The sequence below is a fragment of the Kitasatospora sp. NPDC002551 genome (assembly GCF_040296005.1).
GTDB lineage: Bacteria > Actinomycetota > Actinomycetes > Streptomycetales > Streptomycetaceae > Kitasatospora.
In genome coordinates this window covers 56,413-113,391 of the sequence record NZ_JBEOWI010000028.1, presented here as the reverse complement: position 1 = coordinate 113,391, position 56,979 = coordinate 56,413, and the positions used below count along the sequence as shown (strand labels likewise).

45 protein-coding genes (1 of these 45 only partly in view) are annotated in these 56,979 nt (G+C 74.5%); 31 read left to right on the top strand and 14 right to left on the bottom strand.

Annotated elements, in window-relative coordinates:
* Window positions 1–119: 119 nt before the first annotated feature.
* Both ABT093_RS23390 and malQ read right to left on the bottom strand, forming a co-directional pair.
* Window positions 120–350 carry a hypothetical protein gene (locus ABT093_RS23390; protein ID WP_350567414.1) on the bottom strand — a complete coding sequence of 77 codons (231 nt, stop codon included), beginning with the start codon at window positions 348–350 and terminating at the stop codon, window positions 120–122.
* A gap of 20 nt (window positions 351–370) precedes the next feature.
* The gene (gene malQ, locus ABT093_RS23385; protein ID WP_502884293.1) at window positions 371–2,563 is read right to left on the bottom strand and encodes a 4-alpha-glucanotransferase; all 2,193 of its coding nucleotides are present in this window, start codon (window positions 2,561–2,563) and stop codon (window positions 371–373) included.
* Between the two features lie 314 nt (window positions 2,564–2,877).
* Here malQ and ABT093_RS23380 point away from each other — a divergent pair, with 314 nt between their 5' ends.
* Complete coding sequence (locus ABT093_RS23380) at window positions 2,878–6,981, top strand: beta-N-acetylglucosaminidase domain-containing protein (protein ID WP_350567411.1); 4,104 nt, start codon at window positions 2,878–2,880, stop codon at window positions 6,979–6,981.
* Between the two features lie 107 nt (window positions 6,982–7,088).
* Here the strand turns inward: ABT093_RS23380 and ABT093_RS23375 are convergent, their stop codons facing one another.
* Entirely contained in the window at window positions 7,089–7,733 is a 645-nt protein-coding gene (locus ABT093_RS23375) for an HNH endonuclease (protein WP_350567408.1), read from the bottom strand.
* 518 nt (window positions 7,734–8,251) lie between these two features.
* Here ABT093_RS23375 and ABT093_RS23370 point away from each other — a divergent pair.
* From ABT093_RS23370 to ABT093_RS23335, 8 genes are all read left to right on the top strand, one after another.
* Window positions 8,252–9,376 (top strand): mechanosensitive ion channel family protein, encoded by a 1,125-nt coding sequence (locus ABT093_RS23370; protein ID WP_350567406.1) that lies wholly within the window; start codon window positions 8,252–8,254, stop codon window positions 9,374–9,376.
* Between the two features lie 423 nt (window positions 9,377–9,799).
* A complete protein-coding gene (locus tag ABT093_RS23365; protein ID WP_350567404.1) occupies window positions 9,800–10,990 on the top strand; it encodes an ROK family transcriptional regulator in 1,191 nt (396 codons plus the stop codon).
* Between the two features lie 182 nt (window positions 10,991–11,172).
* Window positions 11,173–12,483, top strand: coding sequence for an ABC transporter substrate-binding protein (locus ABT093_RS23360; protein WP_350567401.1), 1,311 nt, complete (start codon window positions 11,173–11,175; stop codon window positions 12,481–12,483).
* 41 nt (window positions 12,484–12,524) lie between these two features.
* A complete protein-coding gene (locus ABT093_RS23355) occupies window positions 12,525–13,523 on the top strand; it encodes a carbohydrate ABC transporter permease (RefSeq protein ID WP_350567398.1) in 999 nt (332 codons plus the stop codon).
* A gap of 21 nt (window positions 13,524–13,544) precedes the next feature.
* A complete protein-coding gene (locus ABT093_RS23350; protein WP_350567395.1) occupies window positions 13,545–14,468 on the top strand; it encodes a carbohydrate ABC transporter permease in 924 nt (307 codons plus the stop codon).
* A complete protein-coding gene (locus tag ABT093_RS23345; RefSeq protein WP_350567393.1) occupies window positions 14,468–15,757 on the top strand; it encodes a 6-phospho-beta-glucosidase in 1,290 nt (429 codons plus the stop codon). The genes ABT093_RS23350 and ABT093_RS23345 overlap by 1 nt, the downstream gene beginning before the upstream one ends.
* A gap of 185 nt (window positions 15,758–15,942) precedes the next feature.
* Window positions 15,943–16,962 carry an N-acetylglucosamine kinase gene (locus ABT093_RS23340; protein WP_350567391.1) on the top strand — a complete coding sequence of 340 codons (1,020 nt, stop codon included), beginning with the start codon at window positions 15,943–15,945 and terminating at the stop codon, window positions 16,960–16,962.
* Between the two features lie 165 nt (window positions 16,963–17,127).
* Entirely contained in the window at window positions 17,128–17,733 is a 606-nt protein-coding gene (locus ABT093_RS23335; protein WP_350567389.1) for a hypothetical protein, read from the top strand.
* A 61-nt stretch (window positions 17,734–17,794) separates the two neighbouring features.
* Here ABT093_RS23335 and ABT093_RS23330 read toward each other — a convergent pair whose 3' ends face one another.
* Window positions 17,795–19,807 (bottom strand): glycoside hydrolase domain-containing protein, encoded by a 2,013-nt coding sequence (locus tag ABT093_RS23330; protein WP_350567387.1) that lies wholly within the window; start codon window positions 19,805–19,807, stop codon window positions 17,795–17,797.
* A gap of 208 nt (window positions 19,808–20,015) precedes the next feature.
* Between ABT093_RS23330 and ABT093_RS23325 the strand changes: the two genes are divergently transcribed.
* A complete protein-coding gene (locus tag ABT093_RS23325; RefSeq protein ID WP_350567385.1) occupies window positions 20,016–20,450 on the top strand; it encodes a YybH family protein in 435 nt (144 codons plus the stop codon).
* A gap of 89 nt (window positions 20,451–20,539) precedes the next feature.
* Here the strand turns inward: ABT093_RS23325 and ABT093_RS23320 are convergent, their stop codons facing one another.
* Together ABT093_RS23320 and ABT093_RS23315 are read right to left on the bottom strand one after the other, a co-directional pair.
* On the bottom strand, window positions 20,540–20,947 hold the full coding sequence (locus ABT093_RS23320; RefSeq protein WP_350567383.1) for a RidA family protein: 408 nt from the start codon (window positions 20,945–20,947) through the stop codon (window positions 20,540–20,542).
* An 86-nt stretch (window positions 20,948–21,033) separates the two neighbouring features.
* Window positions 21,034–21,600, bottom strand: coding sequence for a DUF4291 domain-containing protein (locus ABT093_RS23315; protein ID WP_350567380.1), 567 nt, complete (start codon window positions 21,598–21,600; stop codon window positions 21,034–21,036).
* Between the two features lie 207 nt (window positions 21,601–21,807).
* On the opposite strand from ABT093_RS23315, the gene ABT093_RS23310 reads away from it, so the two are divergent.
* Genes ABT093_RS23310 through ABT093_RS23300 form a run of 3 tightly spaced genes read left to right on the top strand, consistent with a single transcriptional unit; the run spans window position 21,808 to window position 23,895 of the window.
* Window positions 21,808–22,224 (top strand): hypothetical protein, encoded by a 417-nt coding sequence (locus tag ABT093_RS23310; protein ID WP_350567377.1) that lies wholly within the window; start codon window positions 21,808–21,810, stop codon window positions 22,222–22,224.
* A 2-nt stretch (window positions 22,225–22,226) separates the two neighbouring features.
* Window positions 22,227–22,964, top strand: coding sequence for a hypothetical protein (locus tag ABT093_RS23305; protein WP_350567375.1), 738 nt, complete (start codon window positions 22,227–22,229; stop codon window positions 22,962–22,964).
* A 22-nt stretch (window positions 22,965–22,986) separates the two neighbouring features.
* Window positions 22,987–23,895 (top strand): transporter substrate-binding domain-containing protein, encoded by a 909-nt coding sequence (locus ABT093_RS23300; RefSeq protein ID WP_350567373.1) that lies wholly within the window; start codon window positions 22,987–22,989, stop codon window positions 23,893–23,895.
* Between the two features lie 42 nt (window positions 23,896–23,937).
* Here ABT093_RS23300 and ABT093_RS23295 read toward each other — a convergent pair whose 3' ends face one another.
* The 3 genes from ABT093_RS23295 to ABT093_RS23285 are packed head-to-tail and all read right to left on the bottom strand — an operon-like array spanning window position 23,938 to window position 27,667.
* Window positions 23,938–25,137: a glycoside hydrolase family 1 protein gene (locus tag ABT093_RS23295; RefSeq protein WP_350567370.1), complete on the bottom strand. Its 1,200-nt coding sequence runs from the start codon at window positions 25,135–25,137 to the stop codon at window positions 23,938–23,940.
* Window positions 25,134–26,918 (bottom strand): glycoside hydrolase family 3 protein, encoded by a 1,785-nt coding sequence (locus ABT093_RS23290; RefSeq protein WP_350567368.1) that lies wholly within the window; start codon window positions 26,916–26,918, stop codon window positions 25,134–25,136. The genes ABT093_RS23295 and ABT093_RS23290 overlap by 4 nt, the downstream gene beginning before the upstream one ends.
* Window positions 26,915–27,667: a tyrosine-protein phosphatase gene (locus tag ABT093_RS23285; RefSeq protein WP_350567365.1), complete on the bottom strand. Its 753-nt coding sequence runs from the start codon at window positions 27,665–27,667 to the stop codon at window positions 26,915–26,917. The genes ABT093_RS23290 and ABT093_RS23285 overlap by 4 nt, the downstream gene beginning before the upstream one ends.
* Window positions 27,668–27,844: 177 nt before the next feature.
* Here ABT093_RS23285 and ABT093_RS23280 point away from each other — a divergent pair, with 177 nt between their 5' ends.
* On the top strand, window positions 27,845–28,642 hold the full coding sequence (locus tag ABT093_RS23280) for a GntR family transcriptional regulator (RefSeq protein WP_350567362.1): 798 nt from the start codon (window positions 27,845–27,847) through the stop codon (window positions 28,640–28,642).
* A gap of 4 nt (window positions 28,643–28,646) precedes the next feature.
* Here the strand turns inward: ABT093_RS23280 and ABT093_RS23275 are convergent, their stop codons facing one another.
* On the bottom strand, window positions 28,647–29,288 hold the full coding sequence (locus ABT093_RS23275; protein ID WP_350567359.1) for a TetR/AcrR family transcriptional regulator: 642 nt from the start codon (window positions 29,286–29,288) through the stop codon (window positions 28,647–28,649).
* 236 nt (window positions 29,289–29,524) lie between these two features.
* Between ABT093_RS23275 and ABT093_RS23270 the strand changes: the two genes are divergently transcribed.
* From ABT093_RS23270 to ABT093_RS23230, 9 genes are all read left to right on the top strand, one after another.
* On the top strand, window positions 29,525–31,096 hold the full coding sequence (locus ABT093_RS23270; protein ID WP_350567356.1) for an ABC transporter substrate-binding protein: 1,572 nt from the start codon (window positions 29,525–29,527) through the stop codon (window positions 31,094–31,096).
* A complete protein-coding gene (locus ABT093_RS23265) occupies window positions 31,093–32,064 on the top strand; it encodes an ABC transporter permease (protein WP_350567353.1) in 972 nt (323 codons plus the stop codon). The genes ABT093_RS23270 and ABT093_RS23265 overlap by 4 nt, the downstream gene beginning before the upstream one ends.
* A complete protein-coding gene (locus ABT093_RS23260; RefSeq protein ID WP_350567351.1) occupies window positions 32,051–32,923 on the top strand; it encodes an ABC transporter permease in 873 nt (290 codons plus the stop codon). The genes ABT093_RS23265 and ABT093_RS23260 overlap by 14 nt, the downstream gene beginning before the upstream one ends.
* A complete protein-coding gene (locus ABT093_RS23255) occupies window positions 32,920–33,939 on the top strand; it encodes an ABC transporter ATP-binding protein (protein WP_350567349.1) in 1,020 nt (339 codons plus the stop codon). The genes ABT093_RS23260 and ABT093_RS23255 overlap by 4 nt, the downstream gene beginning before the upstream one ends.
* Window positions 33,936–34,949 (top strand): ABC transporter ATP-binding protein, encoded by a 1,014-nt coding sequence (locus tag ABT093_RS23250; RefSeq protein WP_350567346.1) that lies wholly within the window; start codon window positions 33,936–33,938, stop codon window positions 34,947–34,949. The genes ABT093_RS23255 and ABT093_RS23250 overlap by 4 nt, the downstream gene beginning before the upstream one ends.
* A gap of 207 nt (window positions 34,950–35,156) precedes the next feature.
* Complete coding sequence (locus ABT093_RS23245) at window positions 35,157–36,284, top strand: PucR family transcriptional regulator (RefSeq protein WP_350567343.1); 1,128 nt, start codon at window positions 35,157–35,159, stop codon at window positions 36,282–36,284.
* Window positions 36,285–36,566: 282 nt separating this feature from the next.
* Window positions 36,567–36,986, top strand: a complete 420-nt coding sequence (locus ABT093_RS23240; RefSeq protein WP_350567340.1) for a hypothetical protein — start codon at window positions 36,567–36,569, stop codon at window positions 36,984–36,986.
* A 114-nt stretch (window positions 36,987–37,100) separates the two neighbouring features.
* Window positions 37,101–37,376, top strand: coding sequence for a hypothetical protein (locus ABT093_RS23235; RefSeq protein ID WP_350567337.1), 276 nt, complete (start codon window positions 37,101–37,103; stop codon window positions 37,374–37,376).
* The gene (locus ABT093_RS23230) at window positions 37,369–37,632 is read left to right on the top strand and encodes a hypothetical protein (protein WP_350567334.1); all 264 of its coding nucleotides are present in this window, start codon (window positions 37,369–37,371) and stop codon (window positions 37,630–37,632) included. The genes ABT093_RS23235 and ABT093_RS23230 overlap by 8 nt, the downstream gene beginning before the upstream one ends.
* A 21-nt stretch (window positions 37,633–37,653) precedes the next feature.
* Here the strand turns inward: ABT093_RS23230 and ABT093_RS23225 are convergent, their stop codons facing one another.
* Window positions 37,654–39,300, bottom strand: a complete 1,647-nt coding sequence (locus ABT093_RS23225; RefSeq protein ID WP_350567331.1) for a 4Fe-4S binding protein — start codon at window positions 39,298–39,300, stop codon at window positions 37,654–37,656.
* Between the two features lie 113 nt (window positions 39,301–39,413).
* On the bottom strand, window positions 39,414–40,331 hold the full coding sequence (locus ABT093_RS23220; RefSeq protein ID WP_350567328.1) for an AurF N-oxygenase family protein: 918 nt from the start codon (window positions 40,329–40,331) through the stop codon (window positions 39,414–39,416).
* A 218-nt stretch (window positions 40,332–40,549) separates the two neighbouring features.
* Here ABT093_RS23220 and ABT093_RS23215 point away from each other — a divergent pair, with 218 nt between their 5' ends.
* From ABT093_RS23215 to ABT093_RS23200, 4 genes are all read left to right on the top strand, one after another.
* The gene (locus ABT093_RS23215; RefSeq protein WP_350567325.1) at window positions 40,550–43,123 is read left to right on the top strand and encodes a SpoIIE family protein phosphatase; all 2,574 of its coding nucleotides are present in this window, start codon (window positions 40,550–40,552) and stop codon (window positions 43,121–43,123) included.
* 148 nt (window positions 43,124–43,271) lie between these two features.
* Window positions 43,272–43,508: a chaplin gene (locus ABT093_RS23210; protein WP_350567324.1), complete on the top strand. Its 237-nt coding sequence runs from the start codon at window positions 43,272–43,274 to the stop codon at window positions 43,506–43,508.
* Between the two features lie 124 nt (window positions 43,509–43,632).
* The gene (locus ABT093_RS23205; protein ID WP_350567321.1) at window positions 43,633–45,237 is read left to right on the top strand and encodes a flavin monoamine oxidase family protein; all 1,605 of its coding nucleotides are present in this window, start codon (window positions 43,633–43,635) and stop codon (window positions 45,235–45,237) included.
* A complete protein-coding gene (locus ABT093_RS23200; RefSeq protein WP_350567318.1) occupies window positions 45,234–46,613 on the top strand; it encodes a glutamate-cysteine ligase family protein in 1,380 nt (459 codons plus the stop codon). The genes ABT093_RS23205 and ABT093_RS23200 overlap by 4 nt, the downstream gene beginning before the upstream one ends.
* A 108-nt stretch (window positions 46,614–46,721) precedes the next feature.
* On the opposite strand, the gene ABT093_RS23195 is transcribed toward ABT093_RS23200, so the two are convergent.
* Entirely contained in the window at window positions 46,722–50,726 is a 4,005-nt protein-coding gene (locus ABT093_RS23195; protein WP_350567315.1) for a hypothetical protein, read from the bottom strand.
* 230 nt (window positions 50,727–50,956) lie between these two features.
* Here ABT093_RS23195 and ABT093_RS23190 point away from each other — a divergent pair, with 230 nt between their 5' ends.
* The gene (locus ABT093_RS23190) at window positions 50,957–51,430 is read left to right on the top strand and encodes a carboxymuconolactone decarboxylase family protein (protein WP_350567312.1); all 474 of its coding nucleotides are present in this window, start codon (window positions 50,957–50,959) and stop codon (window positions 51,428–51,430) included.
* 58 nt (window positions 51,431–51,488) lie between these two features.
* A complete protein-coding gene (locus tag ABT093_RS23185; protein ID WP_350567309.1) occupies window positions 51,489–52,412 on the top strand; it encodes an RNA polymerase sigma-70 factor in 924 nt (307 codons plus the stop codon).
* A gap of 45 nt (window positions 52,413–52,457) precedes the next feature.
* Here the strand turns inward: ABT093_RS23185 and ABT093_RS23180 are convergent, their stop codons facing one another.
* Window positions 52,458–52,928 carry a hypothetical protein gene (locus tag ABT093_RS23180; RefSeq protein WP_350567307.1) on the bottom strand — a complete coding sequence of 157 codons (471 nt, stop codon included), beginning with the start codon at window positions 52,926–52,928 and terminating at the stop codon, window positions 52,458–52,460.
* Between the two features lie 310 nt (window positions 52,929–53,238).
* Between ABT093_RS23180 and ABT093_RS23175 the strand changes: the two genes are divergently transcribed.
* Both ABT093_RS23175 and ABT093_RS23170 read left to right on the top strand, forming a co-directional pair.
* Window positions 53,239–53,688 (top strand): peptidase inhibitor family I36 protein, encoded by a 450-nt coding sequence (locus ABT093_RS23175; protein WP_350567305.1) that lies wholly within the window; start codon window positions 53,239–53,241, stop codon window positions 53,686–53,688.
* Window positions 53,689–53,813: 125 nt separating this feature from the next.
* On the top strand, window positions 53,814–56,979 hold the 5' portion of the coding sequence (locus ABT093_RS23170) for an endonuclease/exonuclease/phosphatase family protein (RefSeq protein ID WP_350567302.1). The gene runs 611 nt beyond the window's last position; 3,166 of the gene's 3,777 nt are visible here — the first part of the coding sequence; its start codon is at window positions 53,814–53,816; its stop codon lies beyond the right edge, outside the window.

Below are 56,979 nucleotides of genomic sequence, written 5' to 3'. Positions count from 1 at the left end.
CGCGCCCCCCCCCCCCCCGGGGGGGGGGGGGGCCCCCGCCCGGGGGGGCGCCGCCCGCGCGGCCCCCCCCCCCTCGGGGTCTGTGCTGGGGTTCGTGGGCGGAGGAAGGAACCCCTCGGCTACTTCTTCTTGCCCTTGTCGCCGAGCGGCAGCGCGGCCAGGCCGCCGATGATCACGAAGGCCGCGATCGGGAGCAGCACGTACAGGCCGAGGGTCTCGGCGACGCTCAGGCCGCTACCCGGGTCGTCGCCGTCGTCCCGGGTGAGGGCCATGGCGGGCGACGACAGCAGCATCATCAGCGTGACCGTTGCGGTGACCGCGCCGGCTCGCAAAGCGTTCCTCTTGTCCACGGTGCCAACTTACCCGTCACTTACGCCGGCCCGCTCGGCGGGGTCGGCCTTTCGGGAGCGCCCCCGCGGGCGGTGTCCGGCCGCACGCCCACGGAGCGCAGCAGGTCCGCGAGGGCGCGGACGTCCGGGGCGGCGGCCAGGGTGTCCAGGGTGACCGGCGTCCCGGAGCCGTCGGCGACCGGCAGGCGCCAGTTCGGGTACTGGTCCCAGGTGCCGGGCAGGTTCTGCGGGCGCGGGTCGCCGACCACGTCCGGCAGCCAGACGCCGACCAGTCCGGCCGGGGTGGCGGCCAGGAACCGGTGGAGCGCGACGGCGGAGAGCGGCTCGTCCGCGCCCAGCAGGCCCAGCCGGACCAGCTCGGCCCGCCAGTCGGCCAGCTCGGCGGCGGCCTGGGCCCGCTCCTCGCCCAGCGGGCGGGCCAGCAGGCCCAGCCGGTGGCGCAGCTCCACGTGCTCGCCGGAGAGCCGGGCGGCGGTGGACGGCAGGTCGTGCGTGGTCAGGGTGGCGAGGCTGCCCGCGCGCCACCGCCGCGGCGCCAGGATCCCGCCGCCGGCCTCCCAGTCCCGCTCGAACCAGAGCACCGAGGTGCCGAGCACACCGCGCTCGGCCAGCTGCTCGCGGACGCCCGGCTCGACCGTGCCGAGGTCCTCGCCGACCACCGCCGTGCCGGCCCGGTGCGCCTCCAGGGCGAGCACGGCGAGCATCGCCTCGGCGTCGTAACGGACGTACACGCCCTCGGTCGGGGCGTGCCCGGCCGGCACCCACCAGAGCCGGAACAGGCCCATCACGTGGTCGATCCGCAGGGCGCCGGCGTGCCGGGCGGCGGAGCGGATCAGCTCGGCGAAGGGCGCGTAGCCGGCGGCGGCCAGCGCGTCCGGGCGCCAGGGCGGCAGGCCCCAGTCCTGGCCGTGCGCGTTGAAGGCGTCCGGCGGCGCGCCGACCGAGATGCCGGTGGCGAGGACGTCCTGGAGCGCCCAGGCGTCGGCGCCGTCGGGGTGGACGCCGACCGCGAGGTCGTGCACCAGGCCGACCGGCATCCCGGCGGTGCGGGCGGCCCGCTGGGCCCGGTCGAGCTGGCGGTCGGTCTGCCAGGCCAGCCAGCGGTGGAAGTCGACCCGGTCGGCGAGTTCGGCGGCCGCGTGCCGCACGTGCGGGGAGTCGGGGTGGCGCAGGCCCTTCGGCCAGCGGTGGTGGTCGGCGCCGTGGCGTTCGGCCAGGGCGTTCCAGAGCGCGTACCGCTCCAGCCACTCGCCCTCGCGGGCCCGGTAGGCGTCGAAGGCGGCGGTGCGGACGGCGCCGTGCCGGGCCGCGTACCGGCGGTGCTCGGCGTGCAGCAGCTCCAGGGCGCGGCGTTTGAGGGCCCAGACCTCGTCCCGGTCGATGAGGCCGTCGTGCTCCAGCACCTCGGCGCGCAGCCGGGCGGCGCGGGTGAGCAGCTCGTCCGCCTCGGCGCGGGGCGGGCCGGTCAGGTAGGCGTACTCGGGGACCTCCTCGACCCGCAGGTGGACCGGGTCGGCGAAGCGGCGGGAGGAGGGGCGGTAGGGGGACGGATCGGAGGGCACGGCGGGCAGGCCCGCGTGCAGCGGGTTGATCTGGAGGAAGCCGGCGCCCAGCGAGCCCGCCCAGGTGGCGAGGTCGGCGAGGTCGGCGAGGTCGCCCATGCCCCAGGAGCGGTCGGAGAGGACGGAGTAGAGCTGGGCGAGGAAGCCCCAGTTGCGGCCGGGCAGGGCGGGGAGGCGGTCGGGGGCGACGATCAGGTGGGCGGTGGCGGCGGGGCGGCCGGGGAGCTCGGCGTGCAGGGTGTGCCGGCCGGGCGGGAGGTCGGCGGGCAGCCAGTGGGCGTGGCCGCGCGGGAGCTCCCAGCGGGCGGCCCGCCCGGGGGCCTCCCGCCCGGGGCCGTCCTGCTCCGGGCCGTCCTGCTCCAGGGTGATGGCGAGCCGGGTCTCGGCGGGGAGGTCGAGCGCGGTGCGGCGTCCGGCCCTGGCCACGACGGTCGGGGGCAGCAGGCGGGCGCGCTGCCGGGCCCGGTGCCGGTCGAGCGCGGCGCGGGCGGCCTCGGGGGTGGCCGCGTCCACGCCGAGCGCGGCGAGGACGGCGACCAGCGTGCGGGCGCCGGCCGGCACTCCTCCGGGGCCGCAGCGGGTGTCCACGCCGTGGGCCTGCGCCAGCGCCACCAGCTCGGGCGGGGGCGGCGGCGCGTCCTGCGCCGGCACGTCCGGTCCGTCGGCTCCGTCACGGTCGAGATAAGCGGCCACTCGCGGCTCCTGCGATGTCTCGGCAACGCCCAGTCAGGACAGCCACAGTCCTACCCGGGTGACGCCCCGGTGACCCGGCGCGACACACAGGGCCGAAGGGGTGGGACGCGGCGGCGGGGGGCGCTCGGGGAGGGAGGAAAGCACTCTTTAAAGGGGCCTTAAGTCCGACGTAAATCGGACAAAGTCGGCATACCCGTCGACGGCGTTGACACCGGGAAACGTAGCTGGTGGGCTGGGGCGCGATGTGGTCCAGGCCTGGCGAGGAGGCTCCTGTGCAAGCCCGAGTGTCCGAGGTGGCCGGGCGGCGGCTTCGTCAGCAGTTGGAGCAGAGTTCGGCGCTGCGCGAGGTGCTGTACCACCCCGCGGCCCTCGCGGCCCGGCGGGCCACGGCGCGGACGTGCCGTCAGCTGGCGCCCAGGACGGCGGACCGGCTGATCGCGGACCTCAAGGGCACCGAACCGCTGCTCCGCTCGGTCCGGGACGAGCGCGCGCGGGCCGCCCGACCGGGGGCGCCGAGCCGGCGCACCCTCCAGGTGGCGGCCACCCTGTCGGCGGCGGCCGTGGTCGGCGGCCTGCTGGTGAGCGGCCCGGCCGCGTACGCGCAGGGGCCCGGCTTCTCCCCCGGGCCGGACGTGGTGAGCACCGCGGGCGGCGGCGCCCCGCAGACCCCGCTCGGCAGTGTGAGCGACCCTCAGGTCTTCCCCCGCCCGCAGGAGCGGAGCGTGGCCGGCAAGCCGGTCACCGTGCCGGGCGTCGTCACCCTGGTCACCGCGCCGGAGGCCGACCCGGGCGCGGTCGCCGCGGTGCAGGAGGTCCTCGGCGTGGCCGGGGCGGCCACCATGACCCCGGTGTCGCAGCCCGGGGCGCCGGTCGCCGGATCGCTGGTGGTGTACGTCGGCGGCCCCGCCGAGGGCGCGGGCGGCGCGACCGACCGGATCCTGCGCGAGCTCACCGTCGCGGCCGGCGGCACGGACACCGCCGCGCCGTCCACCGCCGGGATGCCCGCCGGCGGCTACGTGCTGTCGGCCGGTCAGCTCCCGGTGGCCGGCGGCGGCAGCTACGGCGCGGTCGTGCTGGCCGGCGCGGACGGCACCGGCACCTTCTACGCGGCGCAGTCGCTGCGCCAGCTGCTCGCCGCCGTCCCGGCCGGGCAGGGCCAGGCGCCGGGCGCGGCCGGGCTCGGACTGCCCGGGATCACGCTGCGCGACTGGCCGTCCGGCGCCCCGGTGCGCGGCACCGCCGAGGCCTTCTACGGCACCCCGTGGACCCAGCAGCAGCGGCTGGACCAGCTGGACTTCCTCGGCGGCTCCAAGCAGAACTTCTACCTCTACGCCCCGGGCGACGACCCGTACCGCACCGCCCGCTGGCGGGACGCCTACCCGCAGGCGAAGGCCGACGAGCTGCGCGCGCTGGCCGTCCGCGCCGGGCGCAACCACGTCACGCTCGGCTACGCGATCGACCCCGGCCAGTCCTTCTGCTACAGCTCCGGCAAGGACGCGGACGCGCTGGTCGCCAAGCTGGACGGGCTGCGCCGGCTCGGCTTCGGCGCGTTCCAGCTGCAGTTCCTGGACGTCTCCTACGACGAGTGGCACTGCTCCGACGACCGGGCCAGGTACGGCACCGGCCCGGCCGCCGCCGCCAGGGCCCAGGCCGAGCTGGCCGTCAAGGTGCAGGACCGGCTGGTGGCGAGGAACCCGGAGCTGGCGCCGCTGTCGGTCGTCCCCACCGAGTACCACCAGCAGGGCGCCACCCCGTACCGGACGGCGCTGGCCGCCGCGCTGCCGTCGGCCGTGCAGGTGGCCTGGAGCGGGGTCGGGGTGATCCCGGAGCGGATCACCGGCACGCAGGTCGGCGAGACCTCGGAGCTGTACCGGCACCCGCTGGTCACCATGGACAACTACCCGGTCAACGACGCCAGCCCGGACCGGCTCTTCCTGGGCGCCTACAGCGGCCGCGACACCGAGGTGGCGACGCGGTCGGCCGTGATGCTGACCGGTGCGATGCAGCAGCCGGTCGCCTCCCGGATCGCGCTCTCCACGGCCGGGGACTTCGCCTGGAACCCGGGCGGCTACAAGCCGGAGGACTCCTGGCGGGCGGCGCTGCGCGCGCTGGCCGGGCCGACCGGCGCGACCGCGACGCCCACCGGGGAGACCCTGCCGGCGGTCACCGCGCTGGCCGGCAACAGCGTGTCCTCGCCGCTGGCCAAGCAGGAGTCCGGCTACCTGCTGCCGCTGATGGACCGGTTCTGGGCGACCGCCGAGCCGACCTCCGGCGCCGCGCCCGACCTGGCCGGGCTCATCGAGGCCGCCGCCCCGCTGCGGGAGGCGTTCACCGCGATGGCGGGCGCCCAGCAGACCCTGGCCGCCGCCCCGGCGACCGCCCAGCTGGCCGCGGAGGCCGCGCCCTGGCTGGCGCCGCTGCGCGACTACGGCCTCGGCGGGCAGGCCGCCCTGGACATGCTGCTGGCGCAGCGCGGCGGGGACGGCGGGGCCGCCTGGAAGGCCCGGGTGGAGCTGAACAAGCTGCGCGAGCAGCTCGGCCAGAGCCCGGCGACGGTCGGCGCGGGCGTGCTCGGCCCGTTCCTGGAGCGGGCCCTGCGGGCCGCCGACACCTGGGCGGGCGTCCAGGGCGGCGGCATCACCCCGACCACCACGCTGGGCACCGCGCACGACCACCTGCCGGCGCTGATGGCCGACGGCGCCGCCGACACGTTCTACTGGAGCTCGGCGCCGCCGCAGGCGGGCGACTCGGTCGGGCTGGACCTCGGCGGCGGGCGCCCGGTCGGCAGCGTGACCGTGCTGATGGGCTCCTGGGGCAGCGGGCCGGACGGCCAGAGCGCGCTGGACGACTACATCCGCGACGGCGTGCTGGAGTACACCACCGGCGAGGGCGGCTGGAAGAAGCTGGCCTCGGTGAAGAACCAGAAGTCGGTCTCCGCGCAGCTGCCCGCCGGGACGGTCGTCCGGGCGGTCCGGCTGCGGGCCACGGCCGCGCAGAAGACCGCGGTCGCGGTGCGCGAGTTCTCGGTGACCGCGCCGGACGAGCTGCCGGCCAGCGTCTCCGGCGGCCCGGCCGCGCTGCCCGGCTCCTCGGCCACGGCGGTGCTGGACGGCAACCCGGACACCGCCTACCGGGCGGCCACCGCGCCGACCGCGCGGGACGAGCCGCTCACCGTCGAGCTGGGCGCCGCCCGGCCGCTGGACCGCCTCACCGTCCTCACCGACCCGGGCGTACGGGCCTCGGCCGGCGTCTCGGTGCGGCACCCGGACGGCTCGTGGACCGAGATCGGCACCGTGCAGCCGGGCTGGAACGAGCTGTCGGCCGGCGGCCTGCCCGCCGACGCGTTCCGGCTGGCCTGGAAGCCGGGCGGGGAGCCGCCGGTGGTCAACCAGGTGATCCCCTGGTACGCGGACGCCCCGGCGGCCCGGCTGAGCCTGGCCGACGTCTCGGTGGACGCGGTGATCGGGGAGGACGCGCCGGTGCAGGCCCGGGCGGTCGTCGAGGCCGGTCGGCCGGAGGGGGTCACCGGGGAGCTGCGCACCGAGGTGCCGGCGACCGCCAAGGGGCTGACGGTGGCGCCGGTCACCGGGGTGAGCGTGCCGCGCGGCGGGAAGGTCGGCGTGCCGCTGCTGGTCACCGCCGGGCCGGAGACGCCGTCCGGGACGTACCAGGTGCCGGTGGTGTTCGTGGCCGGGCAGACCTCCGTCCGCCAGGTGCTCCAGGTGCACGTGGTGCCGCCGACCGGCGGGCCGGATCTGGCGATCACCGCGCGGGCGAGCTCCTCGGGCGACGAGACGTCGAACTTCCCGGCCTCGGCGGTGGCCGACCAGGACCCGAAGAGCCGCTGGTCCTCGCCGGCGGCCGACGACGCCTGGGTGCAGCTGGAGCTGCCGGAGGCCACCCACCTGGGCTCGGCGGTGCTGCACTGGCAGGCCGCGTACGCCGCCTCGTACCGGATCCAGACCTCGGCGGACGGCCGTTCCTGGACCACGGTCGCGACGGTGGAGGACGGCGCGGGCGGCAAGGAGACGGTGCGGTTCGACGCGCCGGACGCGAAGTTCGTGCGGATGCAGGGCGTGGCCCGGGCCACCAAGTACGGCTACTCGCTGTGGGGCATCGAGCTGTACGCCGTCGCCGGGGCGGCCGCGACGGTGCCGCCGCCGGTGAGCCCGCCGGTCACGCCCCCGGTCACCGCGCCGACCACCGCGCCGACCGCCCCGCCGGGCGGCGGCCAGCAGGCGGGCGGCCAGGCCGGCGGGCCCGGCGGGCCCGGCGGGCCCGGCGGGGGGACGGCGACCACGCCGTCGCCCGGGCCGACGCCCTCGGGCACCCCGACCGGCCCGGCGCCCCAGCCGACGGGCACCGCCAGGCCGTAGCGACAGGCCCTCGAACGGCGGGCCGCCGCGCTCCCCGGCTGCGGGGTGCGCGGCGGCCCATGAGGCGTACCGAGAGATGTGACGGGCAAGCCCTTGTGGTGCGGGAATCAGGCGGACAGCGGCTCCGGCTGCTCTCCGCGGCGGGCGGGGGCGGGGTGGGCGGCGTGCGCCCGGCCGAGCGGCACCGGATGGGCGGCCTCGGTATGGTCGTGGTGCTCGTACTCGCCCCACTGCGGGGCGCGCAGCTGGTCGCCTCCGCCGTACGGTTCCAGGTAGGGGCGCCAGCGCGGGTCCTTGATGCCGGTGCCGATGATCCGCCAGGCCAGTCCGCTCGGCGGGGCGGGTGGTCGTTTCATCCGCCAGCCGAGTTCGGTGAGGTGGCGGTCGGCCTTGGTGTGGTTGCAGCGGCGGCAGGCCGCCACCACGTTGTCCCACCGGTGCTGGCCTCCCCGGCTGCGCGGGATGACGTGGTCGACGCTGGTGGCGGCGGCCCCGCAGTAGACGCAACGGCCGTGGTCGCGGGCGAACAGCGCCCGGCGGGTGAGCGGGACGGGCCCGCAGAACGGGACCCGGACGAAGCGGGTCAGACGGACGACGGACGGCGCCGGAAGGGCGCTGGTGGCGCTGTGCAGAGTGACACCCGAGTCCTCAAGGCTGACCGCCTTGTGGTTGAGGACGAGGATGAGCGCGCGGCGCATCGATACGACGCCGAGTGGCTCGTACGACGCGTTGAGGACCAGGACATGCGGCACGGATGCCTCCTTGGACGCCTGCGGCGCGTGGCTCGCGCCGGGACGAGCGGTTGGATCGCGCAACGGGTGCGTGATCTCCCCCAGTGTCGCCTTACGCCTTCGTACGGCGCCACCACTCCTGTGTAACGGACCTGACGTGAACTCCGGGTGTGGCTTCTGTCATACCCGGTATGCCCGGGGGAAGCGCGGGTTGCACGCGGGTGCCCCGGCGGGGTACCGCTGGGCCGGTCGGAGCAGTGCGGACAGCGGCGCGCGGGGGTACGGACGGGGCGTTCACGCGGGTCCGCGCGCCCTCCGGACGGCCGATCGGCGTGTCAAGGTGCGGGCCGGGTGGCGGTTAGGGTAGGGCGGACGGTCCGCAGGCCAGGGGCGTGCCTCGCGGCGGCGGGCCGTGCCACGACCCCAGCAGGAAGGTCCCGCACGTGTTCCGGTCCGGTGCCGCCGGTCTCCTCGCCGACGCGTCCGCCACGACGCCGGCCTCGACGCCCGCCCCCTCCCCGACTCCCACGGCCCCGGAGTTGCCCGACCTGAGAATCCCGACGAGCGCCCAGGAGGTCTCCGAGACCACCCGGCAGGCCGCCGGCTGGTTCGACGAGCACTGGCAGGACTGGCTCGCGAGCGGGATCCGGATCGTCTTCATCATCGTGCTGGCGCTGGTGCTGCGGGCGATGGTGCGCAAGCTGATCACCCAGCTGATCACGCGCATGATCCGCCCCGGCGAGAGCGAGGACGAGCCGAGCCGGCTGGGCGGGCTGCTGGCCAACACCGGGGTGGTCAACCCCGAGCGGCGCCAGCAGCGCGCGGAGGCGATCGGCTCGGTGCTGCGCAGCGTCGCGTCGTTCACCATCCTGGGCACGGCGGCGCTGATGGTGCTGTCGGCGCTCGGGATGAACCTGGCGCCGCTGCTGGCGAGCGCCGGTGTGGCCGGTGTGGCGATCGGTTTCGGTGCCCGCAACCTGGTCACCGACTTCCTCTCCGGGGTCTTCATGATCATGGAGGACCAGTACGGCGTCGGCGACGAGATCGACACCGGGGTGGCCAGCGGCACGGTGCTGGAGGTCGGCCTGCGGGTCACCAAGCTGCGCGGCGCCGGCGGCGAGATCTGGTACATCCGCAACGGCGAGGTGAAGCGGATCGCCAACATGAGCCAGGGCTGGTCGACGGCCTCGGTGGACGTCCAGGTCGGTTACAAGGAGGACCTGGAGCGGGTCGAGGCGCTGATCACGGAGACCGCCGAGGCGATGGCCAAGGAGGCGCCGTACGACGAGCTGGTCTGGGCGCCGTTCAAGATCCTCGGCGTGGAGTCGGTCGCGGCGGACTCGGTGGTGCTGCGGATCGAGGCGCGCACGGCCCCCGGCAAGTCGCTGAGCGTGGCGCGGGCGCTGCGCCAGCGGGTCAAGCGGGTGCTGGACGAGGCCGGGATCAAGGTCAAGGAGGAGCTCCCGCCGGTCGCCGCAGGCACCGGTGCCGGAACGACCGCCGCCGCGACGGTGCTGACCACCGCCGCGGCCGTCCCCGCCCCGGGCACCGACCCGGCCCCGCCGTCCGCGCTGGCCGACCCCACCTCGGCCGGCTACAAGGCCGCCACCCCGATACCGGCCCCGGTCCGCCCGGCCGACGACACCACCACCAAGGCGCCCTGAGACCTGTGCGGGCGCTCGGCCGGGAGTTCCCGGCCGTCCGGCCCCGTCGCGGGTGAACGTGAGCCCCGCAGCCCGAGCGACTCGGGCGGCGGGGCTTCGTGCTTCGCTCACGGAGACCTCCGAGGCGACGGCCGAGGAGGCGCCGTGCAGCAGGCTCTGCGGCAAGGGCCGACCTTTCTTCAGGGCGGCGGGCCTCCTCGTCCGAGGGGGCCGCCGTACCCGTGTTCAGCAGTGGCCGATCCGCGCTTCGGTTCCGCCCGCCCCACCGTCCGCGTGCGGGCCGGTAACGAGTCGGCATCCTCCGGTGGAAGGGCCATTGACACTCCGCCGACGGGGACCGTACGGTCCTGTCCCGAAGCGACTGGAAAGTTTCCTAACAGTTCGCCATGAGCAGTCGGCCGTCCCGAGGAGGAGGATCTTCGCGTGACCAGAAGCACCGCCAAGGCCCCCCTCGCCGGCACCCCCAGCCTGCTGCGCGCCATCAACGACCGCGCCGCGCTCGAACTCCTGCTGGAGAACGGGCCCCTCTCCCGCACCCAGATCGGCACCCTGACCGGGCTCTCCAAGCCCACCGCCTCCCAGCTGCTGGCCCGTCTGGAGGCGGCCGGGCTGGTGGTGCCGGTGGGCACCACGGCCGGCGGCCCGGGCCCCAACGCGCAGCTGTACCAGGTGAACCCGGCGGCCGGCTACGTCGCCGGACTGGACGTCACCACCAGCCACGTCCGGGTCGCGGTCGCCGACATCACCGGCTCCACGCTCGCCGAGCACGTCGTCCCCACCAAGGGCTGGGCGGCCGCCGAGACGGTGCCCCGGGTCGCCGGGGCGGTCGCCGGGGCGGTCCGCGCCGCCGGGCTCGCCGAGGGCGGCCTGCACTCCGTGGTGATCGGCGTCGGCGGCGCGCCCGACCCGGTCACCGGCAAGCTGCGGTACGCCTCCCACCTTCCCGGCTGGCACGCGCCGCGGCTGGTCGAGCACCTCGCCGCCGCGATCGGCGCGCCGGTGACCATCGAGAACGACGTGAACCTCGCCGCCGTCGCCGAGCAGTCCTCGGGCGCGGCCCGCGGGTTCGAGGACTTCGTGCTGCTCTGGGCCGGGGAGGGCATCGGCGCGGCGATCGTGATCGCCGGCCGGCTGCACCGCGGCTTCACCGGCGGCGCCGGGGAGGTCGGCTACATGCCGGTGCCCGGCGCCCCGGTGGTCAAGGACGTCCGCCGCCGCAACTCCGGCGGGTTCCAGGAACTGGTCGGCGCCCCCGCCGTCCGGGCCCTGGCCAAGGAGCACGGGCTCGGCGCGCCGACCGCCGAGGAGTCGGTCGCCAGGGCGCTGGCCACCCCGGGCGCCGGCGACGCGTTCCTCGCCGAGCTGGCCGCCCGGCTGGCCGTCGGACTGGCCGTGATCGTCGCCGTCGTCGACCCCCGGCTGGTGGTGGTCTCCGGCGGCGTGCCGAACGCGGGCGGCGAGCGGCTGCGGGCGCTGGTCGCGGAGGAACTGGCCCGGATCGCGGCCGCCCGGCCGGAGGTGCGCGGCAGCGCGCTGACCGGCTCGCCCGTCCTGCTCGGCGCACTGCAACGCGCGCTGGCGGCCGCCCGTGAGGCGGTCTTCTCCACACACTGACGCTCCACCGCGCGGTCCCGCGCACCCCGACGCTCCACCGCACTCCCCCCTGCACCCACCTCTCCCCCATCCCCCGAACGCGGGCCCCGAGGCAATGACGCCTGCCCGCGCAGCCCCAGGAGGACCTCGAAGTGCACTCCACCACCTCCCACTCCCGCAGAAGCCGCCGGACACTCGCCGCCGTGACCGGCAGCGCCGTCCTCGCCCTGCTCGCCACCGCCTGCACCGGCAGCAGCGACGGCAGCGGCAGCGACGACTCGGCCAGTGGCAAGGACGTCACCATCACCTTCTGGCACGGCTGGAACCAGGAATCCGAGGTGAAGGCGATCAACGACAACGTCGCCGCCTTCGAGAAGTCCCACCCCAACATCAAGGTCAAGGCCGTCGGCAACATCGCCGACGACAAGGTCAACCAGTCGCTGCGGGCCGGCGGCGACGACGCCCCCGACGTGGTCTCCTCGTTCACCACCAACAACGTCGGCATGTTCTGTTCCACCAAGTCCTTCGTCGACCTCAAGCCGCTGCTGGCCAAGTCGGGCATCGACGCCGCCAAGACCTTCCCGGCCGCGATGCTCAACTACACGCAGTTCCAGGGCAACCAGTGCGCCCTGCCGCTGCTCGGCGACGCCTTCGGCCTGTACTACAACAAGAAGGCCTTCGCCGACGCGGGCATCGCCAACCCGCCGAAGACCTTCAGCGAGTTCGCCGACGTCGCCAAGCGGCTGACCATCGCCGAGGGCGACGGCTACAAGCAGCTCGGCTTCATGCCGCTGTACCACGGCTACGAGTCGACCACCGAGCACCTGCTCGGCCAGTACGGCCCCACCTACTTCGACGCCGCCGGCAAGTCCACCATCGCCACCGACCCGAAGATCGCGGCGATGCTGAACTGGCAGAAGGGCCTGGTCGACCAGCTCGGCGGCTACGACAAGCTGGAGAAGTACCGCGCCACCTTCGGCGAGGAGTTCAGCGCCAAGAACCCGTTCCACACCGGCCAGGTCGCGATGGCCATGGACGGCGAGTGGCGCACCGCCTCGCTCGCCACCGACAAGCCGGACTTCGAGTGGGCCACCGCGCCGTTCCCGGTGCCGGACGACCAGGCCGGCACCTACGGCCGCGGCTACCAGACCGGCACCATCGTCGGCATCGCCAGCACCAGCAAGAAGCAGGCCGCCGCCTGGGAGTTCGTCAAGTTCCTGACCACCGACACCGACGCGGTCGTCTCCTTCGCCAACGCGATCCACAACGTGCCGAGCACCTTCGCCGCGCTGGAGTCGCCGAAGCTGATCGCCGACGAGAACTTCAAGACCTTCGTGAACATCGCGAAGCACGCCAGCTCCGGCACCACCCCGCCGGTGGTCAACGGCGGCGGCTACATCGTCTCGCTGCAGAACCTCGGCTACGACTACGAGTCCGGCAAGCAGGGCGATCTCGCGGCCGGCCTCGCCGCCACCGCCAAGGAGATCGACGCCGCCATCGCCCAGGCCAAGTAGCGCGCGGCGCCCCGCGCGTCCGGCCCGTCCACGGAGCTCCCATGTCACTCGCGTCCGCCACCCGCAAGGGGGCCGGAGCGACCGCCCCGGCGGCGCCTCCCGTGCAGCAGCAGCTGCGCCGGAAGCGCCGCCGGGCGGCGGCCCGCACCCTCGCCTTCCTCTCCCCCTGGCTGATCGGCTTCAGCGTCTTCTTCCTGTACCCGCTGATCTCGACGATCTACTTCTCGTTCACCAAGTACAACGGCTTCGGCTCGCCCACCTTCAACGGCCTGGGGAACTGGGACTACGTCTTCAACGACCTCCCGGCGTTCTGGCAGGGCCTGCGCAACACCCTGTGGCTGGTCGTCATCATGGTGAGCCTGCGGGTGGCGTTCGGCCTCGGCGTCGGGCTGCTGATCACCAAGATCAAGAGCGGGGTGGGCTTCTTCCGCACCGCCTTCTACCTGCCCTACCTCGCCCCGCCGGTGGCCGCCACCGTCGCCTTCGCCTTCCTGCTCAACCCCGGCACCGGCCCGGTCAACCACTTCCTCGGCGAGATCGGGCTGCCGCAGCCCGGCTGGTTCGCCGACCCGGACTGGTCGAAGCCGGCGCTGACCCTGCTCGCCATGTGGGGCGTCGGCGACCTGATGGTCATCTTCATGGCCTCCCTGCTGGACGTCCCCCGGGAGCAGTACGAGGCCGCCGAGCTCGACGGGGCCGGCCCCTTCCAGCGGTTCCGCTACGTCACCCTGCCGAACATCTCGCCGATCATCATGTTCGCGGTGGTCACCGGGGTCATCCAGACCATGCAGTACTACACGCAGGCGATCGTCGCCGGGAAGGTCGCCGGCGGCATCGCGGGCAACTCCGGCCAGCAGTTCGAGCCCGGCTACCCGTCCGGCTCCACCTGGACCCTGCCGCAGATGGTCTACAACCTCGGCTTCCAGCGCTTCAACTACGGTGCGGCGTGCGTCGTCGCCCTGGTGCTGTTCGTCATCTCGATGGCCGTCACCTCGGTGCTGATGCGCCGCCGGTCCGGCTTCATGGCCAGCGACGACTAGCGGCCCAGTGAGGACACGATCATGACTCTCAGCTCGACCCTCCCCGCCGAGGCGCCCGGGAAGCGGCCCGGCCGGGGCGCCGCCCGCGGCCCCGTCACCGCCGCCGCCCGCACCGCCCGCCGCCGGGCGCTGCTCAACTGGGTGGCCGTCCACTCGCTGGCCGTCGCCGCCGGCCTGTTCTTCCTGCTGCCGTTCGTCTTCGCCTTCCTGACCTCGGTGATGTCGGACAGCCAGGCGCTCACCACCGACTACTGGCCCACGTCCTGGAACTGGGGCAACTACGGGAAGGTCTGGGACACCCCCGGCTTCCTCACCTGGTGGCGCAACACCCTGCTGTACGCCGGCCTCGGCACCGTGCTGACCATCGTCTCCAGCCTGCCGGTCGCCTACGCGCTCGCCAAGTTCCGCTTCCGCGGCCGCAACCTGGCGCTGATGGCGGTCATCGCGATGATGATGCTGCCGCCGCAGGTCACCATCATCCCGATGTACCTGTTCTGGGCGAAGCAGATGGGCCTCGGCGGCTCGCTGTGGCCGCTGATCATCCCGATGGCCTTCGGCGACGCCTTCTCGATCTTCCTGCTGCGGCAGTTCCTGCTGACCATCCCCAAGGAGTACATCGAGGCGGCCCGGATCGACGGCTGCGGCGAGCTGCGCACCCTGCTGCGGGTGGTGCTGCCGATGGCCAAGCCGGCCATCGCCGCCGTCGCGCTGTTCCAGTTCTTCTACTGCTGGAACGACTTCTTCGGCCCGCAGATCTACGCCAGCAGCAACCACGACGCCTGGACCCTCTCCTACGGCCTGGAGTCCTTCAAGGGCGCCCACCACACCAACTGGAACCTCACCATGGCCGCCACCCTCCTGGTGATGGCCCCGGTGATCGTCCTCTTCTTCTTCGCACAGAAGGCCTTCATCGAAGGCGTGACACTGACAGGGGTCAAGGGCTGATGTCCGCACTCAAGCTGGCCATCGTTGGCGGCGGTTCGACGTACACCCCGGAGCTGATCGACGGCTTCGCCCGGCTGCGCGACACCCTGCCGATCGGCGAACTCGTCCTGGTCGACCCGGCCGCCGACCGGCTGGAGCTGATCGGCGGGCTGGCCCGGCGGATCTTCGCCAAGCAGGGCCACGGCGCGGTCGTCACCACGACCACCGACGTCGCGGCGGGCGTCGCCGGCTCCGACGCGGTGCTGCTGCAGCTGCGGGTCGGCGGGCAGGCCGCCCGCAACCAGGACGAGACCTGGCCGCTGGAGTGCGGCTGCGTCGGCCAGGAGACCACCGGTGCCGGCGGCCTCGCCAAGGCCCTGCGCACCGTCCCGGTGGTGCTCGACATCGCCGAGACCGTCCGGCGGGCCAACCCCGACGCCTGGATCGTCGACTTCACCAACCCGGTCGGCATCGTCACCCGCGCCCTGCAGGAGGCCGGCCACAAGGCCGTCGGCCTGTGCAACGTCGCCATCGGCTTCCAGCGGCGCTTCGCCAAGCACCTGGGCGTCGACCCGGAGCTGGTCCGGCTCGACCACGTCGGCCTCAACCACCTCACCTGGGAGCGCGGGGTCACCCTGCTCGACGCCCCGGGCGCGGCCGGCGGCCGCGAGGTGCTGCCCGAGCTGCTCTCCGGCTTCGGCAAGGAGATCGCCGAGGACCTGCACCTGCCGCAGCGGGTGATCGAGCGGCTCGGCGTCGTGCCGTCCTACTACCTGCGGTACTTCTACCAGCACGACCTGGTGGTGGAGGAGCTGAGGTCCAAGGGCTCGCGGGCCGCCGAGGTCGCCGAGATCGAGCGGCAGCTGCTGGAGATGTACGCCGACCCGGCCCTGGACACCAAGCCGGAGCTGCTCGCCAAGCGCGGCGGCGCGTTCTACTCCGAGGCGGCGGTGCAGCTCATCGCGGCGCTGCTCGGCACCGGCGGCGGCACCTCCGTGCAGGTGGTCAACACCCGCAACGACGGCGTGCTGCCCTTCCTGCCGGACGACGCCGTGATCGAGGTGCCGGCCGAGGTCGACGCGGCGGGCGTGCGCCCGCTGCCGCAGCGCCCGCTGGAGCCGCTGTACGCCGGCCTCGTCGCCGCCGTCACCGCGTACGAGCACCTCGCCCTGGACGCCGCCCTGCGCGGCGGCCGCGACCGGGTCTTCGACGCGCTGCTCGCCCACCCGCTGGTCGGCCAGATCGAACTCGCCGACCGGCTGACGGACCGGCTGCTCGCGCACAACCGCGAGCACCTCAGCTGGGCCTGACCCGCCCGGCCCCCGTCCCGGCCGCGCCCGGGCCCCCGGTCCCCGGCCCGCACTCCGTGGGGGGAGTGCGGGCCGGATCACGGGCGGGCCGCGCGCCCCGGGAACGGGCACCGGGCGGAGCCACGCCCTCCCCCGCCGGGAAAGACCCCCGGCCGGGCCACGTACGACGAGCCGCGGGAACCCCGATGACCCACCAGCCCGAACCGCACCTGCCCGGCGTCCTCGCCATCGACGCCGGCAACTCCAAGACCGACGTCGCCCTCATCGGCGCCGACGGCTCCGTCCTCGGCTCCGCCCGGGGCGGCGGCTTCTTCCCGGCCACGATCGGCGCCACCGCCGCCGTCGCCGGCCTCGCCCCGCTGGTCGAGGAGGCCGCGGCGGCCGCCGGGATCGCCGGCTGGAACGGCCCGCTGACCAGCCACGTCAGCGCCTGCCTCGCCAACGCCGACCTGCCGGTCGAGGAGGAGGCGCTGCGCGTCGCGCTGGAGTCCCACCCCTGGGGCGCCGGCAACACCGTCGTCAACGACACCTTCGGTCTGCTGCGGGCCGGCACCGACGGCCCGCGCGGCGTCGCCGTCGTCTGCGGCGCCGGCATCAACTGCGTCGGCCTGCTGCCCGACGGGCGCACCGCCCGCTTCCCCGCCCTCGGCGAGCTCACCGGCGACTGGGGCGGCGGCGCGGGCCTGGCCGTCAGCTGCATGTGGCACGCCGTGCGGGCGGAGGACGGGCGCGGCGGGCCGACCGGCCTGGCCGCCGCCATCGCCGAACACTTCGGCCTGCCCACCACCGGGGCCGTCGCCGAGGCCGTCCACCTCGGGCACCTGCCGTCCACCCGGCTGCACGAGATCGTCCGGGTGCTGTTCGCCGTCGCCGGGACCGGGGACGCCACGGCGCTGTCGCTGATAGACCGGCAGGCCGACGAGATCACCCGGCTCGCCGTCGTCGCGCTGCGGCGCCTGGACCTGCTGGAGACGCCCACCCCGGTGGTGCTCGGCGGCGGGGTGCTCGCCTCCCGGCAGCCGCTGCTGCTCGACAACCTGACGGCCCGGCTGGCGCGGGAGGCGCCGCTCGCCGAGCCGCGGGTCGTGGTCGCCCCGCCGGTGCTCGGTGCGGCGCTGCTCGGGCTGGACCACCTGGAGGCCGGGCCGCGGGCCCAGGAGCGGGTCCGCGAGGCCTACGACCCGGCGCACCCGGTCGCGGTCTGACGGTTCCCCACCCGGCCTCCGCCCTCGCCCCGGCCCCGCTTCCGCCCCCTCCTCCGCCCCCGCCGGGTCCGCACGCCCGGCGGGGGCGGCCCTCCGCAACCGGGCCCGCGGATTCCGCGTCCAGGTGGATGTCCCGTCCAGCCGTGCTCCTGGAAGACTCACCCCATGACCGCGCCCCGCCGCCTCCTCCTCGCCGTGCTGCTCTGCTGCGCCGCCACCACCGGGCTCGCCGCCTGCACGCCGATCGACGAGGACCCGACGCTGGCGATGGCCTCGGACGACGTCGCGGACGACGGCGACGCCGATGCCGCCGATGCCGCCGAGAACGAGGCGGACGCAGCGGAGGCCAAGGACGCCGAGGGCACCGAGGACGCCGAGGACCTCGCGGAGGAGGAGGCCTGGGAAGCCCCCGGGGCCGGGCCCGGCCTCGACTCCTTCTCCCCCACCGCCTGCACCACCCCGGGCGGGCGCCGGACCGTCCGGGTCCTCGACGTCGTCGAGGGCCGCCTGACCGTCCGCCCGGCCTGCGCCCCCGACGCCGCCCCCGCCACCCACGCCCTGGCCGCCCACGCCACCGCCACCCTGGTCGACCTCCCCCACGACGAACCCGCCAAGGAGGTCCAGCTCCCGGTCCTCCTGGACCACCTGGACACCTGCCTGGCCGACGGCACCCCCGAGCCCCCGTACGGCTGCTGGGGCAACACCTACGACCTGACGCTGGACGCCCGCGGCCGGATCACCCGGATCCAGGAGACCGGCCCCGGGGCCTGAAACGCCGGACCGGACCCCCGCCATGGCGTGGCGGGAGCCCGGTTGGTGGTGTCCGTCCGGCCTACAGGAGGCTGCTGACCTGCGCGAACCCGTTGTCGGGCCACATCGCGTAGCCGCTGCTGGTGCTGAGCGTGCCGTTGCCGTTGCCCGTCCACAGCAGCAGCGCGCCGTCGGAGAGCTTGCCCGCGACGTCCGCGCGGCCGTCGTTGTTGAAGTCGCCCGAGACCAGGTCGCCGACGGCCCGGAAGCCGTTGTCGGGCCACATCGCGAAGCCGCTGCTGGTGCTCAGCTGACCGTTGCCGGTGCCGGCCCACCAGAGCAGCGTGCCGTCGGAGAGCTTGCCCGCGACGTCGGTGCGGCCGTCGCCGTTGAAGTCGGCCGCCACCAGGTCGTGCACCTGGCCGAAGCCGTTGTCCGGCCACATCCGGTAGCCGCTGTAGGTGTTCAGGGTGCCGTTGCCGTTGCCGGTCCACAGCAGCAGCGTGCCGTCCGCGGCCTTGCCGACGAGGTCGGTCCTGCCGTCGTTGTTGAAGTCGCCGGCCAGCAGGTCGTGGACGTCCTTGAAGCTCTTGTCGGGCCACATCGCGAAGCCGCTGTTGGTGTTCAGCGTGCCGTTGCCGTTGCCGGCCCACCACAGCAGCGTGCCGTCGGAGAGCTTGCCCGCGACATCGGTGCGGCCGTCGCCGTTGAAGTCGCCCGCCACCATGTCACTGACCTGGCCGAAGCCGTTGTCCGGCCACATGCCGTAGCCGCTGTTGGTGTTCAGCGTGCCGTTGCCGTTGCCCGTCCACAGCAGCAGCGCGCCGTCGGAGAGCTTGCCCGCGATGTCCTCACGGCCGTCACCGTTGAAGTCCACCCGCACCGGGGCGGCCGGGCCGGACGGCGGGGTGACGGCGACGTCCAGGATGTCGTGGTCGATCCGCAGCGGGAACCCGCCGTAGGTCTCGTCGACGTCGGCGCGGTACTGGCGGACGCGCTCGTGGTTGACCCACACGCCGCTCGGTATGTACGGGTCGCTGGTGGTCGCCTGGCCGTTCCAGTTGGCGCAGAACAGCACGTCCGGGATGGCGTAGCCGCCGCCGAGGTTCTTGACGATGTCGTTGATGCCGCTGGCGCCACTGCTGTAGACGCCCGACCGGTAGCCGCGCTCGTGCAGCCGGTTGGTCCACGCGGAGAGGAAGGTGAGGACCGTGGTGGTGTACTGGGGCGTGCTGTACGCCTCCATGTCGTAGTAGAGCACGCTGCCCGGGACGAGTCCGAGCGCCGCCGCCTTCGCGATGGCGTTGTCCGCCTCGGTCACGCCGTCGGCCGCCGGGCTGGTGATCCGCGAGGCCTGCCGGCCGACGTAGATCGGCATGAACCGCCAGCCGTCGGCGGCCTGCCGCTGCATCCAGTCCGGGGTGAGGTTCGGCTGCGGGCAGTACATGGCGCTGCCGCCGATGTAGATGCCGACGGCGCCGTACGGGGAGTTCGTCTTCCAGGCCCGCATGAGGTCCGAGCTGGGCGCGGCGCAGGCGTCGAAGCCGCGGCCGATGAAGTTGGTGATGTCCGCCGGCAGCGCGACGGGGGCCGCCGTCACGCCCTGCGCCGCCGAGGGCGCCTGGGCGGCGGACTTCGGGCTCTTGGCGGGCGCCGACCCGCCGGTCGGCAGGCCCGCGGAGGCGAGGATGCCGCGGACCAGCCGCTCGTCGAGGTCGTAGGCGGCGGTGACCCTGATGCCCGCCGCGGTGGCGGTGAGCTGGTGGTCGATCGGGTCGGCCGTGAGGCCCGGGGCGGTGTCGGCGGCGGCGGGCTCGACGAGCAGCGCCTCGGTGCGGCCGACTCCGCCGGCCGGGCAGCGGGAGCCGTCGCCCGGGGTGCCGAGGTAGACCACGTGGCGGTTGAAGCCGACACAGGTCGTCGGGTCGGCGGCGAGGTCGACCACCGGCCAGTCCGCGGGAACGGTGAAGCGGTGGCCCAGGTAGGTCACCGGCTTGGTGTCGGACGAGGCCGCCGGGGTCGGGGCGGGCGCGGCGACGGCCGTCCCCACGGTGGTCGCTCCGAGCGCGAGGCAACCGCCCACGGCCAGGAGCATGCGTCGAATACTGATCGTCATCATCCTTTGTGCTTCGAACGGTTGGGCGTGTCACGGCCCGTTGTGGACGAACCGCACATGCTAGCGCGCGCCGCTGACGAACGGCCGTCGATTCGGGGGCTTGACCTCAAGCGCGGTTGAGGTTGTCGAATGGGGACCGGCGGTGATCACCGCCGCAGGACGCCCGATACGGGGAGAGGTGCTGGTCATGGCGGACGGGGTGCTGGTGGCGGGGGACGTGCCGGCGGCGGTGCGGGAGGCGGTGACCGGGGTGGTCGCGGCGCTGGAGGACGCGTTCAACCGCAAGGACGCCCGCGCGCTGGGCGCGCAGTTCGGCGAGCAGGCGTCCTGGACCAACGCGGCCGGCCGGCGGCTGGACGGGCGGGCGGCGATCACCGAGTTCAGCGGTCCGGCGATGCGGGAGTTCCTCAAGGACGCGTACGCCCGCTACGAGGTGGTGAAGCTGCTGGCGGTCACGGACGGCGTGGTCGCCGTCAACGTGGCCCAGACGCCCACCGACGCCGAGGGCAGGCCGGTGGAGGGTCCGCACGGCCGGGCGCTCTACGTGGTCGCCCGGCAGGCGGACGGGTGGAAGATCGTGGCCGGTCAGAACAACGCGGTCGATGCCCGGTCCGCAGCGTAGGTCCTGACCGGCCCCGGACCGGGGGCCGCCTCCCGATCCCGTGATCGTGCCGGGGAGGCGGCCCCCTTCGTCGTCCGCCGGCCCGACCGTCAGGAGGCGGGGCGCACCGCGATGGCGTCGATCTCGACGAGCATCCCGGGCAGCGCCAGCGTGGCCACCCCGCTGAGGGTCTGTGCGGGCAGGCGCTCGCCCCAGGTGTAGCGCAGGGCCTTGTTGAGGATCTCCAGCTTCTCCTGGTCGTGGTCCTTGATGAACGAACCGAGCCGGACGACGTTCTCGAAGCCGAGGCCGACGGCGGTCAGCGCCCGCCGGAGGTTCTCCAGGGACAGTGCGACCTGGCCGGCGAAGTCCTCCACCGCCACCTGGCCGTCGGCGTCGGAGGCGTACTGCCCGGCGAGGTACACGGTCTCGCCGGCGGCGGAGACGACGTGGCTGTAGCCGAACGGCCTGGGGTCGTGCAGGTCGGCGGGGTTGGTGATGACGCGGTTGTCGGTCACGGGGGCGGTTCCCTTCCGGTGCGGTGTGCGGTGTGCGGCCGCGACAACGCCGGGTGGGTTCACGGTCATCCGGTCCTGACGGAATATCACCCGTTCGCACCCAGGCGGTCGGCGAGGGCGCGCGGCAGCGGATAGGGGCGCTCCGGGGGGAGCAGGCGCTGCGCCTGGGCGGCGCGGCCCTGCTGGAGCAGCGCGGCGATCCGCCGCACCTGCGGGGTGAGGTCGGTGATCCCGGTGATCCACTCCTCGGCGAAGGTCCGGATCAGGGTGCGGCCCACGCCGACCTGGATGCTGTAGTGGTTGAGCGCGGCGCCGCGCGGCGAGCGCTCCGGGTCCCACTGGACGTGGACCTCGGCGCGGGCGAGCGCCGCGGGGTCGGCGGTGGTCGGCACGGCCCGTCCGAGCGCCTCCTCCCAGCCGGCCCGGGTGATCCGCACCGCGAGGACGCGTTCCTGCCCGGGCTTGCGGGCCCAGTTGCTGCGGTGCATCAGCCAGCAGAACGAGGGCTTGATCCACGTCATCCGCCCGAAGGAGAACGGCGGGACGAACCGCCCGGCGGCGAGGGCCGCGTCGGCCACCGCCGGGGCGTACGCCTGGTAGACGACGACGGTGGCGGCGTCGAAGTCGGCACGGATCCCGTACAGCTGCTGCATGGCACCGGACTCTGCCAGCGCACCGCCGCAGGGGCGAGCGGTTTTCCCCCCGCCCCGCCGGCCTGCGCTTCTCCATGCCGCCCGGCCCGCGGGACGGTTGTCCCGGCACGGGTTCGGGCCGGACCGGTGCGCCGCCGCCCCCCGATCGCTACCATCGCACTCGCCGCGGCCACCGACAGCGAGTGGCCTGGACATTCTGGGGGGCCTGTGTCCGAGCTGCTCACCGACATCACCGCGATCGCTCCGTACTTCACGGTCGCCGCAACCGCCTTCGGAACCCAGCTGGCCGAGGAGGCCGCGCAGCGCGTCGCCACGGGGACGGCGGGGACGGGTGAGGGGTTCTTCCGCCGGCTCTTCGGCCGGCGCTCCGCCGAGGTGGCCGAGGTGCTGAACCGCCACGACCTGCCCGAGGAGCGGGTCGACGGCCTGCTGAACGGCCTCGGCGAGGCCGACCGCGCCCGGCTGGCCGAGGCGCTGCTCAGCTGGCTGCGCGGACCGGCGGCGGACCCGCTCGACGCGGAGCGGCTGGTGGAGGCCGTCCGGACGGTCACGATCAACTCGTACGGCGAGCGGGCGTTCAACGCCGCCCACATCGAGAACTCCACGTTCAACTTCGGCAGCTGACCATGGAGGGGGAACCGGGCCCGGACCGGACCGTCGAGATCAACTCGTCCGGCAACAACGCGTTCAACGTCGGCCAAGTCCACCGCTCCACGTTCACCTTCCTGAAGAACGTCGACCCGCGTTCGGTCGTGGCGCGGCTGCCGCTCCTGGTGGCCGTCGGCACCGCCGGCTACGCCGTGCTGTCCTGGCCGGGCGGCCCGCAGAGCCAGTACCTCTGGTTCTACGCCGCCCTCGCGGCCGGCTTCGCGCTGTCGGTGCGGTGCGCCGTCGCCGGACCGACCGCGGTGTCGCACCCGTGGTCGACGGCGGGCCTGCTGCTCCTGGCGTCCGCGCTGGTCCTCTCCCTGCTCGGTCTGGCCGGCCTGGAGTCGGTCCGGCGAGGCGGCGAGGTCCCGGTGGAGATCGCCGTCCGGGGGGCCGGGCCGCTGACCGCCTCCACGACGCAGACCCTCGTCCTGCCCGCACCGGCCGCCGGGAAGGCCCGCGACCGGCTCCGGCTGGCGCTGACCATCTCGGACGACGATCCGACGTCACCGACCTGCGTCCACAAGACGACCGCGACGCTGACGGCCCTCACACCGGGGGTCGCCCCGGGCGTCCAGCGGGTGCCCGCGCAGTCGGTGGTGGAGTTCGACCTCGGCGGTCGGCGCGGCGAGGTGGCCATCGAGATCTCGGTGCAGACCCGGCCGAACTGCGCGATGCGGGTGGCGAAGGCGGACGGGACGCTCTTCAACGACTGACCAGGACCATGGGGGGTAGCACATGACGGACACGCGACGACGGGCACCGGCACTCCGGGCCGCCACCGCGGCGGTTCTCCTCGCCCTCGCCGCCGGGGGGTGCGGCGCGGATCCGGAACCGTCGATCTTCGCCGGCGAGAGGAAGGTCCGGATCGGGGCGAAGAGCGACCAGCCCGGCACCAGCCACGAGCGGCACGCCGGCGACTTCGACGGACTGGACATCGCGGTGGCCAGGGAGCTGCTGGACCGGGTCGGGGCGGAACCCCCGATCTTCAACGGCATCATCTCCAGGAACCGCGCCCCCGCCCTGCGGGACGGGGACGTCGACCTCGTGGTGGCGACCTTCTCGATCACCGCCCAGCGGATGCTCCCGGTCGAGGACGGCGGGGACGGGCTCGACTTCGTCGGCCCCTACGCGTCCACCCAGCAGGGCATGCTGGTGCGGGCGGCCGACCTGGAGCGCTACCGCACCCTGGACGACCTCAACGGCCGGCTGGTGTGCGTCTGGAAGGGCACCACCTCGGCCGAGGAGCTGCGCAAGCCCGCCTACCAGACGATCCGGCTGCGGGAGGAGGAGGACGCGGGCTTCTGCGTCAACGCGCTCAAGGCCGGCGAGGTCGACGCGGTCTCCACCGACCAGCTGATCCTCTACGGCTTCATGGAGGCGGAGCCGACGCTGGCGGTCGTGCCGGGGATCGCGTTCGCGGCGACCAACGACTACGGCGTCGCCCTCGCGAAGGGCCACCGCAAGGACTGCGAGCGGCTGCGGGACGCGCTGAAGAAGTACGTGGTGAGCAACGAGTGGGACCGCGACGTCAAGAACAACCTGCCACAACTGCCCCTGGAGCGCCGCAACGAGGCCCGGCCCACCGAGACCGAGATCGACGGCGCCTCCTGCCGCGACCGCCCGGCCAACGCACCCGTGGGCTGACCCCGGGTGCGCCGGCCGCGCGGCTCTCCGGCCTCGCGCGGGTCAGGCCAGGCGGCCCTCGCGGGCGAGGGCGCCGAGCCAGTGGGCGGAGGGCTTCGGGGTGCGCGCGAAGGTCTCCGGGTCCACCGCCACCAGGCCGAAGGTCGGCCGGTAGGAGCCCCATTCGTAGTTGTCGAGCAGGCTCCAGTGCAGGTAGCCGCGGATGTCCACGCCGTCGCGCAGGGCGTCGGCGAGACCGGCCAGCGCCTGCGTGGTGTAGGCGATCCGCTCGGTGTCGTCGGCGGTGGCGATGCCGTTCTCGGTGACCAGCAGGGGCACGTCCGGGCCGACCAGCGCGGCGGTGCGGCGGACGGTCTCGCCGAGTGCCTGCGGGTAGTACTCCCAGCCCTTGATGGTGGTGCGGACGCCGTCGGCGACCGGGACCTGGCCGTCGACGCCGACCGGCGTACGGGTGTAGGTCTGCACGCCGATCCAGTCGTCGCCGCGGGCGGCCTCGGTGAAGACGTCCTCGCGCCCGCGGGCGAGGGCCGCGACGGTGGCCTCGGCGCCGGGCTCCACGGGGTAGAGGTTGAGGCCGGCGACCGTCCAGCCGATCAGCAGGCGGGGGTCGGCCTCGCGCAGCGCGGTGCTCGCGGCGCGGTGGGCCCGCACCAGCGCCTCGGTGATGTCCTCGCCGGGTTCGATCCGGTCGACGCCGCCCTCGACGGTGCCGCCCTCCTGGACCCACCGCGCGATGGAGTGCATCCGGGCGAGGATGTTCGGCTCGTTGATGGTGGCCACGTACCGGACGCCGTCGAGCACCTCGGTGGCGGCGGTGGCGGCGTACCGGGCGAACAGCTCGGCGGCGTCGGGGGCGAGCCAGCCGCCGGCCTCGGCGAACCACTGCGGCAGGGTGAAGTGGTGGAGCGTCACCACCGGGGTGAGGCCGCGGGCCAGGGCGCCCTCCACCATGGCCCGGTAGTGGGCCAGCGCGGCCCGCGAGTACCGGCCGCGTACCGGCTCGATCCGGGCCCACTCGATGCTGAACCGGTAGGCGTTGAAGCCGAGTCCGGCGAGCAGGTCCATGTCCTCGGGCCAGCGGTGGAAGCTGTCGGCGGCGTCGCCGCTGGGCTCGGGCAGGAACGAGCCGGGCCGGTTCTCCAGGGCCCACCAGTCGCTGGTGGTGTTGTTGCCCTCGATCTGGTGGGCGGCGGTCGAGGCTCCGAACAGGAAGCCGTCCGGAAGCGTGCCGTTGTGGGTCATGCCGTCACCTCGCGCGGGGCAGTGGGGTGGCCGAAACGGAAGAGCGGGTCCGCGGTGTCGAAGGGCACGTCCTCGCGGGCGGCGTCGACGGCGGCGTCCGAGCGGGGCAGGTCGAACGGGAGCGAGCCGGTCATCGGGGCGCGGCCGAGCACCGCGTCCAGCACGACCTCGTCCGACGCGCCGAACTCGCCGACCAGCAGCGCCGCGTGGGGCGCGAGCGGGGTGAGCACGGCGGGGCGTTCGAGCTGGGCGACGACGGCGGTGGGGACGGCGGCGGCCAGGGCGGCCACGCGGGCCGCCTCGGCCGGCTCGAACTCCAGCGAGCCGGAGTGGAAGGCCTGCTCCAGCAGCCCCGCGCGCTTCTCGTACGGCGTGGCGAGGCGCAGGACCGCGAGGTCGGCGTCCTCGGGACGCTCGACGACCGTCCCGTAGCGGGCCGCGACCCCGGCGTCCACGCCCTCCACGTAGAGCCGCTGTCCGCTCAGCGGCCGGCCGGCGAGGTGGACCAGCGAGCGGGTCTGCACCCGGCGGCCGAGCGCCCGGCCCTCGGGCGCGCCGACCAGCCCCGCGGCGGCGTCCACGTCGACGTAGGGGTCGTCGAAGAGGCCGAGGCGGAACTTGTCGCGCAGGATGCGGCGGGCGGACTCGTCGAGGCGGGCCTCGGTGACGACGCCGGAGCGCACCACGCCGAGGATCAGCTCGGGGTCGGTCTCGCCGCCGAGCTGGTCGGCGCCCGCGCGCAGGGTGAGCGCGACCTGCTCGGGCACCGACAGCTCCTCGACGCCCCAGTGCCGGGGCGGCAGGCTGACCAGGCCGGGGATCTCCATGCCGGTGATGGCGTTGAAGTCGGTGCACACCACGCCGTCGAAGCCGTAGCGGCCGCGCAGCAGGCCGGTGATGACGTCGTGGTTGAAGTTGGCGCCGACCTCGTCGAGTCCGGAGCCGGAGGGGATCGCGTAAGCGGGCATGATCTGCGCGGTGCCGGCCTCGAAGGCGGCCTCGAAGGGGCGCAGGTGCTGCTCCAGGGCGCCGCCCGGGTAGACCAGGCGCCGGCCGGCCGCGAAGTGCGAGTCCTCGCCCTTGTACTGCGGGCCGCCGCCGGGGAAGTGCTTGGTCATGCAGGCGACGCTGTCCGGGCCGATCCGCTCGCCCTGCAGGCCGCGGATGTAGGCGGCGATGATCCGCGCGGCGCGCTCCGGGTCCTCGCCGAAGGTGCCGCTGATCCGGGCCCAGCGGGGCTCGGTGGCGAGGTCGGCCATCGGGTGGATGGCGATCCGGATGCCGACGGCGCGCAGCTCGCGGCCGATCAGGGCGGCGTACTCCTCGACGAGCGCGGGGTCGTCGGTGGCGGCGAGGCCGATCGGCTCGGGGCCGGTGGAGAAGCCGCCGCCGGTGAAGGCGGTGGCGGGGTTCTCGGTGAAGCCGTGCCGGGGGTCGGAGGCCAGGGTGACCGGGATGCCGAGGCGGCCGGCGGCGGCGAGGTCCTGGACGTGGTTGTTCCAGGCGGCCATGGTGCGGGCGTCGGGGACGGCCATCATGCCGAAGGCGGTGAGGCCGCGCTCGGTGATCAGGTGGTCGCCGGACGGGAAGGGGCCGTTGTCGCCGGGGAGCATCCGGCCGTGCAGCATCAGCGCGGCCTTCTCCTCCAGGGTCATCCGGGTGAGGAGGTCCTCGACGCGCTCCTCGACGGGCAGCCGCGGGTCCTCGTAGGGCTCCATGGTGCCGTTGTGGTTGAGGTCGCGGAACGGCGTGCCGTCGGTGTGGCGCAGCACGGTCCTCATGCCGTCACCTCGGCGGCGGCCGGGGCGGCGGCCTTGGCGCGGAAGGCCTCGACGGTCGCGGCGTCCACCCCGCAGTGGGCGAGCAGGCCCTCGGTGCCGCCGTAGCGGGTGCCGACCAGCTCCAGGAAGGCGGCCATCGCCCCGGCCGGGGCCTCCAGCAGCGGGCGGGGGACGACGAAGGTGCCCGCCTCGTGGTCGTTCAGGGCGGCGCGGTTGCGCTCGGCCAGGTTCGCCCAGATCTGCGGCAGCGCGGCGGTGGTGCGGGCGTAGTCGGCGACGATCTCCTCGGCGGGGACGCCGAGCAGGTCGAGCAGCAGGGCGGTCAGCCAGCCCGTGCGGTCCTTGCCGGCGGCGCAGTGCACCAGCACGCCGCCGGGACGGGTGGCGGCCTCGACGGCGAGCTTGACCGCCCCGGGGGCGGACTCCGCCATCAGCAGGTAGAAGGCGCCGAGGTCCTCGTCGGTGACCATGTCCTTCATGGCCGCTTCCAGCCTCCGGTCGGTGGGCTGGACGCGGGCGGCGACCACCTCGATGCCGGCGGCCAGGGACTGCGCCCAGTCGGTGTCCTCCACCTCGATGTCGCCGCGCAGGTCGATGATCGTGCGGACGCCGGCGGCGGTCAGCTGCTCGACGACCGAGGCGTCGTCGGCCGGGTACGGCTGGGCGGAGCGGTGCAGCACTCCAGGGCGGACCCAGCGGCCCTCGGGGTCGGCGAGGGTGGCGGGGTCGCGGAAGTTGACCAGGGTCACGGCGGGGGCCTTTCGGTGCGGGAGAACGGGGGTGGGGGGTGGTGGTGCGATCGAGGGCAAGACATCTAGACGTCTAGATGTCTACCTGGCGAGGGGGGCGCCGGGCAAGCGACGGCGAGGTGAACTTCCGGACAACCGGGGACGGAAGCCACCCCCCGGCTCCGTAGGATCTGGCGCGTGGCGACGCACCGAACCGAGACCCCGCTGTACCGCCGGCTGGCCCGGCAGCTCCAGGAGCGCATCGACGCCGGGGCGTACCCGGCGGGCTCACGATTGCCCAGCGAGCCGGAGCTGAGCGCCGAGTTCGGCGTCAACCGGCTGACCGTCCGGCAGGCGGTGGCCGAGCTGGAGCGGGCCGCGGTGCTGGAGATCCGGCGCGGCGTGGGGACCTTCGTCCGCCCGCCGGCGGTGCGGGTGTCGATCACCGTCGACCCGCGCAGCCAGCGCTTCGACCTCGGCAGCGTGCACTCCGGGCTGCCGCTCGGCACGGAGGTGCCGGACGCGGCGGAGGACGGCGAGTTCGTGGTGTCGGCGCCGCCGGTGACCGGGAGCCCGGAGGACGCCGAGGCGGCCCGTCAGCTGGGGCGCGACAGCGCGGAGCTGTCCCGGGTGGACACGGTGATCCGGCTCGGCGGCCGGCCCCGGGTGGTGAGCAGCTACTGGGTGCCGTCCGGGCCGCTGCCGGCCGGACTGCTGCGGCCGGGCCGCCCCGGCAACATGGTGCTCGACCTGGCCCGGGCGGCCGGGGTGGAGCTGGAGTACGACTGGCGGGCGTTCGGCGCGGTCGGCGCGGACCTCGCCGACGCCGAGCTGCTCGGGGTGCCGCCGGGCACGGCGCTGCTGGTCCGCGAGGGCGTCAGCTGCACGCCGGACGGCACGCCCGCGCTCTACCTGCGGCGGCGGATCGACGGCAGCAGCGCGCGGTTCGTGCTGCACTACCGCGAGCCGGGCGGCGGGTCGGGGCCAGTGCGGTAGGCGTTCACCGGGGCGCCCCGGCCGGGGCCGCCGGGACCTCCCGGTCGAACGCCCCGAGCACGTCCCGGAAGGCCGCCACCCAGTCCCGCAGCGAACGCGCCTCCATGCCGCCGACGACGCGCTGCCGGGTCATGCCCGCGAGCAGCGCCGCGAACGCCCGCGGCCGCAGGTCGACGGCCGGGTCCACGCCCAGCCGCTCGGCCGCGATCGCCGCCGCCCGCCGCGAGAAGGTGTCGACCACGGTCAGCCCGAAGTCGTGCACGCTGCGGACCTCGATGAACCGGTGCCGCAGGGCCCGGCGCCGCACGGAGTGCTCGGCCGGCTCCTCCAGCTCCCCGTCGGTGGTGGTCACCGCGTGGTCGAAGGCGGCCCAGAGGCCGAGCCCGGCGGGCGCGGCGGCGAAGGCGTCCAGGACGGCGGCGCCGAAGTCCATGCCGAACAGCAGCGCCTCCTTGCACTCGTAGTAGCGGAAGAAGGTGCGGTGGGCGACGTCGGCCCGGCGGCAGATCTGGTCCACCGTGGTGCCCTCGAAGCCCTGCTCCTCGAAGAGGTCGAGCCCCGCCGTGCGGATGGCCTGCCTGGTCCGCGCCCGCTTGCGGTCGCGCAGCCCGGGCTCCGCCACGGTGTCCGTCCCCTGCCCCTGCATCCTGCTCGCTCCTCGTCAACTGCTGTGCCGCACGCGGCCGTAGTCGTACGGAATCACGCCCGGCGCGGCCCGCTCAAGCCGCGCGCCAAGTCGTCGACATTTCGTCATCCGAAGTTTGCACAACTGCCAGTTGGCAGTTGTGCCACTTCCAAAGGGTGGTGTCCGGCGGCCACCGGTCCGGCTGCGCCCGCCGGTCTTCCCCCTCCCCGAAGCCCCCCGAACCCTCCCGAGGAATCATGAAGCGGCACACGCTCGTCCTGGCGTCCACGGTCTGCACGGCGGCCCTCGCCCTCACCGCCTCCGCCTGCTCCGCGTCCGACGACACGGTCTCCGGCGGCGGTGCGGCCACCGCCGCGGCCCAGGACGACGGCCCCGCCGTCGACGGCGGCACCCTGAGAATCGGCCTCGACCGCCCGTTCACCAAGCTCGACCCGGCCGAGACCACCCTCACCTCGATGCCGATGATGATCCTGGCCAACGCGCTCTACGACCCGCTGATGGTCAACGGCGACAACGGCGCCGTGCAGCCCTACCTGGCCAAGGCCTTCACCCCGAACGCCGACGCCACCGCCTGGACGCTGGAGCTGCGCGAGGGCGTCACCTTCAGCGACGGCAAGCCGCTCGACGCGCAGGCCGTGGTCGACCACGTCAACCGGCTCGCGAAGCCCGAGTCCAAGTGCTCCTGCGCCACCGACGCCGCCACCATCGGCGCCATGACGGTCAACTCCCCGACCTCCCTCGGCTTCACCCTCAAGTCCCCCAACGCCGCCTTCCCCAGCCTGTTCACCCGCTCCCTCGGCTACGTCTCGGAGGCGCCCGCCGGCGCCGACACCCCCGCCGTCGGCTCCGGCCCGTACACGCTGGAGAGCGTGCAGCCGGGCGTCTCCGCCACCCTCGTGCGCAACCCCTCCTACTGGGGCGCCAAGGGCCACGCCGACAAGCTCGTCTACAAGGTGCTGCCGGACGCCGACAGCCGCTACCAGTCGCTGCGCTCCGGCGACGCCGACGTCGTCTGGGCCGAGACCCCCACCCAGCTCAAGCAGGCCGCCACCGACGGCCTGCGGGTGGCCGCCGGCCCCGGCTCCACCTCCACCGTGCTGTTCAACACCAAGGCCGCGCCCTTCGACGACCCGAAGGTGCGCAAGGCACTGCAGTACGCGGTCGACCGCTCGGCCGTCGAGAAGGTCGTCTACCTCGACCAGGGCAAGGTCTCGGACGGCCCGATCGGCTCCGCCTCCCCCTACCGGGCCGCCGGCGACGCCTCCGGCTACCCCGCGCACGACCCGGCCAAGGCGCGCGCCCTGCTCGCCGAGGCGGGTCACTCCGACCTCTCCTTCGAGTACCTCGTCGACAGCCGCCCCGAGGGCCAGCAGCGGGCCACCGTGCTCCAGCAGATGTTCGCCGAGGTCGGCGTGAAGATGACCATCAAGCCGCTGGACCCGGCGGGCCTGGGCACCGCGATGTTCCAGCGCAAGTTCCAGGTGATGGACTTCATCACCAGCATGTTCGGCGACACCGACACCGCTCTGGCCAGCCTCTACGTGCCCGACGCCACGTTCAACTTCACCGGCTGGAACAACCCGAAGGCCGGCCAGGCGATCGCCGCCGGACGCGCCGCCGTCGACCCGGCCCAGCGCGCCCGCTCCTACCAGGAGGCCGCGCAGGAGGTCGTCAACGACGCCCCGATGCTCTTCCTGACCGAGAACAGGATCGGCCTGCTGGCCTCCGCCAGGATCGGCGGCCTGCCCGACGTCTCCAAGCGGACCGTCGTCAACGTCTCCCCGGCCTCGCTGTGGGTGAAGAAGTGACCCCCGCCGCCCTCCGCACGGCGGGACGCACCGCCGCACGGCTCGGACGGGCCGCCGCGGTGCTCCTGCTGGTCACCGTCGCGGCGCTCTCCCTGCCGCACCTGATGCCCGGCTCCCCCGCCCTCGCCGCGCTCGGCCCCACCGCCACGCCGGAGCAGGTCGCCGCCTACGAGGCCAAGCTCGGCCTGGACGAGAACGTGCTCGCGGCCACCTGGCGCTGGCTCGGCGACGCCCTGCACGGCGACCTCGGCCACTCGCTGTCCACCGGCGTCTCGGTCACCACCGAGCTCGCCGACCGGGTCCCGGTCACCCTCGAACTCTTCGTCGCCGCCCAGGTGGTGGCGCTCGGTCTGGCCCTGCCGGTCGCGCTCTGGTCGGCCTGGCGGCCGGGCGGGGCGGTCGACCGGATCGCCACCGCCGGCGCCTTCGTCTGGCTGGCCGTACCCGGCTTCGTGCTCGGCCTGCTGCTGATCTGGTTCACCGCCGTCCAGCTGCGGATCCTGCCGGCCACCGGCTGGACCCCGTTCACCGAGGACCCGCTGGAGAACCTGCGCCACCTGGTGCTGCCCGCGCTCACCCTCGGCCTCACCGAGGCCGCCGTCTTCACCCGCACCCTGCGCGGCCAACTGCTCGACACCCTCGACCAGACCTACGTCGCCGCCGCCCGCAGCCGCGGCATGGGCACCGTGCGGCTGCTGCTGCGCCGCACGCTGCGGCCCTCCTCGCTGCCGCTGGTCACCCTGATCGGCATCGGCATCGGGACCTCGCTCGGCGGCTCGGTGCTGGTCGAGACGCTGTTCGCGGTGCCCGGCGTCGGCACGTGGGTCTCCGGGGCGATCAACGGCCGCGACTTCCCGGTGGTGCAGGGAGTGGTGGTGGTCAGCGCCGTCGCCGTGGTGGCGGCCACCTTCGCCGTGGACCTGCTGTACCGCACGATCGACCCGAGGATCGCCGATGAGCGCCGCTGAGACCGTCCCCACCCCCACCGCCCCCACCGCCGCCGTCCCGCGCAAGAAGGCGGCGCGCCGCCGCCCCTCCACCGGGGTGCTGGCCGCCGGCACCTGGCTGGCCGTCGTCGCGCTCGCCGCCCTGCTGCTCCCGCTGCTGCCCGGCTTCGACCCGCTGCACGGCGACTTCGCCAACCCCGCCGCCGCCCCCGGTCCCGGCCACTGGCTGGGCACCGACGCCGCCGGGCGCGACGTCCTGCAGCGGACCGTGGCCGGCGCCCGCGCCTCCTTCACCGTCGCCGGGCTGACCATCGCCGTCGGCCTGCTCGGCGGCGGAGCGCTCGGCGTGGCGGCCGGCTGGTTCCGCGGGCCGGTGGACAAGGTGATCGGCTTCGCCACCGACCTGCTGATGTCCGTCCCCACCCTGATCCTGGTGATGATCGCGGTCTCGCTGCGCGGCCCCAGCCTGTCCCTGATCGGCGCGCTGATCGGCCTGTTCACCGTGCCGCACTTCACCCGGGTGGTGCGCGCCGTGGTGCTGTCGCTCAGCGAGCGCGGCTTCGTCCAGGCCGCCCGGATGATCGGCACCCCGCCGCTGCGCATCCTGCGCCGCGAGGTCGTCCCGCACGTCGCCCCCGCCGCGCTCACCTTCGCGTTCACCGCCACCACCGTCGCCATCGTCGCCGAGGGCTCGCTCAGCTTCCTCGGCTTCGGGCTGCGCCCGCCGGAGCCGTCCTGGGGCGGCATCATCGCCGAGGGCCGGACCACGCTCGGCAGCGCCCCGTGGATCTCGCTCGCCCCGGCGACGGTGCTCTGCCTGACCGTCCTCGCCCTCAACTACCTGGGCGAGCAGCTGCGTTCGAAGGGAGGGCGAGGATGACCAGCCCGGTTCTGGAGGTCCGTTCGCTCGACACCACCCTGCACACCCCCGACGGCCGGACGCTGCACGTGCTGCACGGCATCGACCTGACCATCGGCGCCGGCGAGTGCCTCGGCGTCGTCGGCGAGTCCGGCTCCGGCAAGTCCGTCCTGGCCCGCACCGTGCTCGGCGTCCACCCGCGCACCACCCGCGCCACCGCCACCGGCTCGGTCCTGCTCAACGGCGAGGACCTGCTCACCGCCACCGCCGGCCGGCGCGCCGAACTGCTCGGCACCGGCGTCGCGATGGTCCACCAGGACCCGATGACCTCGCTCAACCCGGTCGTCCGGATCGCCGACCAGGTCACCGAGTCGCTCACCAACCGGCGCCGGATGCCCCGCCGGGAACGGCTGCGCACCGCCGCCGAACTGCTCGCCGCCGTCGACGTCCCCGACCCGGCCCGGCGCGCCCGCGCCTACCCGCACGAGCTGTCCGGCGGCCTGCGCCAGCGCGTGGGCATCGCCGCCGCGCTGGCCGGCTCCCCCGCCCTGCTGCTCGCCGACGAACCCACCACCGCGCTCGACGTCACCGTCCAGCGCACCGTGCTCGACCTGCTCGACCGGCACCGCGAGACCCGGGGCCTGGCCACCCTGCTGATCACCCACGACATCGGCCTGCTCTACGGCCGCGCCCGGCGGATCGCCGTCATGTACGGCGGACGGGTCGTCGAGACCGGCCCCACCGAGGCCGTCACCGAGACCCCCGCCCACCCGTACACCGCCGCGCTGCTGCGCTCGGTGCCCCGGGTCACCGGGCCGCTGCGCCGCACCCTGCCCGCCGTGGCCGGCTCGCCGCCGGACCTCTCCAGGCCCACCCCCGGCTGCCCGTTCGCGCCGCGCTGCGAGCGCGCCCAGGCGCTCTGCTCGACGGACGCGCCGCCGCTCCACCGGGCCGGGGCCGGGCACACCGCCGCCTGCCACTTCCCGCTCACCCCGTCGGCCGCGCTGCCGGAGAAGGCCGAGGAGACCGCCGCATGACCCCCGCACCCGAGTCCACCCCGGCCTCCCCCGAGGCGGACACGCCCGTCGTGCTGCGGGCCACCGGACTGTCCGTGGTCCACCGCACCCGCTCCGGCCCGCTGCACGCCGTCAGCGGCGTCGACGTCACCCTGCGCGAACGCCGCACCCTCGCCCTGGTCGGCGAGTCCGGCTCCGGCAAGAGCAGCATCGCCAAGGCCCTGCTGCGGCTGCCCCCGCCCACCACCGGCACCGTCACCCTGGACGGCACCGACCTCGCCGCGCTCGCCCCGCGCGCGCTGCGGGCCCTGCGCCCCCGGATGCAGATGGTGTTCCAGGACCCGGTCTCCTCGCTCAACCCGCGCCGCACCGTGCGCGACCTCGTCGCCGAACCGCTGGACGCCCACCCGGACCCGTCGGTCGACCGCGTGGCCGTGGTCGAGCAGCAGCTGGAGGCCGTCGGCCTGCCGGTCGCGCTGTTCGGCGACCGCCGGCCCGCCCAGCTCTCCGGCGGCCAGGCCCAGCGGGTCGCCATCGCCCGGGCGCTCGCCGCCGAACCCCGGGTGCTGATCGCCGACGAGGCCGTCTCGGCCCTCGACGTCTCCGCCCAGGCCACCGTGCTCAACCTGCTGCGCCGGCTGACCGAGGAGCGCGGTCTGGCGAGCCTGTTCATCTCGCACGACCTCGGCGTGGTCCGCGCCGTCAGCGACGACGTCGCGGTGCTCCACCTCGGCCGGCTCTGCGAACAGGGCCCCACCGAGGAGGTGCTCGCCGCACCCGCCCACCCCTACACGGCGGCGCTGCTCGCCGCCGTCCCCGAGCCGGGCCGCCCGCTCGGCGACACCGGGCTGCTCCCCGCCGACCCGCCGTCCCCGCTCGACCCGCCGTCCGGGTGCCGGTTCCGCACCCGCTGCCCGTTCGCCGACGAGCGGTGCGCGAGCGAGGTGCCGCGGCTGCGCGAGGTGTCCCCGGGGCGGACCGTCGCCTGCCACCGGCCGCTGACGGCCCGGCAGCCGGCGGCTCCGGCGTAGGGGCCCGGAGCCGTCGGCGCAGGCGGTGCCGCCGCGGGCGCGGCGGACGCGCGGGACGGCCGGGGCACCGACCGGGTAGCATCCCGGCCTGGGCAGCCGGCCGCCCGACCAGCGGCGGAACGCACCCGGCTGACCAGCGAGGAAGCCGACCGGCGGGCACGCCGGCCGGCCCGACCACACCGACGGACCGGGGCGGGACACGACGACATGACGGTGGCCAACGGAACCGGCGCACCCGACATCCCCAACGAGCTGGCCCACCACTGCCTGGACCTGCTCACCGACGTCTCCCGCACCGGCCGCCTGCTGCGCCGCGCCGAACTGGAGCGGCTGCGCGACCTCGGCGAGCGCGGCGCGGAGACCGGCCACGGCCTGCGCGAACTCGTCGGCGCCTGTCTCGGCGCCACCCGCGCCGCCTGGCAGACCCTCCCCGGCCTCACCGCCGCCACCGCCGCCGAGCTGCGGCGCACCGGGGACGCCGTGCTCGCCGCCACCCAGGCCGCCCTCGGCGCCCTCGCCGAGGGTCACGAGCGCGCCCAGCGGATGGCCGTGCGCCAGGAGGAGACCAACCGGCGCGAGCTGGTCAACGACCTGCTGCACGGCCGCTCCGACCTCGGCCGGCTCGCCGAGCGCGCCGAGCGGTTCGGCCTGCGGCTGGCCGCCGGATACACCGTCGCGGTCGCCGTCGCCGACGAGCCCTACCTGGAGGGCGCACCCGCCGCGCACCGGGTGCTGCGCGAACTGACCGGCCGTTACGACGACCGCACCCTGCTGCTGGCCGCCCGCGACGGGCGGCTGGTCTGCATCGCCTCCGACGGCGAACAGGCCGTCCTCACCGCCTTCACCGACCTCGCCCTGCGGCCCGGCGCCGGCTACCCTCCCGCGCTGCGGGTGGCGACCGGCCGCCGGCACGCCGGCACCGGCGGCATCGTCCGCAGCTACGAGGAGGCGCTCGGCGCGCTGGAGTACGCGCAGCGGCTGGAGCTGTCCGCGCAGCGGCTGCGCGCCGAGGAACTGCTGGTCTTCCCTGTGCTGATGCGGGACCGTTCCGCGATGGCCGACCTGGTGCGCACCGTGCTCGGCCCGCTCACCTCCGCGCGCGGCGGCGCCCGCCCGCTGCTGGAGACCATCACCGTCCAGGCGGAGGCCGGGTACGTGAACGCCGAGACCGCCCGGCGGCTGGGCCTGAGCGTGCGCGCGCTCGGCTACCGGCTGGACCGCATCCGCGAGCTGACCGGTTACAACCCGGCGGACGCGCTGCACCGCTACACCCTGGAGACCGCGGTGATGGGCGCGCGGCTGCTCGACTGGCCCGACCAGCCGCTCCGGCCCTGACCGTTCCGGGCCTGACCGTTCCGGGCCCGTCGCGTGACCGCTCGGCGACCGTTCCGGGCCCGCGACAGTTCCATCGTGAACGTTTCAGTGGGCCACGCGTTGCTTACGGATTCCGGATATTTTCAGGTGTCAAAGCAGCGTCAAGATTGCCGGGTCCTGGCAGTGTGCGGACGCTTTCCTCCTGACAGGATCACCACGGCGCCCGGGGGGTCCGGCGCCGAACGAGGTCGGGGGGACGGGCGGATGCGGGGGGAGTTCAAGGCCGCACCGAAGCTTCCGACCTTGCTGGTGACCGCCGAGTACTGGATGCTGGCCCTGCTCAGCGGCCTCGGAGCCGACGCCGTGTCCGGGGGGCACGGCGTCGGCCGCACCACCGGCACCCGGAGCGGGGGGTGCGGCACCGACCCCCACGTCGACGCCGCCTCCGGGGACCTGCCGGACGAACTGCCCGGGGACCTCCTCGCCTCCGAACAGTTCCCGCTGGTCGGCCGCGCCTGCGTGGTCCTCCCCGGCGGCGCCGACACCGTCTCCGGCTGGGCCGAGACCACCACCGACGACGGCTCCCCCGCCCTCCTCGCCGTCCGCACCCCGCCCGGCGACCCCGCCGTCCCCGCCGGCGCCACCGCCCTCCTGCACGCCCACGACCCGGTCACCAACACCTTCCTCATCACCCACCTCGACCTCGGCGTCCTCTTCAGCTGAGAGATGTTCGACCGAAGAGCGGACCATCAGACTTACTCTGCTCAGGTGCGAGCCGGACCGGACCGGCGGTAGGTTCGGCGCGTCATCCCCTTCCGGTCGAAGCGAGGCACCGCCATGAGTGCTCAACCCGTCCAGCCCCGCCTGCCGTCGGAGGGCCCGCGAACCATCCGCGAGTTCCGCGGGACTCTCTCCGGCCCCGATCTCGACCGCTTCGCCACCGAGATCGAGGACGTACCCCTGCACGAGATCCGGGACTACCTCAAGAGCTGGCAGCAGCTGCTGCACCTGCGAACCGTCCCCGAGATCGAGCATGCGCTGCGGACCGCCTTCGACCGGCCGGGCACGCCGCTCGCCGAAGTCCTGCCTGAATGGGAGGAGTTGGATGTCTGACCTGCGGCCGCTCTTCCTCGACGATGCCGTCCGGCCCGCCGTGGCCGGTCTCACCACGGACCAGCGACGCCGGTTCCTTCACACCCTCCGCAGTATCAGGCGCGACCCGGAACCGGGCCTTCCCTACACGCCCGGGGACGACGTCTCCGGGCGTGTCGTCACCATCCCCGGTGATGACGCAGTACCCGGCATGACGTTGGGATACCGCGTCAACGCCCAGGAGATCCGCATCGTGCTGGTGCTCGTCGGGCCGTGATCGGGGCCTGTCGAGGGCGGGTCAGCGGCGGGCGGCGGCGAGGAGGGCGGGGACGGTGGGGAGTTTGACGCGGGGGCGGCCGGTGGCCTCGCCCCGGGCGCGTTCGGCGCGGTCGATGGCGCGCAGCTGGCGCAGGCCGAGCGCGTCGGGGCGGCGGGCGCGGACCAGGCGCTCGAAGGACCTGCGGTCGGCCGCGGGCACGGGCAGGACGCCCGCGACGGCGTCGTCCAGCAGGGCGTGGACGGTCTCCTCGGCGCAGGCGCGGTTGGCGCCGATGCCGCCGGAGGGGCCGCGCTTGGCCCAGCCGACCAGGTAGGTCCCGGGCAGCGGCCGGCCGGTCGCCGGGTCGAGGACGCGCCCGCCGGTGTGCGGGACGGCGCCGGCGGTGTCGTCGAAGGGCAGCCCGGGGACGGGGACGCCGCGGTGGCCGATGGAGCGCACGACCAGACCGGCGCGCAGGAGTTCGTCGCCGCCGGCGAGGCGGACCGCCGTGACCCGGCCGGAGCGCTCGTCGCCGAGCAGGGCGGCGGGCGCGGCGTGGAAGCGCAGCACGATCCGCCGGCCGGGCCGGGGCGCGGCGGCGGTGTCCACCCGCTCCAGCGGGAGGCCGGCGAGCAGCGCCGCTCCGGAGCCGCGCGGGGCTCCGGCCAGGGCGGCGCGGACCTCCGGGTGGTCGTCCACCACGATGTCCACGCCGGGCAGCCGGGCGAGGGCGAGGAACTCGGGCGCGGTCCACGCGGCGTGCTCGGGCCCGCGCCGGGCGAGCAGGACGACCTCGCGGACCGGGCTGCGGCGCAGCGCGGCGAGCGCGTGGTCGGCGATGTCGGTGGCGGCGAGCCGGTCGGGGTCGGTGAGCAGGATCCGCGCGATGTCGACCGCGACGTTGCCGTTGCCGATCACCACGGCCCGTTCGGCGCCGTCCCCCGTCCCGCCGCCGAGGGCGACCGCGTCGCCCGGCACGGTCGGTTCGGCGTTGTACCAGCGGACGAAGGTGGTGGCGGGCACGCTGCCCGGCAGGTCCTCGCCGGGCACCCCGAGCCGGCGGTCGGCGGCGGCGCCGACCGCGTACACCACCGCGTGGTGGTGGGCGGTGAGTTCGGCGTGGCGGAGGTCGGTGCCGACCTCGACGTTGAGGTGGACCCGCAGCCGCGGGTCGTGGAAGACGGAGGCGAAGCTCTCGGCGATCCGCTTGGTCGACTGGTGGTCCGGGGCGACCCCGTGCCGCAGCAGTCCGCCCGCCACCGGCAGCCGGTCGATCATGGTGACCTCGGCACCGGTGGAGCGCAGCAGTGCCTGCGCGGTGTAGCTCGCCGACGGCCCGGTGCCGACGACGGCGACCCGCAGCGGGCCGGTCCCGGGACCGGCGGGCAGGCTGCGGGGGAAGACGGGCGCGCCCCAGGCGTGGTCGGCGGGGTGGTCGCGGAACCAGTCCCGGTTGAGCTCGCCGTAGACCGCGTCGGGCCCCATCAGCCGGTCGACCGGGAAGACGGCGTCCACCGGGCAGGCGTCCGCGCAGGCGCCGCAGTCGATGCAGGCGGCCGGGTCGATGTACAGCATGTCGGTGCGGCCGAAGTCCGGCTCGTCCGGCGTGGGGTGGATGCAGTTGACGGGGCAGACGGACACGCACGAGGCGTCGTTGCAGCAGGTACGGGTGATCGCGTAGGCCATGGCGGGCGTGGGGTCCTCGCTGCGTGGGGAACGGGTGCCGGGGGAACGGGGAACGGGGAACGGGGAACGGGGAACGGGGGACGGTGCCGGGGGAACGGGCCGGGCGGGCGCGCTCAGAGCATGTGGATGCGCCGGTAGATCCTCGCCGCCGCCGTGGTGAGCAGCCCGTTCTCGGCGAGGAAGGCCATCAGGTGGCGGCTGCTGGTGCGCATCATGGCGCGGCGGTGCTCGCTGGCCCCGGCCTCGGCGAGCGCCCGTTCGACGTCCAGGCCGGCGGCCCGGTACACGGCCGGGTGCACCATGCTGGTGACGATGACGAAGGCGCCGGCCGCGATGCCGAAGGCCGCGTTGCGCCGGCGCAGGACGCTCGCCCCGCGCAGCCGTTCGCGGATCTCCTGACGGGCGAACTTCATGTGCCGGGACTCCTCGACCACGTGGATCCGGGACGTCCCGCGGACGATGTCGAGGACGTTCTCGCCGCGCATCCAGTCGCGCTGCATGACGTCCAGCACCTCCTCGGCCACCAGGATGCCTCCGTAGGCGAGTTCGCCGCGGGCGAGGGACTTGTAGGCGCGCCCGGCCTGGGCGACCAGCCGGTTCGGCCGGTACTGGGGGACGCCCATCTTCTCGCAGGCGCGGGCGAACATGATCGAGTGGCGGCACTCGTCGGCGATCTCGGTGAGCGCGAAGCGGAACTCGGCGCTCGCCGGGTCCTTGAGGTACTGGTCGCGCAGCACCATCTGCTGCAGGATCATCTCGAACCAGATGCCGGTGGTCATGATCGAGCCGACCTCGTGGCGGGTGAGGGTGACCCGCTGCTCCTCGGTCATCTCCGCCCAGAGCGGGGTGCCGTAGAGGGTGCTCCACTCGGGATTGAGCCCGTAGTGCCCGGGCGGGAGCGGGGCGTCCCAGTCGATCTCGACGGCCGGGTCGTAGGAGAGGGTGGCGGCGGAGTCGAGCAGCCGCTTGGAGACGTCGTCGTCCGCCTCGGTGTGGGTCCGGGTGGGAACGCGTTGCGCCGGGTGGGCCATGGCTGCCTCCGTCAGGTGCGTGGCCTGCGCGGGAACCCGCATGCCCCGCTTATTGACGGAGATTACAATAAGAGTCGGCGTCCGAGAACCCCCCGCGGGGTGCCTCCTCGCCGGCCTCCTCGCCACCCTCGCCGCCGTCCGGAACTGGCGGGCTCGCCCGGCCGGGGGATGATGGAGGGGTCGCGGCAGCGAACCGCCGACGGAGAGGAGCGGACCGGATGGAAACGGCGGACGCCCTGCACCGCGGCCGATCCCCTTTCGTCGTCGACGCCATGGGCGCCCTGCTCGACGCGGACGGCCGCATCGTCCGCTGGACCCCGGAGGCGCAACGGCTGCTCGCCCTCGACCCGGGCCAGGTCCACGGCCGGCGCGTGCACGAGCTGCTCGACGACCCCTCCGGATGGCCGGCGATGTCCGAACTCAGCGCGGAGCAGCAGGCCGAGGGCTGGTCCGGCGAGGCGGTGCTGCGCTCGGGGCGGGGCGAGCGGCTCGCGCTGTCCTACCAGGTCCTGCCCCTGAACGCGCCCGCCGAGGCCGACGACCCCCCGCCGGGCGCACCGCGCACCGGCACCCCCCGGTACTTCGTGCTCGCCGCCCCCACCGTGCTGATCGCCCGCTCGCGCCAGGACCAGGCCTTCACCCGCGAGCTGTTCCTGCAGGACCGGGTCGGCCTGGCCGTCTTCGACGAGCGGCTGCGCCTCGTGCGCACCAACACCCATCTGCTCCCCTACAGCGGCCTGCCGCCGGACCTGCGCGGGCGCCGGCTCGGCGACTTCCTCCAGGCGCAGGACGCCGCCGCCGTCGAACGCGGGCTGCGCGACGTGCTGCGCACCGGCCGGCCGCTGATCGGCGCGGAGGAGATCGTCCGCACCATCGAGGACCCGGCGGGCGGCGCGGTGATGGCCATCTCGGCGTTCCGGCTGCAGGCGCCGGACGGTCAGGTGATCGGGGTGACCGCGCTGTTCACCGACGTCACCGAGCTGCACCGGTCCGGCGAGCGGCTCGCCCTGCTGCACCGGGCCACGGCGGCCGTCGGCGGCTCGCTGTCGGTCAGCGGGACGGCGGAGGAGCTGGCCGCCGTCCTCGTCTCGTCCGCCTCACCGGCGTCACCCGCCCCGTCCACCCCGGGCGGCGGCGCGGCGGCGGACGGCGGCGCGCCGCCGGGGCTCGCCGAGCTGGCGGTGGTCGACGTCGCCGAGGCGGTGTTCAGCGGCGGGGAGCCGTCGGCGGGGCGGGACGGCCTGGTGGCGCTGCGCCGCGCCGCCGTCGCCTCGGCGGCCGCGCCCGCCGGCGCGGGGGCGCCGCCGCCCCCGCCCACCGGCGTCACCGTGTACGCCGACCCCGGCGCGCAGACCACGCACACCGACTTCCCCCCGTCGATGACGGTCCCGCTGCGGGCCGGCGGCAGCCTGCTCGGCCGGGTGAGCGTCCACCGCGCCCCGCACCGCCCGCCGTACGCGCCCGCCGACCTGGAGCTGCTGCGCGAGATCGCCGACCGCGCCGCGCTCGCCCTGGACAACGCCCGCCGCTACGCGCGCGAGCACCGCGCCGCCGTCGGGCTCCAGCGCAGCCTGCTGCCGCCCTCGCAGGCCGAGACCACCGCGGTCTCCACCGCCAGCGTCTACCTGCCCACCGACACGGCGAGCGGGATCGGCGGCGACTGGTTCGACGTGATCCCGCTGTCCTCCGCCCGGGTCGCGCTGGTCGCCGGCGACGTGGTCGGGCACGGGCTGGCCGCGAGCGCGACCATGGGGCGGCTGCGGACCGCCGTGCGGACGCTCGCCGACCTCGACCTGGAGCCGGACGAGCTGCTGGTCCACCTGGACGACCTGGTCGCCCAGCTGATGGTGGAGGCCGAACGGCCGGAGGAGGAGGAAGAGCGGCTCCACGCCGAGCCCGGCGCGAGCGCCGCCACCCGGCCCCCGGTGAGCCACGGCGTGTGGAGCGACGCCGGCCACGACGCTCCGGACGACCAGCAGACCGTGCCGTTCGGCGCCACCTGCGTGTACGCGGTGTACGACCCGGTGTCGCGGCGCTGCGCGGTGGCCTCGGCGGGCCACCCGCCGCCCGCCGTCGCGGGGCCGGACGGCCGGGTGGCGTACGTGTCGCTGCGGCCGGGGCCGCCGCTCGGCGTGAGCGGGCTGCCGTTCGAGGTGACCGAGATCGAGCTGGAGCCCGGCAGCCTGCTCGCGCTGTACACCGACGGGCTGCTCCTCGGGTACGCGGACGACCTGGAGGAGGGCATGGACGAGCTGTCCCACCGGCTCGCCGCCGCGGCCGCGCCGCCGGAGGGCGCCGTCCCGCCGGCCGGGGCGGCGCTGCGGCAGCTCGGGCGGGACCTCGTCGCCGACCTCCCGGCCCACCGGCTCACCGACGACGTCACCCTGCTGCTGGCCCGCACCCGGGAGGTGCCGCCCGAGGCCACGGCGGGCTGGACGCTGGACGCGGACCCGGCGGCGGTCTCGCGGGTCCGGGAGGCGGCCACCGAGCAGCTGGTGGCCTGGGGGCTGGAGGAGCTGGTGTTCACCACGGAGCTGGTGCTGAGCGAGCTGGTCACCAACGCGATCCGCTACGCGGGCGGGCCGGTGGGCGTCCGCCTGATCCGCGCCGAGCGCCTCACCTGCGAGGTCTCCGACCCCAGCGCCACCCAGCCCCGGATGCGCCGGGCCCGCCTGACCGACGAGGGCGGCCGGGGCCTCTACCTGGTCGCCCAGCTCACCACCCGCTGGGGCAGCCGCTACACCCGCCAGGGCAAGACCATCTGGGCCGAACAGGACCTTCCGCCCGCCTGACCCAGGCCCGGGCTGCTGCGGCTCGGGCTCGGGCCCGGGTCAGGCTGCTGCTCGGACACGCCCTCGATTCGACCAATACGGGCGAATCCGCACGTTCCGCCGGTGTGATTGGTGTTCTGATCTGCCAACTCACCCCTTGAGGAGAGACATGCGCACTCGCACCGCCCTCGCCGCCGGCGTCCTCGCCGCCGCCGCTCTGCTGGCCGGTGGCGGCACCGCCGTCGCCGACTCCGTCGCGCACGGTGTGGCCGCCAACTCCCCCGGCGTCCTGTCCGGCAACCAGATCCAGATCCCCGTCCACATCCCGGTCAACGTCTGCGGCAACTCGATCAACATCATCGGGCTGCTCAACCCGGCCTTCGGCAACACCTGCGTCAACAAGTAGGCCGCCCCGCCGGCGGACCGCCGACCGGCACACCGACGCGGGTCCGTCCAGCCGGGCGGGCCCGCGTCCGCGTGCCGCCTCCGGATGGCCGCGCCCTGGTGGCTCGCACCCGCTCCACCTGCCCATGCTGGGGCATCGACTCAGCGAGGTGCGGATGTTCGACGAGAGCTTTGCCTTCCCCAAGAGCCTGCTGAACCCCGACCCGGCGGGCCCCGGCGCCCGGGTCGCGGTGATCGGCGCCGGGATCGCCGGCCTGGTGACCGGCTACGAGCTCCAGCGCCGCGGCTTCGACGTCGTCCTGTACGAGCGCTTGAACCGCCCCGGCGGCCGGGTCCGCACCCACCGTTTCTGGGACGGCACGTACGCGGACCTGGGCGCGATGCGCATCCCCGAGAACCACCGCTGCGTGCTGCACTACGTCAAGGCCTTCGGCCTGCCGACCCGCCCGTTCGTCAACTTCAACCCGGACGCCTACTACCACCTGCGCGGCCACCGCGTCCGCATCCGGCAGGCGGGCACCCTGGACTCGGTGTACGCGCTGCGCGCCGGCGAGCGCGGCACCCCGCTCGACGTCCTGGACAACCTGCTGCGCACGGTCTGGACCTCGCTCAGCGACGACCAGCAGCGGCGCCTGCTGGAGGGCCGGTGGGACGACCCGGCGCTGGACCGGCTGGCCACCGTCTCGCTCTGGCAGTACGTCCACGAGCGGATCTCCGCGGACGCCTGGCACCTGCTCGGCCACGCCAGCGGCCTCGCCCACTACGAGCAGTCCTGCCTGCTGGAGGTGCTGGTCGACTACTTCGGGCTGTTCCACCTCGGCCAGCTGGAACTCGTCGGCGGCATGGAGGCCCTGGTGCAGGCCTTCGTCCGGGAGCTGCGGCCGGGAACGCTCCAGCTCTCCACCCGGATCGACGAGCTGGCGCTCACCGCCACCGGCGTACGGGTCGGCGGACGGCGGCTGGGCAGCCCGGTCAGCGAACGCTTCGACCTCGCGGTGTGCTGCGTGCCGGTGCCCGCCCTGGACCAGATCGGCTTCCGGCCCGCGCTGCCGCACCACCAGCAGCACGCCATCCGCGGCATCAGCTACGCCAGCAGCACCAAGGCGCTGGTGCACACCCGGCGGCGCAGCTGGGAGCTGCGGGACGGCATCTTCGGCGGCGGCAGCTTCACGGACATGCCGATCCAGCAGTGCTGGTACCCCTCGGACAACGCCCGCCCGGCCGCGGACGGCGCCCCGGTGAACGGCAACGGGCACCACGGCGGCCACCTCCCCCCGCACCGCCTGGTCGCCGCCGAGCCGGACCGTTCGCACGCCCCCGCCGTGCTCACCGGCGCCTACCTGTGGGGGGCCAACGCCCGCCGCTTCACCACCCTGCCGCCCGGCGACCGCGACCTGCTGGTCCTCAAGTGCCTGGAGCGGCTGCACCCCCGGATCCGCGACGACGTCGACGACATCGTGCACTGGAACTGGGACGACCAGATCGGCCTCGGCGGCGGTGCCTTCGCCCACCTCGCCCCCGGCGAGCACGGCCGCTACCTGATCGGCCTGGGCGCCCCGCACCCGGTCGAGGCCCCGCGGATCTGGTTCGCCGGGGAGCACCTGTCGGCCGCGCACGCCTGGATGCAGGGCGCGGCCCAGTCGGCGCTCGGCGTGGTGCAGCGGGTGCTGGAGCAGTGGGGGCAGCGGGGCGAGCCGTACACCCGCGCCGAGGTGGGCAGCCGCCCGTGAACGCCACCGGAGCCGGGACGGACCCGGCGCACCCGCCGCCGCTGGGCCGCGCCGACCTGCGCGCCCCCTTCGCGCCGTCCGCCGACGGCGTCGAGCGGATCGGCCTGGAGGTGGAGAACGGCGTGGTCGACCCGGAGACCGGCCTGGCCGCCCCGTACGAGGGCGCGGGCGGCATCGAGGCGGTGCTGCGCACCGTCCTCGCCGAGTGGGGCGGCGAGCCGCAGTTCGACACCGGCCGGCTGACCGGCGTGCACCTGCCGGACGGCGTGCGGATCACCCTCGAACACGGCGGGCAGCTGGAGTACTCCTCGGTGCCGGTCGCCGGGCTGGACCGGGCGGTGACCGAGGCGCGCGCGATGCTGGAACGGCTGGCCGAGCTGGTCGGCCGGTTCGGCCACGCGCTGCTGCCCGGCGCGCTGCTGCCGTTCGACCGGGTGGAGGCGATGGCCTGGGTGCCGATGGTGCGCGGCGCCCTGATGCGCGAGCACTTCGCCCGGATCGGCACAGCCGGCGCCGGGGCGCGCCGGGTGATGGCGCTGTCGCTGTCCACCCAGGTCCACCTGGACTTCCTGGACGAGCGGGACTTCACCGAGAAGCTGCGGACGCTGATGGCCGCTTCCACCCCGGTCGCCGCACTGCTGGTCAACTCCCCGATCAGCGGCGGGCGTTCGAACGGCGTCCTGTCGCACCGCTCGCAGGACTGGCTGCGGATGGACCCGGCGCGCTGCGGCGTCATGCCGCCCGCGCTGCGCGCCGGCGTGGGGATCGGCGACGTCGTCGACTGGGCGCTGGAGCGGCCGATGATCTACCGCCGGCGCCCGGACGGCGGCTACCGGCTCGCCCCGGAGCGCCCGTTCGGCGCCCTGCTGCGCGAGGGCCTGGAGGACGGCTCGCCGCCCCGCTACGAGGACTGGCTCTCCCACCTGTCGCAGCTCTGGACGGCGGTGCGGGTGCGCGGAACGATGGAGCTGCGCTCCGGGGACGGTCCGCCGTACCGGCACCTCGCGGCTGTCCCCGCGCTCTGGACCGGCCTCGGCTACCACCCCGAATCCCGCACCGCGGCCTGGGAGTTGCTGCGGGGCTTCACGGCCGAACAGCACCGGGCGGCGGCGGCCGCACTGCCGGCCGAGGGCCTGCGGACGATGCTCGGCGGCGAGCGCGTGCTCGACCTCGCCGCCGAACTGGTCCGGCTCGCCCGGGCCGGCCTGCGGGCCCGGGTGGACGCCGGGCTGGAACCGCCGCGGGTGCTGGACCACCTCGACCCGCTGGACGAGGTGCTGCACACCCGCCGGACCTTCGCCGAGCAGTGCGCCGACCGCTGGGAGGGCGATCTGCGCCGCGAACCGCGCCGCTACGTCGCCGAGTTCAGGGTCTGAGCCCGGCGGGCGACGACGGAGCCCGGCGGGGACTCCGCACAGAGCACCGCGCCGCCCGGGGCTCCGGGCGGCGCGGTGTCGAGCGGGTGGCGGAACGTCAGGCGCGGATCAGGCGGAGAAGTATCCGATCAGGTCGGCGACCACGTCGGTGCTGCCCCACTGGTTCGCGAACGACACCCGGCCGTCCACCACCGGAACCATCACCAGGGTCGAGACGACCTCGCCCGGCCGGTAGTTGATGTTCGAGGCGTCCGGCCGGTCCTGTCCGTGCGGGTAGACCGTCAGGAAGCTCCGGTTGGTCGGCCACACCACGGTGACGTTCATCAGCACCGAGGTCACCCCGCTCGCGGGCACGCCCTCGACGCCGGCCACCCGCAGGCTGACCACGTCGCCGTCCCCGCCGAGGGCGCCGATCCGGGCACCCTCACCGCTGCGGGTGTCCATCAGCCGCACCAGGTTGGACGGCGTGTAGGTGGCACCCGAGGCGCCGTAGTAGCCGACGACGTCGACGCCGAGGTCGATCTCGCCCCAGGCGTTGTACAGGTCGACCCTGCCGTCCGCCCCGACCGGGACGGTCACCAGGTTCGACACGTTCTGCCCGGCCGCGAAGTTCACGGCCGAGGCGTCGGGCACCGACCCGCCGTGCGGGTACGCGGTCACGTACCCGGTGCGGGTCGGGTTGACGGCCGTCACGCTCATCACGACCGCCGTCACCCCGTCGGCCGGGACCCCGGCCACACCGGTCACCTTGAGCGGCACCACGCCGCCCCAGCCGACCCGGCCGGCCGGCGCGCCGACACCGAGCACGGTGTTCAGGATGCGGGTCGGCGACACCGGGCTCAGCAGCGAGCCCTGGGTGGTGCTGTCGGTGTAGTAGCCGACCACGTCCACGCCGAGGTCCACCTCGCCCCACGCGTTGCGCAGGTCGACCTTGCCGTCGGCCAGCGGCACCGTCACCAGGTTGGTGACGTTCTGCCCGGCGGCGAAGCTCACCGTCGGCAGGTCCGGCACCTTCTGGCCGCTCGGGTACGCCGAGACGGCGCTGTTGCGGGTCGGATTGACGGCGGTCACGTTCATCACGACCGCGGTCGCGCCGGTGGCCGGCACCCCGCCCGCTCCGGCGACCTGGAGCGACACCACGCCGCCCTGGCCGACCCGGCCGGCCGGCGCGCCGACGCCCAGCACGGTGTTCAGGATCCGCGAGGGCGACACCGGCACGAACCGGCCCTTGCTCGCGGCCGGCGCGGGCGTCACGGTGAACGCCTTGGCCAGGGTGATGCCGATGCCCCCGTCGTCGAGCACCACGTCGTACACCCCCGGCTGGAGGCTGTAGGCGTCGAACAGGACGTGTGCCTCGGTGCCCTGGGGGTTGACCGAGAGCGGCCTGAAGTCGTACTGGGAGGACGTCACGCTGCCCCGCAGCCGCAGCTTGCTGCCCAGGGTGAGGCCGTTGCCGCGGACCGTGACCTGGGTCTGCGTCCCGGCGGCGCCGGTGGCGGGGCCGACCGAGGTCAGCATGAGGGGGTTCGGCGGGCAACTGTTGGAGTACGAGCGGTCGCACACCCCTTGCATGGTGTACTCGACCGGGGTCGCCCCCCGGCTGGGGGAGACCAGGAAGACGGCCTGCCCCGCGGTGGCACCGGAGTAGGCGTTGCACACGCCGCCGAACTCGCCGGAGTTCATGTTGCAGGTGTAGGTGGGGGTGTACTCGTCCCACTTCGCCGGCCCCGCGAGGTGGACGGTGGGCCGGTCCCCCGACGTCGGGGCGGCCGTGCCGAAGACCTTGAAGGACTGCGACGGCTTCATGTCGACCACCGCGCAGTACCCCGTGGACGACTCCGTGAACAGCCCGCCGCGCAGCGAGAAGCCCTCCACCGAGATCGGGTTCGCGGTGCACTCCGGTGCCCAGCCGTCCGCGGTCCCGACCCGCCAGGTGTCCACGTTCGCGCGGGCCGAGCCGCTGCCCTTGTGGCCGACCGCGAGCACGACCAGCGTGTACGAGGTCGAACCGGTGACCTTGCAGCTGTAGCCGAACTGGACGCAGACCGTCCGGCCGCTGCTGTCGGCCACCTGGAGCTGCACGGTCGGGTCGTAGCGGCCGGCGGCCGACCGGGCGCTCAGCCAGAGCCGGTCGGTGGCGGCGGCGGTGACCCGGATGCAGCGGGCGTCCAGCGCCGACGTCAGGGCCAGCGGGAGCGACCGGCCGCCGACCGTGGTGGCGTTCGGCGCGAGGCAGTTCGCGGTCGGCGAGATGTCCCGCCGGGCCAGCTTGTAGGTCTCGCCGTACGCGCCCCCCAGCAGCGTCGTGTAGGGCGTACCGGCGGTGAAGGCACAGGTGAAGGCGCTGCCCTCGCAGACCACGTTGCCCTGCGGGTCGACCACCCTCAGCGAGGCCCCGCCGGTGTTGGTGGAGTTCGTGTAGTCGACGGACTCGGCGGTGCTGTGCTGGTCGGCCGGCAGGGCGAGGCAGGTCTGCGGCGCGGCCTCGGTGGGCGTGACCTCCACGCCCCAGCCGCCGTCGAAGGCGCTGCGGGGCCAGGCCGTGCAGCCCGCCGTGTCACCGGTGCGGTGGACCAGCAGCCGGTACGACTCGGTCGGCACACCGGTCGGCAGGACGCGGAAGGGCGCCGTCCCGGTCAGCTTGCAGATCGTGCTGTAGTACGCGTAGGGGTTCTCGCACTGCTTGGCCCCCGCCGCGTCGAGCACCGTGAAACCGGCCGCGGCCATCTCGTTCGGCGGCCGGTTGAGCAGGTAGAGGCCGGTGCCGGTGGCGGTGGGCAGAAGGAGGCAGGACGCCTGCCCCGAGGTGCCGAAGGAGCCGGTGACCGGGCCGGACACCAGTCCGGTGTCACCGGTCGCCGTGCAGCCCCTGGTCTCCCGGCCCGAACGCAGGACCAGGCCGAAGCCCTGGTCGGCGGGGGTCCGGGGGTCGACCACCCAGGTGTGGTCGCCGGGGGACAGCTCGCAGGTGTAGTCCTGGGTGCAGCCGGCGTTCACCCAGCTCCCGTCGGGCGCGAACAGCTCGCCGGTGAGCCCGGGGCCGGCCGCGGTGACGGCGGCGAGGTAGTACCGGTCCTTCTCCGTGATGCGCAGCGTGCGGCAGCGGGCGGTCTGGTTCAGGTCCGGCGAGGTGCCGTAGGCCTGCGGTTCCACGACCACGCAGTCCTGTCGGCCGGCGAACCGCGTCATGGTGAGGTCGTACCCCTGCGGCGGGTTGTAGTAGCCCTCCCGCACCGTGACCCGGAACGGCGCCTGGCCGACCAGCGTGCAATCCCACCAGTTGGAGTGCGGATTGCCGCTGTACGGGGAACAGGCCTGCTGGCCGGTGGCGTCGTAGACGGCCCGGTCGACGGAGTTGGTGACGTACGTGCGAAGCCGGTCTCCGGCCGCGAGGCCCTCGGCGAGGTAGCAGTCGCCGGCGGAGCCGGTCGGCAGCACGCTGTGGAGCACGGCCGGTGCGGCGAGGGAGAGGTCGGCCGCGCTCACCGTCCGGCAGGCTCCGGGCGCGAGCAGCGTCCGGTAGGCGATTGAGAGGTTGCCCGGCAGGCCGTACTCCTGCGTGACCTGGAGCGTGTGGGTGCCCGCCTGTGCGGTGGCGCAGCGCACCATCCCGCCGGACTGGTTCTCGCAGGTCTGCGCCGCGTTGTCCGGCCCGAGCAGGCTCCAGCGCGCCGGACCGCCGGACGTCAGGATCCGGGCGAACAGCACGTCCTGGGCCTGGGGCAGGGTGAGCGAGAACGACTGCGGCTTGCCCGGTTCGATCGCGCAGACGGCGACCGTGCCGGCGGTCAGGGCCTCCGGGCAGGGACCGGTCGGGTCGGCCTGCTGGAGCTCCCGGGCGGCGGCTGCGGCCTGGGCCTCGGGGTCCACCGGCGGCGGGACCGTCGGCCCGGCGGCGGGCGCCGCGCTCGGGGCGGCGGCCGGATCGGCCGCCGGGTTCGTGCCCGCGCCCGGCTGGGGCGAGGCGGTGGCCGCCGGCGGCGCCACGGCGGCGGCGGGGCCGGCCTGGCCCACCAGCGTGGCGAGGACGGCGAGCAACAGGGCGACCGGAGCGGCGGCGCCGGCTCTTCTTCGCCCGTGGCGTACGCGGCTGCCCGATGGCAGCGGCTTCATGGTTCCCCCAATGGGTGAGGCCCCGACTCGTATGACGATCACAGAGTTCGTAGGCAGGCGGAGTCTAGCGATCACCGCGGGCCGTGCCGAACGGGTATTCGCCGGGCTCCGGGCCGTCAGGAGCCCGCCTGCGCACACCTCTTGCACCGGCGCGTGTCACAGGACGGCGGGCTGTCCCGTCCCAGGGGGTGAAGCACCTGACGCACCGACGACCACGAGGGAGAACCACCATGGACGCGCGACTCGACTTCTTCGCCACCGGGACCGGCGGCCGGCTCGTCAAGAGCCTGATGACGCTGGGCCGGGAGCTCAAGGCCATGCCGCTGCCGGCCGCCACCCAGGAGCTGGTGGCGCTGCGGGTGAGCCAGATCAACGGCTGCGCCGTCTGCGTCGACATGCACACCAAGGACGCCGCCGCGGCGGGCGAGAGCGCGCTGCGGCTGAACCTGGTCGCGGCGTGGCGGGAGGCCACCGTCTACACCGACGCCGAGCGCGCCGCGCTCGCGCTCGCCGAGGAGGGCACCCGGGTGGCCGACGGGGCGGGCGGCGTCGGCGACGAGGTGTGGGCGCGGGCCGCCGCGCACTACGACGAGGACCAGCTGGCCGCCCTGGTCACGCTGATCTCGTTCATGAACCTGGCCAACCGGGCGAACATCATCACCCGGCAGCCCGCGGGCGGCTACGTGGCCGGGCAGTTCCACTGAGCGGCCCGCGCGTCCGATGATCGACAGCACGTCACCGTTCGAGGGGGAGGAAACCGGCGTGAGCAAGGTCGAGGAGTTCGAGGAGCTGCGGCCGCTGCTGTTCTCGATCGCCTACCGGATCCTGGGCAGCGTGGGCGAGGCCGAGGACGCCGTCCAGGAGGCCTGGCTGCGCTACGACGCTTCGCGGACGCAGCCGGTGTCGGTCAAGGCGTTCCTGTCCACCACGGTGACCAGGATCGCCATCGACGTGCTGCGCCTGGCCCGGGTCCGCCGGGAGGAGTACGTGGGGCCGTGGCTGCCCGAGCCGCTGCTCGCCGACCCCTACGCGGACCCGGCCCGGGCGGCCGAGCTGGCGGACTCGGTGTCGATGGCGGCCCTGCTGCTGCTGGAGCGGCTCAGTCCGCTGGAGCGGGCGGTGTTCGTGCTGCGCGAGGTGTTCGGGTTCGGCTTCGACGAGGTCGCCGCCGCGGTGGGCCGCTCCGAGGCGGCCTGCCGCCAGCTGGTGGTGCGGGCGCGCCGGCACATGCGGGACGGCCGGCCGCGCTTCGAGGCCGAGCGCAAGGAGCGTGACGAGCTCGCCGCGCGCTTCTTCGACGCCCTGAGCGAGGGCGACGTCGCCGGTCTCCAGGAGCTGCTGGCCGCCGACGTCACGATGGTCGGGGACGGCGGCGGCAAGACGCCGCAGCTGGCCCGGGCGGTGTCCGGCGCCGCGAACGTGGCCCGCCTGCTGGCGGCCGTGGTCCCGCTGATGGCCCGGATCGACGTGACCTTCGAGCCGCACGAGGTCAACGGCCAGCCCGGCGCGGTCTTCCGCGACCACGCCGGGCGGGTGCTGAACACCCTCGTGCTCGACGTCGCGGAGGGCCGGATCCAGACCGTCCGCTCCGTCATCAACCCGGACAAGCTCGCGCACCTCGGGCCGGTCGCCGACGCCTGGGCAGTCCACCACGCGCTCAGGCGGATCCGACGCGCCGGGGACTGATCCCCCCGCGCGCGCCGACGCCGACGGCCGGACCGGACCTCGGGATCAGGGGTGGGCGGGGAAGGTCGCCGGGTCGAGGACGGGCCCGCTCGGGACGAGAACGGGTCCGTTCGGGTCGGTGACGGGCCCGGTCGGGACGACCACGGGCCCGGTCGGGACGGAGACGGGATCGGCCGGGACGTAGTTCAGGTCACCGGGGAAGAAGATCTGCGCGCCGCGCACGAGGGTGGCCGGCGCGGAGAGACAGAGCTTCAGCTGGGTGAGGGCGAACGGCATGCCGCCGACCCAGTAGTTGACGTTGTACGAGGCCATGCACTGGTCGCGCCGCGTCAGCTGCAGCATCGACGGGTTCGACGGCAGGGTCTGGAAGTCGGGGGCGGGCACCTGCGCGACGTTCACGGGTCCGGGGTCGGTGGCGGGCCCCTGCGCGGCGTGTGCGGTTCCGGCGGCCAGCGCCAGCAGCGGGGCCAGGACGGCCCCGGTGGCCACCGCGGAGACCGATCGGCGAAGACTCATGGGAGGAACGCTCCTTCGGGAGATACGGAATCGGCGGCGCCCGGCACCCTCTCGGCGGCCGGCGCCATGGTCCGAATCCTCGCGCTCCCGGCCGGTACGGCGACATCCCAGGTTTCTGGGCCGTTTCCCGGCGCGACGCGTCACTCAGTCGCGGCCCCCGGTGATCCGCAGTCATTTGACTGATGCCGCCGCTCTCCCCACGACGGCAGTCTCGTCGTGCGGCGGGCCCCGGCCCCGGTGCCCGCCGCGCACGAGCACCGTCCCCCGCCTGCGCCACCGCCGCGGGCAGATCCGGAAAGCGAGTTCCACCGTGGCCCTCTCCTTCTTCAAGCCGGCGACCACCGCCGTCGCCGGCGTGCTCGCCGGGGCGGCACTGTTCCTCTCGGCGGCGCCGGCATCCGCCGCCAACCCGCCGTACGACGGCTGCCCGGCGTGGGCGCTCTGCCTCTACCAGGACGGCGGCGGCGCGGGGTCGAAGGCGATCGTCGTCCCGCCGTCCGCCGGCGGCGGGAGCGAGATCGTGCGCCTCACCAAGGTCCACTTCCTGAACGGGACCCTGGCCAACGACCAGGTGTCGTCCTGGCTGAACAACTCCCAGTGCCAGATCGAGTTCTGGGACGACCCCTACGGCGAGCTGCACCCGTCCCAGATCGACTTCACCCCGACCTGGAACTGGGGTGCGAAGGGCGACTACAACTTCAACACCAACGACTACCACCTCAACGACCGGCTGTCGGCCGTGCGCTTCTACTGCCCGTAGCGGCGGCCTCCCGTCCCCGACGCCCCCGGCCCCCGCTCCCCGCGAGGTGCCGGGGGCGTTCCCGTGCGCCCTCCCGGTGTGCCCCCCGGCCCGGGAGCCCCGCGACGACACCGAAACGAGATCCCATGAAACGCCTACGACCGGGGGCCGCGCTGCTCGCCGGCCTGCTGCTCCCCCTCACCCTCCCCGCGCTCTCCGCCGCGGCCCCCGCCGCCGACGCCGCCCCCGCACCGGCCACCGCCGTGACGGCCGGACCCGGCGCCGAGGGGCCGGACCTGACCTTCGCCAACCGCACGAGCCCGCCCGCCGGCATGCCGGACTGGTCGCGCGCGGGATTCCGGGGCGGCCAGGCGCTGCCCGGTAACGGCGACCTGACCGGGAACGCCGCCTGCCGCCTCACCCCGGACGTGCTCGCCACCACGTACGGCGTGCGGGCCGACGACGGCGCCGACGACACCACCGGCCTGCAGAAGGCCGTCGACGACATCAAGGCCACCTGCTCGCCGAACGCCAACTTCAACAGCCTCTCGCTGATCTCCCTCCCGGCCGGCCGGATCGACATCACCCGGCAGATCTACGTCGACGCCGACTACCTCGTCCTGCGCGGCCAGGGTTCGGGCACCGGCGGCACCCGCCTGGTGTTCCGCCCCGACGCCGACACCCGCTACGACACGCTGGTCAACGGCCGCTGGGACCAGGACAGCATGAAGGCCGGCAGCGGCAGCGACGTCGGCACCGGCGGCTGGATCTGGCCCGGGCGCGGCCTGTTCCGCGTCCAGACCCGCGACATCGCCGAGCGCTACCAGGACGACTGGGCGGCCGCCCCCGCCAACCGCAAGGACATCTTCGAGGGCAGCGTCAACCAGCACTGGGCCTCCGGCATCAAGGTCGCCGCCAAGGCGGCCGACCCCGGCTGGGCGGGCCGGCAGGGCCAGGACGTCGTGCAGCTGGACCCCAAGGCCGACATGAAGAGGTTCTCCCCGGGCGGCTACGTCTGGGTCGGCGCGGCCAACAGCGTCAAGTTCTACGAGCAGCAGGGCGTCTCCGACCGCAGCCAGATGGACAACCTCCACATGCGGCAGCAGATGTTCCGGGTCAACGCGATCGACGCCGCCGCGAAGACGGTCTCCCTGGACCGCCCGCTGGAGTGGGACCTGCCGGTCGACTCCACCTCGGACGGCTCCACCGCGCTCGGCGACAAGCCGTACGCCAGCAAGGTCACCCCGCTGAAGGTGGTGCAGGGCGTCGGCTTCGAGGACTTCGCCTTCACCCAGGACATGAACGGCCTGCCGAAGATCGGCGGCGGCACGTACAGCCTGACCCCCGCCCAGGCCGTGCACAACTACGGCAACATGGCGCCCGAGTACGCGATGCACGGCATCGTCTTCAAGTGGGCCGCCAACGACTGGGCGCGCGGGCTGAAGGCCGAGATGACCGGCTCGCACCCGATCGTCACCGAGGACGCGCGCAACGTCCAGATCGAGCGCAACAGCTTCGACGGCGCCTGGAACAAGGGCAAGGGCGGCAACGGCTACCTGCGCGGCAGCCGCGTCTGGGACTCGCTCTACGCCTACAACCTCAGCCGCAACCTGCGCCACTTCACCTTCCAGTGGTCGGCCAGCGGCAACGTCGCCTTCCGCAACGACCTCGACTCCGACCTCAACCTGCACGGCGGCTGGGAGCACAACAACCTCTTCGAGCAGAACACCCTGCGGGTCCCGTACGAGCACCGCTCGGGCAGCTGCGAGACCAACTGCGGCGGCGAGGGCGGCGAGGTCGACGAGGGGACGTGGTACCCGATCTGGTGGGCGGCCGGCCCCAAGGCGGTCAAGTGGTCCGGCTCCTCGGGCCCGCAGAACGTCTTCTACAACAACACGATGGTCAAGCAGACCACCCCGGGCGGCGCCTACCTGCCGTACGCGCCCTACGGCACCCAGTCCGGCACCGCCTTCCAGTTCGGCTCCGCCACCGGCGCACCGGGCCGGTTCCAGCCGCTCGCCCAGGGCGGCCAGACCATCCCCGACTGGGGCGGCCGGGAGACCCTCGACTACAGCGGCCAGGGCGTCGTCCCGACCGACGTCGGCAAGCGGCCGTCGCTGTTCCTGCGGGACACCGGCGGCGATCTCGACCCCCGCGCGAACAACCGCCGCACGATCGCCACCTGGAACATGCAGGGCGCGGGCACCAGCGGCGGGACGGGCGAGGACGCCGCCTCCTACGAGAGCAAGTACACGCTGGGAGTGAACCAGCTGGCGCGGCAGAACCGGGCCGACATCATCGCCCTCCAGGAGGCCGGCGCCCCGCCCAACGGCGCCACGTTCTCGCAGGACATCCCGCAGAACCCGCCGGTGTTCTTCGACTGGACCGCCTCCGCACCCCCGGTCCGCGAGTACCGGTACGGGGGAACGGCCGCCAGGCCCCAGGGCTACCTGTACTGGCTGCACACGGACACCAATGCCACCAGCCCGACGGGCCGGGTCAACCTGGCCATCATGACCCGCTACCAGGTCCCGCCCCAGAACGTGTACGTCGTCCAGGCAGGGTTGTACAGCGGCTCCGTCGGCCGGCCCGCGCTCGGCGTCAACGTCGACGGCGTCGTGTACTTCACGGTGCACGGCCTCTCGGGCAGCGGTGGCGACGACCCCGACCTGCTGCGCAACATCCGGACGCGGATGGCCACCGCCGGCCCCAACGGGACTCCGCTGCCCTGGATCGCCCTCGGCGACTACAACCGTGCGCCGCTGCCCCCGGCCGACCCGACCGCACCGGACACGTCGCTGGCCACCGCGGTCGCCGGCGAGTTCACGGTGCACTCCCCGGCGCTGCCGACCCATCCGACCCTCCGGCGTCTGGGCTCGAACACCCCCGACCGCGTCCTCGACTACGCGGCCGTTCCCGTGGGCAACGCGAATCCCACCGTCCTCGGAATCAACCGGGCCGGCGGCGTGCTGCTGTCGGACCACTATCCGGTCGTGATGGAGGTCGGCAATCTGCCGAACCCGCCGAGGTCCCAGTCGGTGACGGTGCCGGTACCGGGCTCCGCCGTGCTGCGCAACGCCGCCACCACCAACGTGGCCGCCCCCGGCAGCAGCACCCATGCGGTCAGCGACCAGCCGGTCAACCGGGCCGGCATCCTTTCGCAGGTGTTCAGCCTGTCGCCCGACCCGGAGTACAGCGGCTACTACCGCCTGTTCCACGCCAACGTGCCCTACGCCGGCCGCTACCTCGGCCAGGAGGGCGGAGCCCACGACGCGCGGACGGTGCTGTGGCCGAACCCGGCGCTCGACCAGC

What these genes read in the sequence shown, in the direction of transcription:
- ABT093_RS23205 (WP_350567321.1), top strand. Translation starts at nt 43,633, where the DNA reads ATGCTGGGGCATCGACTCAGCGAGGTGCGGATGTTCGACGAGAGCTTT.
- ABT093_RS23300 (WP_350567373.1), top strand. Translation starts at nt 22,987, where the DNA reads ATGACGGACACGCGACGACGGGCACCGGCACTCCGGGCCGCCACCGCG.
- ABT093_RS23195 (WP_350567315.1), bottom strand. Translation starts at nt 50,726, where the DNA reads ATGAAGCCGCTGCCATCGGGCAGCCGCGTACGCCACGGGCGAAGAAGA.
- ABT093_RS23325 (WP_350567385.1), top strand. Translation starts at nt 20,016, where the DNA reads ATGGCGGACGGGGTGCTGGTGGCGGGGGACGTGCCGGCGGCGGTGCGG.
- ABT093_RS23305 (WP_350567375.1), top strand. Translation starts at nt 22,227, where the DNA reads ATGGAGGGGGAACCGGGCCCGGACCGGACCGTCGAGATCAACTCGTCC.
- ABT093_RS23260 (WP_350567351.1), top strand. Translation starts at nt 32,051, where the DNA reads ATGAGCGCCGCTGAGACCGTCCCCACCCCCACCGCCCCCACCGCCGCC.
- ABT093_RS23355 (WP_350567398.1), top strand. Translation starts at nt 12,525, where the DNA reads ATGTCACTCGCGTCCGCCACCCGCAAGGGGGCCGGAGCGACCGCCCCG.
- ABT093_RS23215 (WP_350567325.1), top strand. Translation starts at nt 40,550, where the DNA reads ATGGAAACGGCGGACGCCCTGCACCGCGGCCGATCCCCTTTCGTCGTC.
- ABT093_RS23250 (WP_350567346.1), top strand. Translation starts at nt 33,936, where the DNA reads ATGACCCCCGCACCCGAGTCCACCCCGGCCTCCCCCGAGGCGGACACG.
- ABT093_RS23190 (WP_350567312.1), top strand. Translation starts at nt 50,957, where the DNA reads ATGGACGCGCGACTCGACTTCTTCGCCACCGGGACCGGCGGCCGGCTC.
- ABT093_RS23235 (WP_350567337.1), top strand. Translation starts at nt 37,101, where the DNA reads ATGAGTGCTCAACCCGTCCAGCCCCGCCTGCCGTCGGAGGGCCCGCGA.
- ABT093_RS23340 (WP_350567391.1), top strand. Translation starts at nt 15,943, where the DNA reads ATGACCCACCAGCCCGAACCGCACCTGCCCGGCGTCCTCGCCATCGAC.
- ABT093_RS23275 (WP_350567359.1), bottom strand. Translation starts at nt 29,288, where the DNA reads ATGCAGGGGCAGGGGACGGACACCGTGGCGGAGCCCGGGCTGCGCGAC.
- ABT093_RS23220 (WP_350567328.1), bottom strand. Translation starts at nt 40,331, where the DNA reads ATGGCCCACCCGGCGCAACGCGTTCCCACCCGGACCCACACCGAGGCG.
- ABT093_RS23330 (WP_350567387.1), bottom strand. Translation starts at nt 19,807, where the DNA reads ATGCTCCTGGCCGTGGGCGGTTGCCTCGCGCTCGGAGCGACCACCGTG.
- ABT093_RS23350 (WP_350567395.1), top strand. Translation starts at nt 13,545, where the DNA reads ATGACTCTCAGCTCGACCCTCCCCGCCGAGGCGCCCGGGAAGCGGCCC.
- ABT093_RS23225 (WP_350567331.1), bottom strand. Translation starts at nt 39,300, where the DNA reads ATGGCCTACGCGATCACCCGTACCTGCTGCAACGACGCCTCGTGCGTG.
- ABT093_RS23245 (WP_350567343.1), top strand. Translation starts at nt 35,157, where the DNA reads ATGACGGTGGCCAACGGAACCGGCGCACCCGACATCCCCAACGAGCTG.
- ABT093_RS23255 (WP_350567349.1), top strand. Translation starts at nt 32,920, where the DNA reads ATGACCAGCCCGGTTCTGGAGGTCCGTTCGCTCGACACCACCCTGCAC.
- ABT093_RS23345 (WP_350567393.1), top strand. Translation starts at nt 14,468, where the DNA reads ATGTCCGCACTCAAGCTGGCCATCGTTGGCGGCGGTTCGACGTACACC.
- ABT093_RS23210 (WP_350567324.1), top strand. Translation starts at nt 43,272, where the DNA reads ATGCGCACTCGCACCGCCCTCGCCGCCGGCGTCCTCGCCGCCGCCGCT.
- ABT093_RS23290 (WP_350567368.1), bottom strand. Translation starts at nt 26,918, where the DNA reads ATGAGGACCGTGCTGCGCCACACCGACGGCACGCCGTTCCGCGACCTC.
- ABT093_RS23335 (WP_350567389.1), top strand. Translation starts at nt 17,128, where the DNA reads ATGACCGCGCCCCGCCGCCTCCTCCTCGCCGTGCTGCTCTGCTGCGCC.
- ABT093_RS23295 (WP_350567370.1), bottom strand. Translation starts at nt 25,137, where the DNA reads ATGACCCACAACGGCACGCTTCCGGACGGCTTCCTGTTCGGAGCCTCG.
- ABT093_RS23315 (WP_350567380.1), bottom strand. Translation starts at nt 21,600, where the DNA reads ATGCAGCAGCTGTACGGGATCCGTGCCGACTTCGACGCCGCCACCGTC.
- ABT093_RS23230 (WP_350567334.1), top strand. Translation starts at nt 37,369, where the DNA reads ATGTCTGACCTGCGGCCGCTCTTCCTCGACGATGCCGTCCGGCCCGCC.
- ABT093_RS23180 (WP_350567307.1), bottom strand. Translation starts at nt 52,928, where the DNA reads ATGAGTCTTCGCCGATCGGTCTCCGCGGTGGCCACCGGGGCCGTCCTG.
- ABT093_RS23270 (WP_350567356.1), top strand. Translation starts at nt 29,525, where the DNA reads ATGAAGCGGCACACGCTCGTCCTGGCGTCCACGGTCTGCACGGCGGCC.